Genomic DNA, 54,481 nt, shown 5'->3' on the forward strand with positions numbered 1-54,481 from the left:
CTTTCGCTCGGTGCAACCGGCGACAGGGTATTGAGCAGCTTTTGCTCAAGTCCGGCTGTCGCCACGCTGGATACGTTGGTCAGCAGCCCTGTGTCCAGCCCCAGCGCGATAGCGACGACGCCGATTAGCATGGCGATGCCCAGGCCTTGACGCAGCCATTCGCCGGCACCCAATGAGCGTTTCATGGCGGTAAACAGCTTGCCGCCGATGAGCAAGGCAAACGCGAGCGAGGTGGCAGCCCCCGCGGCATAGGCCAACAGCAACAGGGTTGTGCCAACACTGGCGCCATGCAGCGCCGCGCCGGTGAGTACCAGGCCCAGGATGGGACCGGCACAAGGTGCCCATAACAGACCGGTGGCAACCCCGAGTAAAAACGATGATTTGATGCTGGGTGGGCCACCCGGTGTTTGTGCCGATTGGGAAAGACGGTCTCCCGCCGAGACCAGCGGGCGTGTCAAACGCTCGGCCAAATGGGGCATCAACAGGGTCAAGCTGAAGAATGCCATCAGCGCGACGGCCAGCCAGCGTCCATATTGGTTGGCCTGCACCACCCAGCCACCGCCGACGGCCGCCAGGGTGGCGACCGCTGCGAACGTCAACGCCATGCCGCACAATAGCGGCAGGCCACTGCGCCGGAACGGCTCGCCTGAGCGGGCGAATACGAAGGGCAGCACCGGCAGAATGCAGGGGCTGAGAATGGTCAGCACGCCCCCTAGGTACGACAAGATGATTAATAGCATGTGGCTGAATCCTTTTTAGTCGCTGTGGGCTGAGTCATGGCTCATGCCGAACCAGGCTTGAATGTCATGGCCACGCCGTTCATGCAGTAGCGCAGCCCGGTCGGTTCGGGGCCGTCATCGAACACATGGCCCAGATGGCCGCCGCAACGACGGCAGTGCACTTCGGTGCGGACCATGCCAAGCGCCATGTCGCGTGTTTCTGCGACGGCATGTTCGAGCGGGGCATAAAAGCTTGGCCAACCGGTGTGACTCTCGAATTTGGTGCTGGAGGAAAACAACTCAAGCTGGCACCCGGCACAGGCAAAACGTCCGCTCCGGTGTTCATTGTTGAGCGGGCTGCTGCCGGGCCGTTCGGTTGCGCTATGGCGCAGCACCTCGAATTGATCTGCCGAGAGTAGCGCGCGCCACTCGGCCTCGGTGTGGGCCACCTCGAAGACTTCGCTGGCCCTGGCCGTTCCGCCTGACGTCGCGGCGAGGGCGCGCCAGTTGAGGAGTCCTGTCGCCGCAAGGGCGACGCCAGCCGTGCTGCAAAAAAGAAACCATCGTCTGGATTGCATAGGGATCACCTGGAAGGCGTGGGCGTTGTGTCATTGTTTTTCGCGCGCAGTCACCAAGTCCTCACGCAAAGTTAAATTAATTGTGATAAATGGATTCGATGGAATCTTGCACAATGGCGTTCCCGCCGCGTCCCCCGCGCGCCGGAACCACTCATTCCAGAAGGCTGATAATGGATGCGCCAAAACGTGTATTGATTGTCGAAGATGACCTGCAGCTCGCCGGCTTGTTGCGCCTGCATTTGCAGGACGAAGGCTACGCAGTGACGCATTGCGCCGATGGCAATGCGGGGTTGGCGCAGCTTGAACAAGGTGGCTGGGATGCCCTGATCCTGGACTTGATGCTGCCGGGTGTGGACGGTCTGGAGATCTGCCGGCAAGCCCGTGCCATGGCTCGCTATACGCCAATCATCATCACCAGTGCCCGGTCCAGCGAAATGCATCGCGTGCTCGGGCTCGAGCTCGGTGCCGACGATTATCTGGCCAAACCGTTTTCGATGCTGGAACTGGCGGCACGGGTCAAGGCGCTGCTGCGCAGGGTAGACGCCCTGGAAAAAAACATGAGGACGGTCGCCGGCAAGATCGAGCTTAACGGGGTGACGCTGGACCCAGTGACGCGTCAGGCTGAGGTCGATGGTAAATACCTTGAACTCACACCACGTGAATTCGACCTGTTGTATTTTTTTGTGAAAAATCCCGGGAAGGTTTTTTCACGCATGGACTTGCTCAATCAGGTGTGGGGCTACAAGCACGATGGCTATGAACATACCGTCAACACCCACATCAATCGTCTGCGCGCAAAAGTCGAAGCTGATCCGGCGGAACCCAGTCGCATCCTGACCGTTTGGGGCCTGGGTTATCGTTTCTCGCCGGACCGCGTGAGGCCGGCTGAATGAACCTGACGCTATTACAACGGCTGTCCGTAGCGTTCGCAATCTTGCTGTTAGCCTGCTGTGGGGCATCGGCCTGGTTGCAGATCCGCGCCAACGACCTGCATGAAAAAGAAGTGGTGCAAGGCTTGTCGCGTGGTTTGGCCGACAGTATCGCCCGCGACAACAACATGATCGGCGCCAGTAATCTCAAGGTTGAGGACATCCGCAGGCTGTTCAGCAAATTAATGAACGTCAATCCCAGCGTCGAAGTCTACTTGCTGGACAGCACCGGCCGTATCACCGGGGATGATGCGCCAGCCGGTCATCTGAAGCGTGACCGCGTCGATCTCAACCCTCTGCATCGCTTGCTGGACGGACAGCCGCTGCCAATCCTCGGCGACGATCCGCGCAGTGTCGACGGTCAAAAGGTGTTCAGCGTCGCCGCGCTGCACGATGGCGGCCAGGATCTGGGCTACCTCTACGTGGTGCTGATGGGTGAGGCGCATGACCGCATTTCAGCTCAGGTGGCCGCCAGCTCGGTGCTGCGCACGACGTTGTGGTCCATGGCGCTGGTCGCGCTGCTGGGTCTTGTGGCGGGGCTGATGGCGTTTCGGTTGATTACCCGGCCGCTGCGGCGCCTGACCGACACCATGCGCCATTTCGATACTCAGGCGGAGCCGGTCGCGTTGCCGGTAACCGCAGAAGATGGGGCCAGTCGACGCGATGAAATAGCCGTGCTTGAGGCCAGTTTTAGCCAGATGGCGGCTCGGATTGCCGAGCAATGGCGCACCCTGACGCAGCTGGATCAAGACCGACGCGAACTGGTGGCGAATATTTCCCATGACTTGCGCACGCCGTTGGCGTCGTTGCATGGCTATCTGGAAACCCTCTCGTTCAAGGGCGCAACACTGAACGAGGCCGAGCGACAGCGCTATCTCGCTGCAGCCTTGAGTCAGAGCGACAACGTACGTCAACTGGCGCAGGCTTTGTTCGAGCTGGCCCGGCTGGAGCATGGCGCCGTGCAACTGGTGGTCGAAGATTTTTCGCTCTCCGACTTGATTCAGGACGTCTTTCAGAAATTCGAATTGATGGCTGAAGCCAGGCAGTCGCGGTTGGTGGCGGTATTACCGCGCTCGTCGTCCATGGTGTCGGCCGACCTGGGCATGATCGAGCGGGTACTGACTAACCTGATCGACAACGCGATCCGGCATACCCCCTCGGGCGGGACCATCGAGGTGGCGCTCAAGCATGAGGCGGGCAAAGTCATCGTCACGGTCAGTGATACCGGGCCGGGTATTCCCGCACGACTGCTGGAAAACCTGTTCCGACGGCCTTTCAGTCAGGCGGGCGACCGGCGCTCCGGTGGCCTTGGGCTGCTGATCGTTCGGCGCATTTTGCAACTGCACGACGCTCAGATTCGTCTGCTGTCCGCGCCCGGAAAAGGCGCGACTTTTTGTTTCGAACTGACGGCGGCGGGGGCTTAGCCGAGCGCCGGTGCCGCGTCGTCGGTTGTCACTTCGGGCGCATCCGGCATCAAGGTTGCGATCAGCGCGCGCACCGTGCCTGGCAAGGCGTCCAGTTCGCGGACCAGGATACTGCGCTCGCGAATCGCCCAGGGTTCGTCGAGTTCGACAATCGCCAGTTGCATGGTGCGGCTGTGCCGGGCAGCGGCAGACTCGGGAATGATGCCAATGCCCACGCCGGCTTCGACCATGCGGCAGATGGCCTCGAAGCTGGACACCTGAATCCGCAGCGACAGGTTTTGCCCCAGCCGCTCGACATGGTCACGCAGGAAACTCAGGAGCGTGCTGCCTTCGTGCAGGCCAATATGCTGGAAGGCCAGGGTCTGTTTGAGGGTCACCGGTTTCGGCCCGGCCAGCGTATGCCCCACGGGGACGGCCAGCACCAGACGGTCGGTACTGAAGTGCATCACCTGTAAGCCAGCGGCTTCCACCGGACCGGCAATAATGCCCATGTCGGTGGTGCCATCGAGCACGCCGCGCACGATGTCCCGCGAAAGGCGTTCCTGCAGGTCGACGGTTACCCCTGGTCGTTTCGCCAGAAAACCTGCCAGCACTTCCGGCAGAAACTCGGTCACTGCTGTGGTGTTGGCGAAGATGCGGATGTGCCCGGCTGAATCGGTGCCGTAGCGGGTGAATTCGGATTTCAGGTAATCCACTTGGCGCATCACCAGTCGCGCATGCTTGAGCAGGCGATGACCGGCGGGTGTCAGCTCTACACCACGGCTGTCACGGTACAGCAGGCGAGTATCGAATTGGCTTTCCAGTGCCTTGATCCGGGCGCTGGCCGCCGCCGGTGACAGAAACGCTCGCCGCGCACCCTGGGTCAGACTTGGCGATTCGCCAATGTGGATGAACAGGCGCAGGTCAGCCAGATCGAAGTGCATCATCGTCTCCCATTTTTATTAGCGTTCAGCATTTATGAACGCTGGCTTACGAAAATGCAAATTCTCAGAATGCCCAGCGCCTTGCATTATCCCGGCATAACAACAACTGGCAAGGGGGAACCCGCATGAGTGCTTCAGATTTTAGTGCCTGGCTTGGACGCACCGAAGAGGCCCAGGATCAACTGAGTCGCAACCTGATCAAACGCATCGCTGCGACCTTCGGCGAAGAGGCTCCTGCTCACGGCGCGGCCCTGCCGCCGCTCTGGCAATGGTGCTTCTTTCAGGAACCGCTGGCTGAATCCTTACTCGGTACGGACGGTCATCCGGCACGCGGCGGCTTTCTGCCCCCGGCCGACAACCGCAATCGCATGTGGGCCGGCGGTCGTATCGAGTTTTTCGAACCGCTGCGGGTCGGCGCCGACGCCCATCGACTGTCGACCATCACCCATATCGAAGAAAAACACGGCCGTACTGGCGCGTTGTTGTTCGTCACGGTGCGTCACGATTACTCCCAGGACGGTCGACTGGCGATTCGCGAAGAACAGGACATCGTTTACCGCGAGCCCAACCCTCCGAAGCAAAGCGGCGGCGACGAGGTCCCTAAGGGCGACTGGAGTGAAACCGTTGCGCCAACCTCGACCTTGCTGTTCCGCTATTCCGCCGTGACCTTCAACGGCCACCGCATCCATTACGACTACCCCTATGTCACCGATACCGAAGGCTATTCCGGCCTGGTGGTGCACGGTCCGATGATCGCCACCTTAAGCCTGCGTGCGTTCTGCCGGGCCAACCCTGAGGCGCGTCTGCGCCATTTCAGCTATCGCGGCGTGCGTCCGTTGATTGCCCCACAACCGTTCAGCGTGGGCGGCCGCCTGCTTGAACCCGGCAAGGCGCAGTTATGGGCCGGCAATGATGCCGGTATCGCCCAAAGCGCTGAAGTCGATTTCGACTAAATCCAGTGGACAGTCCCATTAGATAAGCGCGTGTCCGTGCAGACCCATGAGAGCCAATCGATGAACCCCAACGACAATGAAGAACTGAATGCCATCCGCGAAGGCGTGCGCGCCTTGTGTGCTGAATTCGATGCCGCTTACTGGCGCAAAGTCGATGAAGAAAAGGGCTTTCCTGAAGCTTTCGTCAAGGCGCTGACCGATGCCGGCTGGCTGGCGGCGCTGATTCCGACTGAATACGGCGGCTCGGGTCTGGGCCTGGCCGAAGCGTCGGTAATCCTTGAAGAAGTGAACCGCTGCGGCGGCAACTCCGGCACCGTTCACGGCCAGATGTACAACATGTTTACCCTGTTGCGCCACGGCAGTGATGCCCAGAAAAGCTATTACCTGCCGAAACTGGCCAGCGGTGAATTGCGCCTGCAATCCATGGCCGTCACCGAGCCCACCACCGGCACCGACACCACCAAGATCAAGACCACTGCGGTGAAGCAGGGCAACAAGTACGTGATCAACGGTCAGAAAGTCTGGATCTCCCGAGTCCAGCATTCGGACCTGATGATCTTGCTGGCGCGCACCACACCGTTGGCTGACGTAAAGAAGAAATCCGAAGGCATGTCGATCTTTCTTGTCGACCTGCGCGAGGCCATTGGCAACGGTCTGACCGTTCAGCCCATCGCCAACATGGTCAATCACGAGACCAACGAGTTGTTCTTCGACAACCTGGAATTGCCTCTGGACAGCCTGATCGGCGAGGAAGGCAAAGGCTTTCGCTACATCCTTGATGGCTTGAATGCCGAGCGCACGCTGATTGCCGCCGAATGTATCGGTGATGGCCGCTGGTTCATCGAGAAAGCCAGCGCTTATGCCCGAGATCGGGTGGTGTTCGGGCGGCCCATCGGGCAGAACCAGGGCGTGCAATTCCCGATTGCCGAAGCGCACATCGAGATCGAAGCCGCCGACCTGATGCGCTGGCGCGCCTGCGAGGAATACGACAGCGGCAAAAATGCCGGGGCCAGCGCCAACATGGCCAAATACCTGGCGGCCAAGGCGTCCTGGGAAGCGGCCAATGCGTGCCTGCAAACCCACGGCGGTTTTGGTTTCGCCTGTGAATATGACGTCGAGCGCAAGTTCCGCGAAACCCGTCTGTATCAGGTCGCGCCAATCTCGACCAACCTGATTTTGTCCTACGTCGCCGAGCATTTGCTCGACCTGCCACGCAGTTTCTGAGGCGCCGATCATGAGCCATACCCAAGCATTGGCCGGCTTCCTGGCCGACCTGAACGACGAGCAGGTGCCAGACGCCGTGCTCGACCGCACCGAAGACTTGTTTCTCGACTGGCTGGGCTCGGCGCTGGCCAGCCAGGGTTCGCACCCGATCCCGCTGTTCGAGCGTTATGCGCAGCGCATGGGGCCAGCCGATGGCCCGGCGAAAATTCTGGTGAACGGCCGTGGCACCTCGGCGTATTTCGCCGCGCTGGTCAACGCTGCTTCTTCGCACCTTGTCGAGCAGGACGACCTGCACAACAGCTCGGTGCTGCACCCGGCTACGGTGGTGTTCCCCGCCGTGCTGGCGGCGGCTCAGGACCTGGGCAAGTCCGGTCGCGAGTTGTTGCTGGCCTCAGTGGCCGGCTATGAGGCCGGAATTCGCATCGGCGAGTTCATGGGCCGTTCTCACTACAAGATTTTCCATACCACGGCCACGGTCGGCACCCTCGCGGCCGCCGTTGCGGTCGGCAAGTTGCTGGGCTTCGACAAAGAGCAGTTCATCAACCTGCTTGGCAACGCGGGCACTCAGGCCGCCGGGTTGTGGGAGTTTTTGCGCGACGCCGCCGACTCGAAACAACTGCACACCGCCAAAGCTGCTGCCGATGGTTTACTCGCGGCGTACATGACTCTGGATGGCCTGACCGGCGCGCGCAATATCCTCGAGGGTGATCAAGGCATGGCCGCAGGGATGTCCAGCGATGCTGATCCGAGCAAGCTGTCCGACCGGTTGGGCAGCCGTTGGGCGCTGGCCGAGACCTCGTTCAAGTTCCACGCCTCGTGCCGGCACACCCATCCGGCCGCTGATGCGTTGCTGCTTCTGATGCAGCGCGAGGGCCTGACCCACGATCAGATCGAGCATGTCACCACCCGTGTGCATCAGGCCGCTATCGATGTGCTGGGACGGGTTGTGGTTCCGCAAACGGTGCATCAGGCCAAGTTCTCGATGGGCGCAGTACTCGGGTTAATTGCAGTGCATGGCAAAGCGCAATTGACCGAGTTTCAGGCGTTTGCCCTGACTGACCCTGCCGTGGCAGCGTTCCGTGAGAAGGTCAGCATGGCGCTGGACCGTGAGGTCGACGGAGCCTATCCGGCGCGCTGGTTGGGGCGTGTGATCGTCACCACGATGGACGGCCGCACCTTGACCGCAGCCATCGACGAGCCCAAGGGCGATCCAGGCAACACCCTGTCGCGGCCTGAGCTGGAAGACAAATTTCAGCGTCTGCTGGCGTTTTCTGGCGCACGCACGCCGGAGCAGGGCCGAGCGCTGATTGAAAAGGTCTGGCGGCTGCGCGATGCGGCGGAGGTAACCCTATGACGACTCAACCAGCCAATCCTCGTCCGCTGGACGGGATTACCGTGGTCAGCCTCGAACACGCGATTGCCGCGCCTTTCTGCACCCGGCAACTGGCTGATCTGGGGGCGCGAGTGGTGAAAGTCGAACGCCCCGGCAGCGGCGATTTTGCCCGGGGCTACGACGAGCGCGTGCGTGGCCTGGCATCGCACTTTGTCTGGACCAACCGCTCCAAGGAAAGCCTGACCCTGGACCTCAAACAGGACGAGGCGGAGGATATTCTTCAGGCCCTGCTCGGCAAGGCTGATGTCTTGGTCCAGAACTTGGCACCGGGTGCTGCGGCGCGCATGGGGTTGTCGTTCGAAGCGCTGCACGAGCGCTTCCCTCGGCTGATCGTCTGCGACATATCCGGCTATGGCGAAGGCGGGCCTTATGAAAAGAAAAAGGCCTATGACCTGCTGATCCAGAGTGAGGGTGGCTTTCTGTCGGTGACCGGCGGGCCGGGTGAAGACCAGATGGCCAAAGCCGGTTGCTCTATCGCCGACATCTCGGCGGGCATGTATGCCTACAGCGGGATTCTGTCGGCGCTGTTGCTGCGCGACAAAACCGGCGTGGGCAGTCGCATTGACGTGAGCATGCTGGAAAGCCTGGTGGAGTGGATGGGCTATCCGATGTATTACGCCTTCGAAGGCGCCCAGCCGCCACCGCGTGCCGGCGCTTCGCACTCGACAATTTATCCGTATGGCCCGTTCCCGACCAAGGGCGGCGACACGGTGATGCTGGGTTTGCAGAACGAGCGCGAGTGGGCGCTGTTTTGCGAGAAGGTGTTGCTCGACACCGCGCTGACCACCGATGAGCGTTTTTCGGCGAACTTCAAACGGTCGGAAAATCGTGAGGCGCTGCGCCAGATCATTGTCGATGGGTTCGCCCAACTGACGGTGGAAGAGGTCGTGACCCGGCTGGAAGTGGCGCAGATCGCCAACGCCCAGGTCAACGATATGCAGGGGGTGTGGGAGCACCCGCAACTCAAGGCCCGCGACAGCTGGCGCGAAGTGGACAGCCCTGCTGGCAAGCTGCCGGCATTGCTGCCGCCAGGGCGCAACGCTGCCTTTACCCCGCGCATGGACCCGGTGCCGGGGCTGGGTCAGCACACCGGTAGTATTTTGGGCGAGCTGGGTTTTTCGGCTGAAGATCAGGCGCGGCTGCAGGCGGCTGGGGTGGTCTGAGACCGCCGCGCCGCGTTGATCCCATCGCGAATGAATGTGTTCCCACAGATTAATTGGGCCTCCCCAAGAAAGAGGAATAACCATGTCCGGTTCCATTGTTCGCTCCGCGCTGTTCGTGCCCGGTAGTCGACCCGAGCGATTCGCCAAGGCGCTGGCTGCGGGTGCCGATGCGGTGATTGTTGATTTTGAAGATGCGGTGGAAGAGTCGCTCAAGCGCCAGGCACGCGACAATTTAGCGGCCTTTCTGCACAGCACTCCGCAGGCCTCGGTCTGGGTTCGGGTCAATGCCCCGGATCACGCCGAACACTTCGCTGACCTGGCCTTCTGCCAACGCCATGCAGGGGTTGTCGGGGTGTTGCTGCCCAAGGTTGAAAGTTCTGCCCAGGTTGCCGCAGTGGCGGCCACCGGCAAGCTGATCTGGCCGATCATCGAGAGCGCTCGAGGCCTGTTGGCGCTGGCCGAGATTGCCTGCGCCAAAGGCGTTCAGCGCTTGTCGTTTGGCAGCCTGGACCTGGCGCTGGACCTGAACTTGAGCAACGGCACTCAGGCTGCACAATGTGTACTCGATCAGGCGCGCGTCTTGTTGTTGCTGCATTCGCGTGGTGCGGGGTTGTTGCCTCCCCTCGATGGTGTGCACCCGGCCATCGACGACCCAGAGGGGCTGCACCAGTCCGTTCGCCATGCTTATGAGATGGGTTTTGCGGGCGCCCTGTGCATTCACCCGAAACAGATTCCGGTGATTCACCAAGCCTTGGCCCCGTGTGCTGAAGACCTGGCTTGGGCGCAGCGCGTGCTGGACGCGGGTGCTCATGGCGCAGGCGTATTTCAAGTCGACGGACAAATGGTCGACGCGCCGGTCTTGCTGCGAGCTCAACGATTATTGGCCCTGACACTTGTCTAGAGGTTAAGAGCGGCCTACGACTTTAGTCGCAGTCTAGTTGTACGATGACTGCTTTGGGTCAATAGTCTTCGAGGGTTTATCCCCACGACACAGGGGCTTCAGAGTCGACCATGGGTACAAAGTGCCAGCGTTCAGCTAAACCAAACGCTGGATTATAAAAATGCAAATTCTCTAAACGCGCGGCCTTGTGCATCTTTGTACCAGCGCTTTAAAAGCTCCCTCAAAAATAATCACAACAATAAAAAGGTGAAATCGATGTTGAAGGTGACCCGCGCGCTCCTATGCGCCGCCGCAGTGTCCATCGCCAGCCTGACGCAGGCAGCCGACCCCATAATCATCAAGTTCGCTCACGTCGTGGCTGAAAACACGCCCAAAGGGCAGGGCGCCTTGCTGTTCAAGAAACTCGCCGAGGAGCGTCTGGCGGGCAAGGTGAAAGTCGAGGTCTATGCGAACTCGTCACTGTTCGGCGACGGCAAGGAAATGGAAGCATTGCTCTTGGGTGATGTGCAGTTATTAGCTCCGTCCCTGGCCAAGTTCGAGCAGTACACCAAACAGGTGCAAATCTTCGACCTGCCGTTCCTGTTCAATGACCTGGCAGCGGTCGACCGCTTTCAGCAAGGTCCGCAGGGCAAAGCCTTGTTGACCTCCATGGATGACAAAGGCATTCACGGGCTGGCCTATTGGCACAACGGCCTGAAACAACTCTCCTCCAACCAGCCTTTGCGCGTGCCTAAAGATGCACGCGGCCTGAAGTTCCGGGTCCAGGCGTCCAGCGTGCTCGAAGAGCAATTCAAGGCCGTACACGCCAACCCGCGCAAATTGAGTTTCGCCGAGGTCTATCAAGCGTTGCAGACCGGTACGGTCAATGGCACCGAGAACACGTGGTCGAATTATGAAAGCCAAAAGGTCAATGAAGTGCAGAAGTACTTCACTGAATCCAACCACGGCTTGATCGACTACATGGTCATCACCAACTCCAGGTTCTGGAACGGCCTGCCAGTAGATATCCGCACCGAGCTGCAAAAAATCCTCGACGAGGTCTCGATTGAAGTGAACAGGCAAGCTGAAGCGCTGAACCAGAGCGCCAAGCAAAAAATCATCGACGCCAAAACCAGCGAAGTCATCGAACTGACCTCCGAGCAACGTGCTGAATGGCGAAAAGCCATGCTTCCAGTGTGGGAAAAATTCTCGGCTGAAATTGGTCCTGATCTGATCAAAGCTGCTGACGACTCCAACAAAGCACCTTGATGTTTACCGACAGCTGATCGGTACAGGCAGCAATGTCTGCGCGGCCGTTCTGATCTGAGCGGCCGCTCTCTCTACGTTCGGAGAACTTCTATGCAATCGCTGACGCGACTTTGGGAGCACCTGGAGGAAGCCGTTATTGCCTTCCTGCTGGCCGCCATGACCCTGGTTACATTCGTCTACGTGATGTTCAACAACATCTATACGTTTTTTTACACCCTGAGCGACAAATGGGTGGTGAGCAGCGCTTTTTTCTCGAGTATCGGTGATCACTTGATGGGGATTGCCCAGGAAATGACCTGGAGTGTGGCGCTGACCAAGGCGCTGTTCGGCTGGTTGATTTTCTTCGGCATGTCCTACGGGGTGCGTACCGCCGGACACCTGGGTGTGGACGCATTGGTCAGGCTGACGCCGCGGCGCATGCAACGCCTGCTGGGAATGCTTGCGTGCGTGTGTTGCCTGGCGTACGCAGGTTTGTTCGTGGTGGCCAGCTACAAATGGGTATCGGCCGTATTCATCGCCAATATCGGTGCCGAAGACCTCGATCAGTTCGGTATTAAGGTGTCGTATATCGCCGCGATCGTGCCCCTTGGTTTCGGCCTGGTGTTCATCCGGTACGTAGAAATTTTCTGGCGCATCTTCACTCATCGTCAACTCGGTCTCGGGCTGGCAGATGAGGCGGCTGAAGCGAGCAAACTCGCCAGTTCGACCGAGGAGCACCACTGATGACGGTTCTTTGTCTGTTCCTGTTGTTGTTCGTTTTCATGTTCCTGGGCGTGCCTATCGCGATTTCGCTGGGCCTGTCCGGGGCGGTCTCCATCCTCTTGTTCAGTCAGGACTCACTGAGTTCGCTGGCGATCAAGCTGTTTGAAACGTCGGACAGTTACACCTTTCTGGCGATCCCGTTCTTCCTGCTATCGGGCGCGTTCATGACCACCGGCGGCGTCGCGCAACGCCTGATCGACTTTGCCAACGCTTGCGTCGGGCACATTCGTGGGGGGCTGGCGATTGCCGCTGTGCTGGCCTGCATGTTGTTCGCGGCATTGTCTGGCTCCTCTCCGGCGACGGTGGCTGCCGTTGGCTCCATCGCGGTAGCAGGCATGGTGCGCTCCGGTTATCCAAAAGAGTTCGGTGCAGGCATCATCTGTAACGCGGGGACACTGGGCATCCTGATCCCGCCGTCCATCGTCATGGTGGTGTACGCCGCCGCGACTGAAACCTCGGTGGGCAAGTTGTTCATCGCCGGCATTGTCCCTGGCATTTTGCTCGGTGTGATCCTGATGGTGGTGATCTACATCGTCGCCAGGGTCAAGAAGTTACCGGCACAGCCACGGGTCAGCTTTCGTCAGTGGTTGCACACCGCACGGCGTGCATTCTGGGGCTTGCTGCTGCTTGTGATCATCCTCGGCGGTATCTATAGCGGCATGTTCACCCCGACGGAAGCGGCGGCGGTGGCGGCAGTCTATTCAGCCTTCGTTGCGTTGTTCGTCTACAAGGACATGCGGTTCCGTGACTGCCCGAAAGTGTTGATGGAGTCCGGGCGGCTGTCGATCATGCTGATGTTCATCATCGCTAACGCCATGCTCTTCGCCCACGTCCTGACCACTGAACAGATCCCGCAGCAAATCACGACATGGGTGATCTCCGAAGGCCTGACGCCCATTGGCTTCCTGATCATGGTCAACATCGTATTGCTGGTAGCAGGCAGCTTCATGGAGCCGTCGGCCATCGTGTTGATCCTGGCACCGATTTTCTTCCCGATTGCCATGAAGCTGGGCATCGACCCGATCCATCTGGGCATCGTCATGGTGGTGAACATGGAGATCGGTCTGGTGCACCCACCGGTGGGACTGAACCTGTTCGTCACCTCGGCGGTAACCGGGCTGACCCTCGGCCAGACTATCCGGGCCGCCATGCCGTGGCTGATGATCCTCCTGGCGTTCCTGATCCTTGTGACCTACGTACCCTTCATATCGATGGCCTTGCCCAATTGGCTAGGGATGCCTTGACCCGTTACTGAGAGCGCAGTGCCTTGACCCCTGTGAGCTTAGGTTCTCAGGGGTTTTTTTAGTAAGGATGTAGTTGCTCTATCCTTCGCATATAGTGTCCTTAATATGCGTGTGCTCCTGATGCTTCGAGAGGTTATCCAACTATGTTCCTTCATCGCCCCCTGGAAGAAAAAGACATCCCGGTTATCTGTGGATTTCCACAAAGTGTCGACGAGCTGTTTTATATGTTTCCCAAGGCTACTTATCCGCTGACTCCGCACCAGCTAAAAGAGGCCACCGCCCACTGCTCCGACTCCACCGTGATTGAAATGAATGGCACCGTGGTCGGTTTCGCAAATTTCTCTCGCTGGCAGTTTCGGGGTCGTTGTTCGCTGGGCAATGTCATCATTTCCCCCAGTGCCCGCTCGCGGGGTGTGGGGCGTTACCTGATCGGCTACATGATTGACATCGCTTTCGATAAGCACGAGGCCCAAGAGCTGACTGCATCGTGTTTCAACCACAACGTCCCTGGCCTGTTGTTCTACCCCAAGCTCGGCTTTCAGCCGTATGCCGTGGACGAGCGTCAAGACAAGCATGGCGCCAGGGTCGCGCTGATTCATCTGCGGCTCGCGAAAAACGAGTTGTAACGCTCGCGTGAAAATAGCCGACGGAAGGTGGTCTGATGAGTGACGTATTTTTTTATTTTTTATGAGGGAAATGTGGTCAAACGGATGTGCGCGGTCGGTATTGTTGGCAGCCGTAAAAGATGAAACGTTTCTTCCATACATTTTATACATCAGGCCGGTTCAATTGATTGTGTACACCCTCGTTAACATGGCATTGCCCCGCACAGGGGGCGGGTATAGAGTTAAGGACGTTCAAGTAATAGACGCCGTTTATTTGACGACCATGGATGAAGTCCTTGTACCTTAATAAATAGAAGTGGCCAGTGTCATCTTGACCCGGCCTGCTGCGAGGAGGCTGCACATGATTGCGTACAGGCTTTCCACACTGGAATTACGAGGTATCATCGAACGCGCTTTTTTGCCGTTGCGCTGCAAGTGCACTGTGGCGCCTGATTATTCATTGACCGTTCAAATTTCCGACCCTCAATCCGACCGGGTCGATTTGATCGTCACGGGTATCTCTCTGGACAGGCTTAATAACAGTCGGGATATATGCGAACTGGTGGCTGAGCTGCGTTATGACCTTGCTAACCATGGTCAACTGCATGCACAGGCCCGCTACGCCGGGTGAGGCTCGCCCCTGCGCCAGGGGACTGGGTTTGAGTACGGCCGGCTGCGTCACGCACGCTAAACGTGTGGGTGTTACTCCCCTGTTTCAGGGGCGCAGTCCGTGTGTAAGCGTCCGCCATCATGTCTTGCGTAACTGCCAAGGCACGGCAACTACTCCTTAATATCACTTGCCCGCCGCATCGGCGCGCGAACAGGTGTTCCCGATAGGCATATGGAGCATATAAAACAGCGAGTGATGCTGTGAGTAGACTAATGCCTTCCTGATCTTCGTTGTGCAAGGCACTGACGCTAACCCGTCTCTTTTCCTCGGCCCTTTCAGTTCCAAACGACAGGGTTATGGCGATCCATTCGATCTCCCGGCAGCGATAAGCCGTAAGGGAGAAGACCGTAACTGGACTCCTCTTTTTTAATGCATAAAACCCGCTGATTTTTCCCTGTCATTGCAAATTGCATGGTCAGATGACATGCAAAAATTTTAACTCATTGAAATGACATAATTTATTTAAGCGCGCGACTGGCACGGTAACTGCAATTTTTTCGATAGTTGTAATGCCATTTTTCATGTCGGGAGAACAATAATTATGACCAGATCCTCTGATACTTATATTTCCGTGGACGAGTCGCGCATGCTCTCAGGCGTTTCCTGGGGGGCAATATTTGCCGGGGCGGCGGGTGCCGCGGCATTGTCGTTGATTCTGGTATTGCTCGGTTTCGGTCTGGGGTTCTCGGCGGTGTCTCCATGGGCCGGTAGCGGCATCAGCGCCACGGGCTTGGGTATTTCGACAATCGTCTGGCTGGCCTTCACGCAAATCGTTGCTTCCGGCATGGGCGGTTATATCGCCGGTCGCTTGCGGGTGAAGTGGTCGAACATGCACGGCGATGAGGTGTACTTTCGCGACACCGCCCATGGCTTTCTTGCCTGGGCCGTTGCAACCCTGGTGACCGCTACCTTGGTGGTTGGCTCGGTGAGCAGTATTGTCAGCGGCGGTGTGCAGGCCGGTGCCAGCGTGGCGTCGGGTGCAACCAGTGCAATGACTCAAGCTGCCGGCAGTGCTGCCAGCAACAGCCGCGGTGACGATTATGGCTACTTCGTTGACAGCCTGTTCCGCGATGATCGCCCGACGGTGGTCAGCGATGACGCTGCGCGCGGCAGCGTAACCCGGATCTTCGTCCATACGCTGAGAAGCGACGGCCAGTTGGCTGCTGAGGATCGGACCTACCTGGGTCAATTGGTCGCCCAGCGCGCCAACCTCAGCCAGGCCGATGCCGAGCGCCGGGTTGACGAGGTGGTTGGCAAAGCTCGCAAGGCCTTGGATGACGCCAAACTCGCAGCCAAACAAGCCGCTGACACCGCCAGAAAAGCCGCCGCCTGGACTTCGTTGTGGATGTTTGTCGCGCTGCTCTGCGGTGCGTTTTTTGCCAGCTTCGCAGCGACCTTTGGTGGTCGCCGCCGAGATACGGTGGTGTATCTCGACACCGAAGCCTATGTCCCTTCAACTTCACTCCCACCTGTTCGCTAAGCCAGGAGAATGACCATGCGCTCATTACTGCTGTTTTTCCTCGGTGTGCCAATCCCGATCATCATCCTGATCGCTTTGTTCATGCATTGATGGACTGACGCTGCTGCTCAAAGCCGCTTTCCCGTAAGGAGAAGCGGCTTTTTGTTGTTGTGTGTCCCTACTTCAGGACTAGACATTTCTCCCTCATTTTTCCTGCGCCCGTTCCATGCCACGCATGCCTATGATTCCTCGTGCCAAGTCGATTATTTAAAATAAACTTTTGCATGTAAATGGTGATGTTTGGGCGTCAAAAAAAAATACCTATACCTATCATGTGCTTAAGTAATAAGTGTAACGTTTTTTGTAATGAGTCTGGAATTTGACACTTTCCTGAAATTTTGAAATTATTGATCGAGGCTTTTGGCGCCTAAGCCAGCACCTAGGTCGGGCCTGTTTGCCTCTTCTGTTACAGGGCGAATCGTTGAACCGCGGTGAGGATGTTTCTTTGTAACGTAACACCGCAATGCCTGTTTAAAAGGGCATCCAGTTTTGTCCCTGGCGGTAGCGTTGTCCGCGATAAAGGCACATAAGTTATCAAGTAGCAGCTGTCGAGTAACGCTGCATGTATCCGCGCGGCGCAGAGGAACAAGCGTCACCACAGGCCCATCAATGATGGCTTGCGCCAAGGCGTTCTTGTTTACCCCTCGTTAGTTAATAGTTAGTCCCCTCTTTCATTCTCTTCTATTCACACACGACGCTAACGATTATCCCTGCATTTTTTAGGGCGGACTTAACACGTCGCTCGGACCACAAAAAGACGACCTGAATTCAAACACGGAGTAAATCATCATGTATGGAGATCGACTGGAAGTAGTCTGCGGTTGTGTGGTGGGGGGGGCTGGCCCAGCGGGCATGGGGCTGATATTCAATGCCTTGAAAAGCGGAGCCTTGCCTGATTTAACGCGCGATGGATTGATCATCGTCGACGCCAGTCCTCATCCGGGGACCGGCAGACTGGGGGAATACCAGATTACCGCCAACTCTGTGGGCGATGTATTTCTCGATTGCCTGCGTGATCCGGCGTTGCGCGAAGTGTTTGAGCCGTTGGAACACAGCGCGGCGTATTGGCGCATTCGCGATCAGGCTTTCGTCGCGCCACGGCTGTCAGACGTAGGGGAGCTGCTGGCAGAAGCGTCGAAACTGGTGCTGGATTTTATCGTTCAACGTTATGACGTTCAGGTGTGGAGCAGCGCCACGATCACCGATGTGGTTAGCGACGATGATGAGTTTCAGGTCTGGGTCGAACACGAAGGGCGTGCTCAGGCGATTCTGTGTCGTACGCTGGTACTCAACCTCGGTGGCCGTCAAGATCCGCAGCATCTACTTGACGCGCTGGCAGATCAGGGGCTATCGCTGCCTCCGTCGGCCAGTATTCAAAGTGCCGATACATTGCTACGTATGAGCGCCTCAGAGTTGCGCGAACATTTTGCGCCGACCCTTGCCGACGGTGGGCGATTCACCGTAGTCGGTGGTTCTCACAGTGCTTTTTCCGTGTTGGAAAACCTCGCCAGCGCACTGCAAAGCGTCGGTCTGGAAGAGATGACATTGGTGCATCGCTCGCAAATCCGCTTGTTTTATGAAAGTGCCGATCAGGCATTGGCAAACGGCTATGAGTTTGATCCAGTCGATGATATTTGCCCGGTATCGGGCCGGGTCAACCGGTCCGGCGGCTTGCGTTATCGCGCTTTGGACGTCGGTCGGGACATTCTTGAGCGCGGCCGAATAGGTTCGGACGGGGTCCGTGTCCATCTCTTGCAAACCCTGAATGGCCCTGCCCGGCAGTATGAACGTGCGAGCCAGGCGTTGGCTGAATCGAATGTGGTGGTGCAGTGCACGGGTTATCAACCTCGGATACCTGAACTCAAATACGCCGACGGCACGCCGATCACCCTGCGCGAGGTGAAGGGCGGCCTTGATTCCGACCCTTCGGGCTGTCCTCTGGATCTGGCGGGGCGGCGCTTACACGGTTTGTATCTCTTCGGCCTGGGCTCAGGGCTTGGGATTGATCCGCGTCTAGGCAGCGAGCCTTCATTCGACGGGCGAATCTATGGCGTCTGGCAGTTTCATAACGACGCCAGTCGCGCTGTCATCGAGGCTATATCTGCACGATTGAAAGCAGCAGCAGTGGCTGAACGGGTGACCCCCAACCGCAGCCTGAGCGAGCGTTTAGAAAGTGGCTTGCCACTTTTCTGGCCTGGCCTCGCGCCCTTCAAAATATAAGAGGCATTCAGCGTTGAGCTGACGCTCTCGTCCCGAGTGGTCTTTGGCTACTCGGGTTTTTTTTTGCCTGCGATTTAGTGCCTGGGGTCAACTGATGAGGGGGCTTGTCTGTTGTTGAATAGCGTTTTTTATCATCTATTCTTACCTTTCATGCAGACCCTCTCAACGGCTCGGCAGAGGTTGGACAGCCATGCGCATTTTGATCGTTGGAGCCGGTGCGATCGGCGGTTACTTTGGTGGACGACTGTTGGAGGCGAAGCGGGACGTGACGTTTTTGGTCAGGCCTCGTCGCGCCGAAGAACTTGAACGTGACGGGCTGATCGTGCGAAGCCCGCTGGGCAATGTCGATTATCCTGATCCGCCTTATGTCCTCAGCCAGGCGCTGGACACACCCTACGACCTGATTCTCCTGAGTTGCAAGGCCTACGATCTCGATGCAGCGATGGAGTCTTTTGCAGCTGCGGTGGGGGCTGAAACGATGATTCTGCCGCTGCTCAATGGCATGGCGCATCTTGACCGCCTGGCCGCACGCTTCAGCCATATCAATGTATTGGGTGGGCAGTGCCTGATCTCTGTGGACCGCGATGCGTCGGGTACCATCGTGCACCTGAACGACACCAACCAATTAACATTCGGCGAACTGGATGGGCAAGTCACCGCGCGTATTCAATGCGTGACGGATGAATTGGCCGGTGCGGGTTTTGAGGCTAATCTCAGCTCGAGCATCCTCCAGGATATGTGGGAGAAATGGTGTTTTATCGCCACCGGTGCTGGCATTACTTGCTCCATGCGCTCGACGGTCGGTGATGTGCTCGCTGCGGGCGGTGAGTCACTGGTGTTGAGATTGCTGGATGAGTGCGCCGAGATCGCCGCTAGCGCCGGTTACCCGCTGCGCCCGCAGGCGCATGAGCGCTTTGTGAATATGTTGACGACGCCCGGGTCGAAGATGACCTCTTCCATGCTGCGAGACATCGAACGTGGTGCCGCCATCGAAGTCGAGCATATGTTCGGTGATTTGGTCGCACGCCGTGACGCGGCAGGACTGTCGACAGCAGATTTGTCGGTTCTTGAATTCGCCTACACTCACCTTAAAGCCTACGAAGCACGGCGCTTGCGCGAACATTGATCTCCAGCCCATGTCCTCCAGACAATATCGAGCGCCGGCATGCCCCGGCGCCTATCACGAATCGATCTGCTGGCGCCCGTGAGTGGTGATCGGGTTACCCGATTCACCGACTGTGCGGGTTGGCCAGGCAGAAATAACGAACCTTTTCCAGGAGCGAGTCTCATAACCTTACGATCACTGCAGGTTTAACAGAGGTGACAACATGCCGGTCAAACATAATTTGCTCAAGGATTTGAATATCACCAAGGAAGAGATCACGAAGCTCAGAGACGCCGACGACAGGCTCAGCCAACTGCTCGAATCCTACAACTCGATAGACGCTGAAGTGGTTGACGCCGAATCCGGGTCAGCCGGAAACGTTACTGATGAACAGCTCAGGAAACTCAAGGAAAAACGCCTGCATGTGAAGGACAAGATCGTCAAGCGTCTGACGTCTCCGGACTAAGGCTGCGAGCTCGTCGTTCCGGGCACGGCGGCACGGGTACCCCATCTCCCGGTCATCATTGAGTAGGGTCGGGCTTGGTTGACCAACGCAATGCCAGTGCATTCGAGCGCCTGACGATGCGTCGCGGGCTGAAGCGCCATAACCGCTCGGCACCTTCCAAGGTGCTGGGGGTGACTGAGTCGAGAATAAGCTCCACGTCGCCTGTCATTTGCAGCAGGTCGCCTGTGGTGAAATCGACAAACACCAGGCCTGCTTTTGGATTGAGAACAAAGTTACCCAAGGTGTTGAAGAACATATTGCCGGCGAAGTCTGGAATCGTCAGCGTGCCGCCCTCATCCAGTCGCACGAAGCCTGGTTTTCCTCCTCGGTGGGACACATCCACCTGTCGCCCGCTCGAGGGCTCGTCGACGTAAGACGCGACAAAAAAAGAATCTGCGCTGCTGATCAGATCGCGCGTGTCGGTATCCAGTTGCTCCATCCATTGAGCCGTTGCCGGACGTGAGTCACTGCGGATGCCGAGTTGCCGCTGTTGAATATAGCGCGGGCAATTCCCGTAACTCTGCTCGACGGAAATGTCGAAGCTGTGATCGTCGCTGCGTTTGAGGGTGCCATTAAGCCGGTTGCGTCGACGGGTCAGCAAATCAATCCCTAACAAACCGACGGCCTGGCCATCCTCCATGCCCCTGTCTGCCGGGTCACTGGCATCACGTGGTAATTGCAGGTGCAGCCGGTACGGATCGATCGCCTGCATAAAGCCTGGCTCATCGTCGCGAAGGGTGGCCCACACATCCCCTTCGGGATCGACCGTACCGAGCACGACGAAGGGTAACTGCGGGTAGAACGCGCGGTGCTGCTCAATGATCTGATCACGGATGATCCTGCTGCCCAGTTCGCCCATTCGCTCGGCCACGCCGACGTTGTGCTGCAAGGCGCGTTCACCTGCGTGCCAGGGTGAACGAGGGCGTTGGGGTTGTTCGGTACTCATGGTAGATCACCTCCCACACCGTGGATGGGCGCTGCTGAGAGCGCCCATGCGCCGGTCATCAAGCCAAACCTTTAAACCCTGGGGTCAGGCAATTGCGGCCAGACCTGCGGGTGTTTTCTGAAAGGGAACAAAGCCTGGTAACGCTTCGATCCGAACCAGCCACCGGTTTATCCGAGGATAGCCTGCGAGGTCGACATTGCCTTCAGGGGCTTGAGCGACGTAGCTGTACAGCGCGACATCAGCCAGCGTGGGGTGGGGGCCTGCGACGATCCAATCATGGTCGGCTAAGGTCGACTCGATCAGTTTCAAGATGGCATGAGCGCGTTGGATTGTATCCTCGGCATTGAACGGGGCGCCGAATACGGTAATTAAACGCGCGGCTGCTGGACCGTAGGCGATTTCCCCTGCAGCGACAGAAAGCCAGCGTTGAACGCGTGCCGCTTCAGCGGCGGACTCGGGCAGCCAATCGGTTGTGCCGAATTTTTTAGCCAGGTAAACCAGGATCGAATTTGCGTCGCTGAAAAAGACGCCGTCGTCGTCGAGCACCGGAACCTGACCGAACGGGTTGAGCTTGAGAAACGCTTCGGACTTATGGGCAGCGTTGGCAAGGTCGACGTCGATCAGCGAGTGCTCTATACCCAGCAACGACAGAAACAGACGAACGCGATGGGAATGGCCGGAGAGTGGGTGGGAATAGAGCTTCATGGCAATCACCTTTAACGGGCTGTATGGAATGGATCGTTGTGTTGTGGTGATGATGCTAGTGCTCGCAGGTGCTTGAATAAATGCTGTAAAGGGAAGATGTTTACTCCGTAATTCGGAGTAATAAGCGAGGCGGGTGATGGACACGGTTCAAGCGATGCGCGTGGTGTTGGCGATAATCGAGCATGGCAGCCTCACGGCTGCCTCGGAAAAGCTCGATGTCTCGCTGCCGACGGTGGTCCGGGTATTGGCCTCCACGGAGCAGCACTTGGGTGTGCGCCTGTTCGAGCGCACCACCCGACACGTGCGGATCACGGAGGAGGGCAAGCTGTACGCCGACGTCTGTCGCACGGTGATTCGGGAAATCGGCGATATCGAGGATGTGTTTCGCGACAAGGAGAGTGAACCCAGCGGTCCCTTGTCGATTACGGCCCCGGTGCTGTTCGGTCGTCATCACGTGGCCCCGGTACTCAACGGGTTCATGGCTCGCTACCCCAAGGTGACAGTGAACTTGAGCCTGATCGACCGGGTGACTGACTTGCTGGAAGAAGGGATCGACGTTGCGGTGCGGATCGGCCACGTTACCGCCCCGGATCTGGTGGTGTCTCGCGTGGGGCAAGTGCGCCGTTATCTGTGTGCCAGCCCTGCATTACTGGCTGAGCTTCGGACCATCAAGACGCCGGATGACCTCAACGGTGCGCCCTTCATTTGCCTTGCCGGAGTGCTCGGGGGGACCCAGTTGATGCTGCAAGAGAACGGCAAGCCATTGTCGGTGAAAATAACCAATGTCCGCATGACCACTAATAACGGAGACACGGCTATCTCTGCCTGTCTCAGTGGGTTGGGGATCGGTTTTTTTCTGTCCTACCAGGTCCAGGACCTGATAGATGCCGGGCAACTGGAAAGAGTGCTGATTAATTACCAGCCCGAACCATTACCGGTTTCGCTCGTTTATTTGCCATCGCGGCGGGTGTCGATTCGTTCGCGAGCGTTCATCGCCTGGGCGAAGGTGAAACTCGGCGAGCGGCTGATTCGTTTTGCAACCCCGGAGCGCTCGCCTTGACAGCTGATCGCCAGCCGCACGGAAAAAGCCGGACGTGCTTGTTTTCACAGACACACGTATCCGAGAGTGATCATTAATCGCGGGGGGAGAAAAGTAAAAAAACGGCGTCATCACGACGCCGGACAGCGGCTCTGCCCAAAGAGGGCAGAGTGCTCAGGAGCGGGGATGCACTTTCGAATTCATTGGGGGTCTTGGTGGGGTGCGATCTCGGCCTGGATACGTTTGTAAATTTCTTCACGATGCACAGAAACATTTTTTGGAGCATTGATACCTAGCCGGACCTGAAGGCCCTGAACGCCAAGAATCGTAACGGTGATGTCGTCACCAATGTTTATGCTTTCGCCTACTTTTCGGGTGAGTATCAACATGATCTTTTCCTTGATGGCCTCTTGAAGCGCCTCTGCCAAGAGGCTGGCGTGTGCCTTGGGTGTGATTGTTGCCGAGTACATCCGAATGCGTCCATCCCTAAGACGTCATAAGTGCAAATTTAATTCCCTTGAAACGCACATCTGGCATCGAGTCGCCCCGCAAGTAGACGAATAGTGCACCTGCTTGGTGCTTGCGCGTCTGATCATTATCCCTCAAACGCCAACGATTGCTGACTATTGTGGTGAAAAGAGTGGCAAAGAGCGCAAAAAGCCAGCGGCGCTTAAAGGTCTTTATAGTGTGGCGCTATTGTTGCCCAAGGCCGTTTTAGAGGCCGTCAAGAATTCAAGGCAGGCCATTGCCAGTCACGTGGCTCGCTCAGCCCGTACATGAGAGAGGTTGCCCGTTTCAATGCAGGTCTATCGCGAATCCGTTCGCGATAGATGGGGCAGTCAAACCACCAGTGACAACAATAGAATGAAGATCAATCCGACCACCGACAGAATGGTTTCCATCGCGGTCCAGGTTTTGAAGGTTTCGGCGACGGTCATGTTGAAGTACTGCTTCACCAGCCAGAAGCCCGCATCGTTCACGTGCGACAGGATCAGCGAACCTGCACCCGTTGCGAGCACCAGCAGTTCGCGGTTCACCCCAGGGATCATGGCCACTACTGGCGCGACGATACCTGCGCCGGTGATGGTTGCGACTGTTGCGGAGCCCGTCGCAATGCGGATTACCGCAGCGACCAGCCACGCCAGCAGGATCGGCGAAATTTCCGCACGGACCGCCATGTGGCCAATTACATCACCCACGCCGCTGGCGACCAGCATTTGTTTAAAACCACCGCCCGCGCCGACGATCATGACGATGGCCGCGACAGGCGCCAGGCTCTGATCAAGCAGCTTCATAATCTGCTGGCGGGAGAAACCGCGCGCGGCACCAAACGTGTAGAACGCCAGCAACAAGGCGGCGAGGAGGGCGGTGATCGGGTGACCGATCAGGTCCATCCAGACCCGGATAATGCTGGTGTCCGGCAGCACGATGTCGGCCAGGGTTTTGAGCAGCATCAGAAACACCGGCAGCAGGATCGTGACCAGCGTGATGCCGAAGCCCGGCAGATTTTCGGTTGTCGACTCCTGTGCGATCTGGTCCATCAATTCTTTTGACGGAGTGCCAGGAATGTAGCGTGAAATCCACTTGCCGTAGATCGGCCCGGCGATCATCGCGGTGGGCAGTGCGACGATCAGACCGTAGAAAATGGTTTTACCAATGTCGGCATTAAAGACGCCAATCGCCAGCAGCGGACCCGGATGCGGCGGGACCAGCCCGTGCACCGCGGACAGCCCTGCCAGCAGAGGAATACCGATTTTGACAATCGATAATCCGGTCCGTCGAGCCACGATGAATACCAGCGGGATCAACAGGACGAAGCCGATTTCGAAGAACAGCGGGATGCCCACCAGGAACGCTGAAAACATCATCGCCCAGTGCACACGGTCCTTGCCGAACAGCCGGACCAGGGTGCGCGCGATCTGGTCGGCGCCGCCTGAGTCAGCCATCAATTTGCCGAGCATGGTGCCCAGCGCCAAGAGGATGCCGACGAAGCCGAGAACGCCGCCGAAGCCGTCCTGGAACGACTTCATAACCTTGTCCACCGGCATACCTGAGGTCAGGCCCAAAAAGCCCGAGGCGATGGTCAGCGCGACGAAAGGGTGAACTTTAAAGCGGGTGATCAGCAGCACAAGGCCGATGATGGTCACCAGTGCATCGACGAGCAGGTACGTCTCTTGGGTCATGCCGAACATAGGTGCGTCTCCAGTTGTCTTTGTTTTTTGGAGCTACTGATGAGTGTGGCGTTCAATTCCGTTTGCAGGGTGCAAGACAGCGCTATCTTTTGCGTTCACGCCTTTATTTTCGTGGCCACGAAGCTTTCCACCAGGCGGCGGCTCGTTCTCCCAGCGTATCGACGGGGAGGGTCGCATCCACCACCAGCGTCAACGGTTCGCCATAAGGGGGTTCGAGCGTCGCGAACTGGCTGTCCACCAAGCTCGCCGGCATGAAATGCCCCGGGCGGTGTTCACAGCGCTCGATTGCCAGTTCCTTGCTCAGTTCGAGAAATATAAAACCCAGCCCCGGCACCGCCTCGCGAAGCTTTTCGCGATAGCTGAGTTTGAGCGCAGAACAGGTGACAATCGGACGCTCACCGTTACGCAATGCGGTGGCCATTTCTTCGCCCAGGCGGACGAGCCAACCGGCACGGTCTTCATCATTGAGGGGGATGCCAGCGCTCATCTTTTCGATGTTGGCGGCAGAGTGGAAGGCGTCACCTTCGATGAGTCGACCGTCGCTGCGCAGGGCGATGGCGGCGCCGATGACGCTTTTGCCGCATCCGGCGACACCCATTACGACGAGGGCGGAAATAGCAGTATTCATAATTACCTCAGCGAGAGACAGCGCTGTCTTTGTCGGCTTGAACAAAAGGCCGGCCAGGCTGTTTCCAGTTCTTGTCATTGTTATGGGCTAATCGGTCAATCATCGAACCATGCATACGTTGCTCGTGACCGTTAAGTACGAATAAAGCGTTGCGAGGTTCCGTGAGACAGCGCTACCTTAGAGCGCATTCGCCATCTTTGGCAACCCCTCTGAGTTATTGGCAGCACATGACACGCATTGGTTCCCGCTCCACGGGTCGTCCGACCCTAAATGAAGTTGCGCGGCTTGCCGCTGTTTCACCGATTACCGCTTCCAGGGCGCTACGCGGTATCGCCACAGTCGCGCCAGAGCTGGTAGAAAAAGTCCGGGCTGCCGCACAGAGCCTGGGGTATGTCGCTAACCCGGCCGCTCGCGCATTGGCCTCATCGCAAAGCCAGACGGTGGTGGTGCTGGTGCCGTCGCTGACCAACCAGTTGTTTATTGAAACCCTGGAAGCGATTCAAGGCGTATTGCGCACGCGTGGCCTGGAAGTGGTGATCGGCAACTATCACTACTCGCCCGTCGAGGAAGAGAACTTATTGCGCACCTACCTGGCCAATCGGCCGCGGGGGCTGTTGTTGACCGGTTTCGATCACACGCCTGCCGTGCGCCAGTTACTGGCCGCCAGCGGCGTACCCTGCGTGCACATGATGGAGCTTGATCCGGCGCGGGGTGCTTATTGCGTGGGGTTCTCTCAGGAGCAAGCCGGTGCTGAAGCGGCCAGGCATCTGCTGGGGCGCGGTCGTCGGCGCCTGGCCTACATTGCGGCGCAACTCGATCCCCGGGTGTTGCAGCGCGGCGAAGGTTTTCGGCGTGTCCTGCGCGAGGCTGGACTCCATGAGCCGGCACTCGAAGTGATGTCGCCGCTGCCTTCGTCCATTGGTCTGGGCGGTGAGTTGTTTGCGCAATTGATGGAGACCCATCCGGACGTTGATGCGGTTTTTTTCTGCAACGATGACTTGGCCCAAGGGGCGACCCTGGAAGCCCTGAGGCGGGGTATTGCCATTCCCGAACGCGTGGCGCTGATCGGTTTCAACGACCTGCCCGGTTCTGCGCACATGGTCCCGCGCCTGACGTCGATCCGCACGCCACGCGAAGCCGTCGGTCAACGGGCCGCGCAGCTGTTGCTCGGGTTGATGGAAGGGGTTGCGCAGGTGCCGCAGGTGGACCTGGGGTTTGAATTGGTGATGCGGGAAAGTACGTGACGCCAAAGCCCCACTGAAAAATATCGGCTGTTTTCAATCATGGGGGGAGCGAACTCATTCGCTCCCCACATGGTTTGCCCTAGCCCTGCTGTTTTTTAAACGCCAACCGGAACTCATGCAGCAACGGTTCGGTATAGCCGCTCGGTTGTGCACACCCTTTGAACACCAGTGCGCAAGCCGCCTGGAAGGCGATGGAGGCGTCGAAGTCGGCGGCCATCGGCCGATACAGCGGGTCCCCGGCGTTTTGCTGATCGACGACCGCCGCCATACGCTGCAGGGTTTCCAGCGTTTGCGCTTTATCGATCACGCCGTGGCGTAACCAGTTGGCGATGTGTTGACTGGAAATCCGCAGCGTTGCTCGATCTTCCATCAGGCCGACGTTATGAATGTCCGGCACCTTGGAGCAGCCCACGCCTTGTTCGACCCAACGCACCACATAGCCCAGCAGGCCTTGAGCGTTGTTTTCAACTTCCTCGCGAACCTGCCCGGCAGTCCACTTGGCGTCGGCCGAGACAGGAATCGTCAGCAGGTCGTCAAGGATTTGCTCGCTGGCACTGGCCAGGTCGACCTGTTCCAGCTCCTCCTGAATCGCCCGTACATCGACCTTGTGATAATGCAGCGCGTGCAAAGTGGCCGCAGTCGGTGAGGGCACCCATGCGGTGTTTGCACCGGCCTTGGGATGACCGATTTTCTGCTCGAGCATGTCGGCCATCAAGTCTGGCATCGCCCACATGCCCTTGCCGATCTGAGCTCGACCACGCAGACCGCACGCCAGGCCCACCAGCACGTTGCTGCGTTCGTAGGCTTTGATCCACGGCGTGTTTTTCATTTCGCCTTTGCGCAGCATCGCGCCAGCTTCCATCGAGCTGTGCATCTCGTCGCCTGTGCGGTCGAGGAAGCCCGTGTTGATGAAGGCAACCCGCGCCGACGCCGCACCAATGCAGGCCTTGAGGTTGACGCTGGTGCGTCGCTCTTCATCCATGATCCCCATTTTCAGGGTGTTGCGCGGCAGCTTGAGGAGGTCTTCGATGCGGCTGAACAACTGCTCGGCAAACGCGACCTCGGCCGGACCGTGCATTTTCGGTTTGACGATGTACACGCTGCCGGTGCGCGAATTGCCACGCCGGGCCAGGTCATGCACAGCAATCAGGCTGGTGATCACGCCATCGAGAATACCTTCCGGGATCTGGTGGCCTTCGCCGTCGACAATCGCCGGGTTGGTCATCAAGTGGCCGACATTGCGTATGAACAACAACGAGCGACCGTGCAGGGTGAGCGTGCTGCCGTCGGCAGCGGTGTATTCGCGGTCGGCGTTGAGGCGACGGGTGATGGTTTTGCCGCCTTTCTCGAGGTCCTCGGTCAGGTCGCCCTTCATCAGGCCTAGCCAGTTGCGGTAGACCGACACCTTGTCATCGGCGTCCACGGCGGCGACCGAATCCTCGCAGTCGATGATGGTCGACACGGCTGCTTCCATCAGCAAGTCTTTCACCCCGGCGGCGTCGGTGCGGCCGATGGTGCTGTTGGCGTCGATCTGGATTTCGACATGCAGGCCATTGTTCTTCAGGAGGATGGCGGTCGGTTGCAGTGCCTGGCCCTGGTAGCCAACGTATTTTTCTTGCTGCTTGAGTCGAGTCTGGATGCCGTCGGTCAAGGTGATCAGCAATTGGTCGCCGTCTATGCGGTAGCTTTTTGCATCGACATGCGAGCCATTGGCCAGCGGTGCTGCTTCGTCGAGAAAGGCACGGGCGAAGGCCACGACTTTGGCACCGCGCACAGGGTTGTAGCCCGCGCCTTTTTCCGCACCTTCGGTTTCAGCGATGGCATCGGTGCCATACAGCGCGTCATACAGCGAGCCCCAGCGGGCGTTCGCGGCGTTCAGGGCGTAGCGGGCATTCACCGCAGGCACCACCAATTGCGGGCCGGCTTGGCTGCTGATCTCGATGTCGACGTTGGCGGTGCTGGCTTGCACGTTGGCCGGCTGCGGTTGCAGGTAGCCGATTGACTGGAGGAACGCGCGATAAGCCTGCATGTTGCTCACCGGGCCGGGATGAGCGCGGTGCCAGGTGTCCAGCTCAGTCTGCAACCGATCACGTTCGGCAAGCAGGGCACGGTTCAGGGGTGCAAGTTCGTGTACCAGGGCATCGAAGCCGGTCCAGAACGCATCACGGTCCAGACCCGTGCCCGGCAGCACGTCCTCATCGACAAAACGTTGCAGGTTGGCAGCTACTTTCAGGCGCTGGCAGTTAACGAAATCAGTCATCTCGGGGTCTCCAATCGTGGGAGCGAAGGTATTCGCAAAGGCGGTCTATTTGGCTTACTTGCCGTTCAGACTCTCAGCGCCGGCTTTTGCAATCTGTGCATCCTGATCAGCCTTGACCCCGGACACACCCACGGCGCCAATCACCTGACCATCGACAATCACCGGCACGCCGCCTTCGAGGGAGGTCAGCAGAGGGGCGGACAGGAAGGCACTGCGCCCGCCATTGACCATGTCTTCATACCCCTTGGATTCGCGACGGCCCAGCGCTGAGGTGCGGGCTTTTTCGGTGGCGATGTAGGCGCCAATCGGTGCGCAGCCGTCCAGACGCTCCAGGGCCAATGGATGGCCGCCGTCATCGACCACCGCGATGGACACTGCCCAGTTGTTTTTCTGCGCTTCAGCGCGAGCGGCGGCGAGGATCTGGCTGACTTCGGTCTGGCTCAAAATGGCTTTGGTTTTCATGTGGCTCTCCAATAGGGCAGCAATAGGGGCTGTAATAAAAAATTATGCAGTCGATTAGTGCAGCGCTTCTTCGACCAGTTCGATCCAGTGCCTGACCGGGGTCCGGCCAGCGCTGTCCAAATGGGTCTGGCAGCCGATGTTGGCGGTGACAATCACCTGTGGCTTGCCGCTCTCCAGCGCATTCATCTTGTTGTCGCGCAGTTGTCGCGACAGCTCGGGTTGGGTCAGTGAATAGGTGCCTGCCGAGCCGCAGCATAGATGGCCGTCGGGTACTGCGGTGAGGTTGAAGCCTAGCCGGGTGAGCACGCTTTCGACTGCGCCACCGAGCTTTTGTGCGTGCTGCAAAGTGCAAGGGCAATGGAACGCCAGACGCAGGTCACTTTCGACCCCGAGCTTTTCCAGGGGCTCATCGCGTAGCACTTCCACCAGGTCACGGGTCAAGGCGCTGACCCGTTGCGCCTTGGCAGCGTAGGCCGGATCGTCTTTGAGCAGGTGCCCATAATCCTTGACGAACGCGCCACAGCCGCTGGCGGTCTGGACGATGGCTTCGGCGCCGCTTTCAATGCTTGGCCACCAGGCGTCGATATTGCGACGGGCGCGGTTCAGGCCTGCCTCCTGTGCATTCAAATGGTAATCCACTGCGCCGCAGCAACCGGCCTGGCTGATCGGAGTAACACTGATCCCCAAGCGATCCAGTACGCGCGCTGTGGCGGCGTTGGTATTGGGTGACAGTCCAGGCTGTACGCACCCTTCGAGCATCAATACACGCCGCGCATGCTGTTGGGTCGGTCGCGCCTTGGCCGGGTGCACCACGCGAGGCAACTTGATGGCGAGTGATTCAGGCAGCAGGGGACGAAAGGCCTGGCCGAGTTGAACCAGCGTCTTGAACAGCGTCGGATTTGGCACCACCGCACGCAAACCCTGACGTAACAGGCGCTCGCCCAGTGGACGAGGAACGGCGTCATCCACCACGGCACGGCCGATGTCCAGCAGGTTGTGGTAATCGACGCCGGAGGGGCAGGTGGTCTCGCAGTTGCGGCAGGACAGGCAGCGGTCCAGGTGCAGCTGGGTTTTTTCGGTAACGTGGTGGCCTTCAAGCACTTGCTTGATCAGATAAATGCGCCCGCGTGGGCCGTCCAGTTCATCACCCAGCAACTGATAGGTCGGGCAGGTGGCGTTGCAGAATCCGCAATGCACACAGGTGCGCAGGATGCTTTCGGCCTCTTCGGCACGCGGCAGGCGTTTGGCATGTTCACTCAACGTGGTCTGCATGGCTTAGATCTCTGCGTACATTCGGCCCGGGTTGAAAATCCCCTTCGGGTCGAGTTGTGCCTTTAGTTGGCGGTGATAGCGCAGCAATGGGCTGCCCAGCGGCTGGAACGGGCTGTCGCTGACGCCATGGCTGTAGCAGGTCGCGTGGCCGCCGACTTCGCTGACAATGGCGCGAATGGCTTCAGCCTCCGCATCGGATTTCAGCCAGCGCTGGGCGCCGCCCCAATCGATCAACTGCTCGCCGGGCAAGGCGAGGGTGCCGGTGTTGTTGGGTAGCGACAGACGCCACAGCGGCTGACCCTCGTCGAAAAAACCAAGGCGCTGTTCATTCAGTTCGCGCCAGTAAGTCGGGTCGAGCAGCTCACCTCCGAGGCGATCATGGGCGGCAGATACTGAACCTTCACCGCCTTCCAGGCGCAGACGCAGCACGTGGCCATCATGGCTGGCGCCGCTGATCGGCAACGGCTGCTGGCCCCATTCGGCGAGTTTTTGCAGCGCAAGCTCAGTGTTCATTTCCAGAGCAATGCTGATGCATTGGCGCGGCTTAGGCAGAACTTTGAGCGACACTTCGGTGAGTAGGCCGAGGCAGCCATAGCTGCCAACCAACAACCGGGACAGGTCGTAACCGGCCACGTTTTTCATCACTTCGCCACCGAAGCGCAGGTGCTTGCCGAGGCCGGTGATGACCCGTGTGCCCAGAACAAAATCACGCACCGAGCCTGACCAGGGCCGACGAGGCCCGGATACTCCGGCAGCGACCATGCCGCCGACTGTGGCTTCGTCGGCGTCACCGAACGACGGCGGCTCGCACGCCAGCATTTGCCCAGCCGCTTCGAGCGCTGCACACAGTTCGCTTAATGGCGTACCGGCGCGGGCGGTGATCACCAGCTCAGTCGGGTCATAGGTGACGATGCCACGATGGGCGCGGGTGTCGATGATTTCGCCAGCGACCTCGCGTCCCAGGAACGCCTTGCTGTTGCCCCCCTGAATACGCAGGGGTGTGGCGTTTTGCAGTGCCTGATTGACCTGTTCCAGCAACGCGGCGCTGGCGTCGACATTCTGTTGGGCAGGCATCAGAAACGCTCCAGTTCAGGGAAGGGCAATTGCCCTAAATGCACGTGCATGGCACCGAATTCGGCGCAGCGATGCAGGGTCGGAATATTCTTGCCAGGGTTGAGCAAGCCGCTTGGGTCAAACGCCGCTTTCACCGCATGAAACAAGGTCAGTTCGTCGCTGTTGAACTGGGCACACATCTGATTGATTTTCTCGCGGCCGACCCCGTGTTCGCCGGTGATGCTGCCACCGACCTTGACGCACAGTTCGAGGATTTTGCCCCCCAGGGCTTCAGCGCGGTCCAGTTCGCCGGGCTGGTTGGCGTCGAATAGAATCAGCGGGTGCATGTTGCCGTCACCCGCGTGGAAGACGTTGGCTACACGCAGTCCGTATTCCTCGGCCAGCGCCGTGATGCCCTTGAGCACCCCCGGCAATGCTCGGCGCGGGATGGTGCCGTCCATGCAGTAATAATCCGGCGACAGGCGCCCGACCGCCGGGAAGGCGTTCTTGCGCCCGGCCCAGAACCTGACACGTTCGGCTTCATCGCGGGCCAGACGCACTTCGGTTGCACCTGCTCTTTCCAGCACGGCACGAACCCGGTCGCAATCGTCGTGGACATCGGCTTCGACGCCGTCCAGTTCGCACAGCAGAATGGCTTCGGCGTCCACCGGGTAGCCTGCGTGAATAAAGTCTTCGGCGGCGCGAATTGCCAGGTTGTCCATCATCTCCAGCCCGCCGGGGATGATGCCCTCGGCAATGATGTCACCCACTGCGCGCCCGGCTTTTTCCACCGAGTCGAAGGCGGCCAGCAACACTTTGGCGACCTGCGGCTTGGGCAGCAATTTGACCGTGACTTCAGTGATGATGCCGAGCATGCCTTCGGAACCGGTGAACAGCGCCAGCAGGTCGAAGCCAGGTGAGTCCAGGGCGTCGGAGCCGAGGGTCATGCGTTCGCCTTCGACCGTGAGAATGTCCACCTTGAGCAGGTTGTGCACGGTCAGGCCGTACTTCAGGCAATGCACGCCACCGGCGTTCTCGGCGACATTGCCGCCGATGGAGCAGGCGATCTGCGAGGACGGGTCCGGTGCGTAATAGAGGTCATAGGGTGCGGCGGCCTGGGAGATCGCCAGATTGCGCACGCCGGGTTGCACACGGGCCACGCGCGCGGCCGGGTCGATCTGCAGAATCTGGTTAAAGCGGGCCATGACCAGCAGCACGCCTTTTTCCAGCGGCAGGGCGCCACCCGACAAACCAGTACCCGCGCCACGGGCGACCACGGGAACCTTGCGCTCGTGGCACAGCTTGAGCAGGGTTTCTACCTGTTCGATGCGCTGGGGCAATACCACCAGCATTGGCGTGGTGCGATAGGCGGAAAGACCATCGCACTCATAAGGCTTGAGCTCTTCTTCGCGATGGAGGATGTCCAGATCGGGCAAGTGCTCGCGCAGGGCCAGGAACAGTTGGGCTTTATCAACGAGAGGCAATACACCGTCGACACGTTCGTCGTACAGAATGTTCATGGTGGGCTGACAACCCTGAGTTGTTGTTATTGAAGACCGATTTACGGCCTTGACTGTCTTGCATGATTGGCCGCTGAGGCTTTACTGTCCATGACTTATAAGTCTGGTCGAACCAGTTGTTTTTTCTAGGTGATTGCTGATTTTTTTAAAAACACTTATTTTTCAATAGCTTGAAATTATTGTTGAGCATTCTTGGTTGAGTATTTATAGCTGGTCATACCAGTGGAGGTTGCATGGCTAGCACTGCTTCGACGCGCGCACCGCAGGTCGCCGATGTTGTGTGTGAGCGCATCGAGCGTTTGATCGTCGATGGCGTGTTGAAAACCGGACAGATTTTGCCGTCCGAACGGCGCCTCACGGAAAAACTCGGCGTGTCCCGCACCGCCTTGCGTGAGGGCCTGAAACTGTTGCGGGCCAGAGGCATCATCGAGACCGAACAGGGCAAGGGCTCGTTCGTCGCTCAACTGTCGAGCCACACCGCCACGTCGCCCTTGATGCACCTGTTCGGCTCGCAGCCGCGTACCCTTTACGACTTGTTCGAAGTGCGCAGCCTGCTGGAAGGGGAGTCCGCGCGGTTGGCAGCCTTGCGCGGTACCGATGCCGACTTTGTGCTGATCACCCGCAGCTATGAAGCGTTGATCGCCGCCCACGACCAACCGCTCGACGCCTCAGGTCATGCGCGACTGGACCATGCCTTCCACCTGGCGATCTGCGAGGCGTCGCACAATCCGGTGCTGGTGCAAACCCTGCGTTCGTTGACCGATCTGCTGCTCAATACTGTGTTTGCCTCGGTCAACAACCTGTATCACCGCGAACCGCAAAAACGCCAGATCGACCGGCAACACGCGCGCCTGTACAACGCCGTCACCGGCCGCTTGCCGGAACAGGCGCGCAAGGCCGCCATTGCCCATATCCAGAGCATTTGCGAGAACCTCAAGGAAATCGAAAACGAAGAGCAGCGTCTGGTGCGCTCCACGTTGCGGCTTGAGGGTTGGGCATGAGCGACTTGACATCGAAGGGTATCTGCCGCAATTTACGCATTGCGTAACGCAATTACGAATATAACAAGCAGACACGTCTCCGATGGCTATCATTAACGGAGAACGTGCGATGAAACAGGCAGGCCCCCGTGGATCTATTTACGTACTACCGCTCAACCTCAAGTTACCGGGTGCGTATCGTGCTGGCCTTCAAGGGGCTGGCGTTCAATGCGATCCCGGTGAATCTGATTCGCGACGGTGGCGAGCAGCGCAAGCCTGAATACAAGGCCATCGATCCACAGGGCAGGGTGCCTGCATTGCGGGTGGAAACGGGCGAGATAATCATCCAGTCGTCGGCAATCATCGAGTACCTGGAAGAGCGCTATCCACAGCCGCCTCTGTTACCCGTGGATCTGATCGAGCGAGCGCAGCAGCGGGCTGTCGCGGCGCTGATCGGTTGCGACATCCATCCGCTGCACAACGTGTCGGTGCTGAACCGGTTGCGGGGTCTAAAGTGTGAAGAGGCTGACGTTGCCGCCTGGATCGGTCACTGGATTACTGAAGGCTTCAGCGCAGTCGAGGCGCTGATCGGTGAGCAGGGGTTCTGTTTCGGCGAGCCAGGACTGGCGGACGCTTACCTGTTGCCGCAAATCTATGCGGCCCGTCGTTTCAATGTCGATCTGACCCCGTATCCAAAAATTTGCCGGGTCGAACACCTGGCGCTGCAACATCCGGCTTTCCAATGCGCGCATCCCGATGCGCAACCCGACAAGCCAGAGTGATCCATTCAACATGAAAATACTGGGCTTACAACTGATCTTTGGAGACTTCCTCGCCCGCAGTGTGCGAGGGATTTCCTGTGCTCCTCCCGCTGGAGAGTGATGTTCGCTGCGTGCTTCCCACTCTCTATTTGCAAGGAGCCAGACCATGGCTGATCTCTACGAAAATCCGATGGGCCTGATGGGCTTTGAATTCATCGAATTCGCCTCGCCGACCCCGAACGTCCTTGAACCCGTGTTCCAGATCATGGGTTTCACCAAAGTTGCCAATCACCGCTCCAAGAACGTGTCGCTCTATCGTCAGGGTGAGATCAATCTCATCCTCAACTGCGAGCCCCACAGCGTCGCCTCCTACTTCGCGGCTGAGCACGGCCCGTCGGTGTGCGGTATGGCGTTTCGGGTCAAGGATGCGCAAAAAGCCTACAACCGTGCGCTGGAGCTGGGCGCGCAACCGGTTGAAATCGCCACTGGCCCGATGGAGCTGCGTCTGCCGGCAATCAAGGGCATTGGCGGTGCGCCGCTGTACCTGATCGACCGGTTTGGTGAGGGCACGTCGATCTATGACATCGACTTCAATTTCATCGAAGGCGTGGAGCGTCATCCGGTGGGGGCGGGCCTGAAGTTCATCGACCACTTGACCCACAACGTCTATCGCGGTCGCATGGCGTATTGGGCGAACTTCTACGAGAAGCTGTTCAACTTTCGAGAAATTCGCTATTTCGACATCAAGGGCGAATACACCGGCCTGACCTCCAAAGCCATGACCGCTCCGGACGGCATGATCCGCATCCCGCTGAACGAGGAGTCGTCCAAAGGCGCGGGCCAGATCGAAGAGTTTTTGATGAAGTTCAACGGCGAAGGTATTCAACACGTCGCGTTCTTCACCGATGACTTGATCAAGACCTGGGATGCCTTGAAAGCCCTCGGCATGCGCTTCATGACCGCGCCGCCGGAGACGTATTACGAGATGCTCGAAGGACGCCTGCCGAACCACGGCGAGCCGCTGAATGAACTGCAAACCCGGGGCATCCTGCTGGATGGCTCATCGGATGGCGGCGAGCGTCGGCTGTTGCTGCAGATATTCTCGGAAACCCTGATGGGGCCGGTGTTCTTCGAGTTCATCCAGCGCAAGGGCGATGATGGTTTCGGCGAAGGCAACTTCAAGGCGCTGTTCGAATCCATCGAGCGCGATCAGGTGCGACGCGGTGTGTTGAAGGCCGAGTAAGGCACCGTTAATCGCGTTCCCCTGTCGGCGCGGGCTTGCCCGCGACCGGCTGACTGCCCCCCATCCGGTCGCTGATGGCCTGAGCTGTTTTCAGCAGTTGTCTGGCCGCCGAATCCTGTACCTCTGCGGTAAACACCGACGCCGAGCCGACTACGGTCAGCACGCCTGCCAGTTTATTGCCCACAGCGAAGATCGGTGACGACACGGCATTTACGCCGGCCATCAACAGGCCGTGAATCTGATGCACGCCGGTGCTGCGAATCTGTTTGATGTGCAGGTCGACTTCTTTCAGTTGTCGCGCATTCAGCCGTGTGGACTCGGATTCGCGTAGTTCAGCGGTTTCATTGGCGGCAAGAAAGGTATTAAACACCAGCCCGGTGGACGAGCCGAGCAACGGCAACACTGAGCCAATCTGCGTCACCAGCGTCACCGCGCCGATGGATTGCTCGACATACACCACGGTGGGGCCTTTGTTGCCCCATACCGCGAGGAAGCAGGTTTCGTTGAGTTCATCACGCAACGCGACCAGATGCGGCGCCGCGATTTTCAAGACGTCCAGTTGCCCCAACGCGGCCAGTCCGACCTGCAATGCTTCGCGTCCCAGACCATAGTGATTGGTGGTGACGTCCTGTTCGGCGAAACCTCCGGCCACCAGCGCTTGCAAGTAACGATGGACCTTGCTCGCGGGCATGCCCACGTGTTCGGCGAGCTTTGACAGCGAGGTAGACGGCGCGAGCTCGGCCAGCGCCTTGAGAACGCCAAGCCCGACCTCGGCCGCTTGAACTTTTTGCTGCCGTCCACTTGCTGGGCTTTCGATTTCCGCTGTCATGAAGAGGTGCGCGCCGGTCTGAGAAGGCTGCTTTATAGCTTGACCTCACCACAAACTCAAATTACGTTATGCGTAATCTAATTACGCTTGACTGAGTCCTCGTCGCAAGCGTTGTCGACGCCACCTCACACCCACATAACAAGAGGTCGAGATGCACACAGCCCACTCTCCTGAAACCCTGACCTATCAACGTGGCTTCGGCAATGAGTTCAGCAGTGAAGCACTGCCCGGCGCATTGCCGGTCGGACAGAATTCCCCGCAAAAACACACGCATGGCCTGTACACCGAGCTGCTATCGGGCACGGCCTTTACCGTGCCGCGCGCAGAAGCCCGACGTACCTGGTTGTACCGGATCAAACCCTCGGCCACCCATCCTCGCTACGAGCGACTGGCGCGGCAGATCGTGGGGTTAGAATCCGGGCCAGTCACCCCCAATCGCCTGCGCTGGAATGCCTTCGATATCCCGACGCAACGTACCGACTTCATCGACGGCTTGATCAGCCTTGCCAGCACGGCGGCAGCGGATCAGGCCGAAGGCGTCAGTGTTTATGTCTACTGTGCCAATGCGTCAATGGACCGGGCTTTTTTCAATGCCGACGGCGAGTGGCTGATCGTGCCGCAGTCAGGTCGCTTGCGGATCGTCAGCGAACTGGGTCTGCTGGACATCGAGCCACAGGAAATAGCGGTAGTGCCGCGCGGGCTCAAATTCAGCATCCAGCTGCTTGACGCTACAGCACGCGGTTATGTCTGCGAAAACCATGGCTGCGCCTTACGCCTGCCGGAACTGGGGCCGATTGGCAGCAATGGGCTGGCCAATGCCCGTGACTTCCTGGCGCCGGTCGCACAGTTCGAAGACAGGGATGAGCCGGTCGCACTGGTGCAGAAATTCCTCGGTGAACTGTGGGCCACACAGCTCGACCATTCGCCGTTCGACGTGGTTGCCTGGCATGGCAACAACGTGCCGTATAAATACGATCTACGTCGTTTCAACACCATTGGCTCCGTGAGTTTTGATCACCCGGACCCCTCAATTTTCACTGTGCTGACCGCGCCTGGCACTGTGCCTGGCCAGGCCAACGTCGATTTTGTGATTTTCCCGCCGCGGTGGATGGTGGCTGAAAAAACCTTTCGGCCGCCCTGGTTTCACCGCAACCTGATGAACGAATTTATGGGGCTGATCGACGGTACCTACGATGCCAAGGCTGAAGGCTTTGCCCCTGGCGGTGCGTCCCTGCATAACTGCATGAGCGCCCACGGCCCGGACAACACCACGGCAGAAAAGGCTATCGCCGACGACCTCAAACCGCACAAGATCGACAACACCATGGCGTTCATGTTCGAGACGGGCAAAGTGCTGCGCCCCAGCCGCCATGCCCTCGACTGCCCGCAACTGCAAACGGATTACGATGCCTGCTGGTCAGGCATGGCCAAACATTTCGATTCGGGAACCCCGCAATGACCACTTCATCGAATCCCCTTAGCTGGGTGACGTCCGCCAACGGCCACTCCGATTTCCCCCTGCAAAACTTGCCGCTCGGTATCTTCAGCCATTCAGGTCTGAGCAAGCGCGGTGGTGTTGCCATCGGCGAGATGATTTTCGACCTGCGTGCTGCGCTGGATGTCGGTTTTTTCAACGGCGCGGCGCGTGATGCTGCTGAAGCCGCAAGCCGTGATCAGCTCAATGATTTCTTTGCTCTGGGCGCACCAGCCCGCCAAGCCCTGCGCAACGAACTGCTGCACCTGCTGGACGAAAACAGCCCGCAGCTGTCGCGTTTGCGGCCATTGGCCGACACCGTGCTGCACCCGATGTCCGAGTGCCAGATGCACGTGCCCGCGCGTATCGGTGACTACACCGATTTTTACGTCGGCATTCATCATGCGCTGAACGTGGGCAAGCTATTCCGCCCGGACAATCCGTTGCTGCCTAACTACAAATACGTGCCTATCGGTTATCACGGTCGCGCCTCGACCATCTGCATCTCGGACACTCCCGTCAAACGTCCCAATGGCCAGACCTTGGCCCCGGGCGCGACCGTTCCTGAGTTCGGCCCAAGCAAACGCCTGGATTATGAGCTGGAGATGGGCGTATGGATCGGCCCGGGCAATGCGATTGGCGAGGCGATTGCCATCGGCGAGGCGGCCGAGCATATCGCCGGCTTCTGTCTGCTCAATGACTGGTCGGCGCGGGACCTGCAAGCGTGGGAATACCAGCCACTGGGTCCGTTTCTGTCGAAGAGTTTTGCCACCAGCATTTCTGCCTGGGTGGTGACGGCTGAGGCGCTGGCGCCATTCCGTATCGCACAACCGGCCCGACCAGAGGGCGATCCGCAGCCGCTGGCGTATTTGTTCGATGCCGCTGATCAGCAGGGCGGGGCGCTGGATATCGAGCTTGAAGTGTTGCTGCTCACCGAACAGATGAAAGCGCAGGGCATCGCGCCGCATCGCCTGGCGCTGAGCAATACCCAAAACATGTACTGGACCGTTGCACAAATGGTCGCGCATCACACGGTCAATGGTTGCAAACTTCAGCCGGGAGATTTGTTCGGCACCGGCACTTTGTCCGGTCCGTTGGCAGGGCAGTTCGGCAGCCTGCTGGAAATCAGCGAAGGCGGAAAACAGGCCCTGACATTGCCTAGCGGCGAAAGCCGACGCTTCCTTGAGGATGGCGATGAAGTCATCTTTCGCGCGCGCTGCCACCGTCAGGGTTACGCCTCCATTGGTTTTGGCGAATGCCGGGGCACGTTGCTAGGGGCTTGATACAGCCCGTGCTTTTACGGGTTTTTGGCCGGGCAAGAAGAGTACGCGAGGCGCGCTGACCATCGCACCTCATTCTTGCCCGTGGCCTCTATCACAAGGCTGACTCAAGCCTCATATTCTCCATGGCGTGCTCTATCTGAACGCCTTTGGGTCGGCCGGCCTCCGAGCAAGCCTTCCTGGTCAAGAAGCATGGCGTCAATCTGCAGACCCTTATCGTCAATGCGGTACAGGCGCAGCTCATCCGAGTGTGCGCTGGCTCGGACCTTGACCACTGCCATAATGCGCAGCAAGCGGCTTTGGACTTCAATATAGCGCTGGACGATGATGGCGTCGGTCAGGAAGGCCGTGCCATACGGGCTGAAGCGCAGGTCGGTGTAACGGTCTTCAAGTTCGGAGGTCATCAACACGCTGACACCGACACTGGTCAGCGCCGTGACCATGCGTGACAGTGATTCGCGGAAGTCCTCACGGAAGGTCGGTGCCAGCGCCAGCTCGAAGCCCGACAGCGAATCAATGACCACACGGGTCGCCTTCAGACGTTTGATCTCGCCCAATAATAACTGGACGATTTCGTCGATGGACGTGTCTGGCGCGTGACTGTCTATCAGACCTACCTTATCGCTCTTGATAAGGCGTGCCAGCGTGGCGTTCTGCGAATGGTTGGGGCGCGGCTCGAACATCGCAATCACGCCGGTTTCGCCTGTGCGGGCACCTTCAGCCAGGAAGGATGCCGCCAGAATGCTTTTTCCGGAGCCGGACGGGCCGGCGACCAGCAAGGAATACCCTTGGGGAAGACCGCCACCGAGCATTTCGTCCAGTTGGGGGATGCCCATTTTCAAGCGGGGCGGCACGACATTTTTTGACAGATCATCCTGTTTCTTGACGTTGATGGCTGCCGGTGCGAAGACTTTGATGCCCGAGGTATCAATACGGAAAGTGTGCAGCCCGGGCAATGTTGGCTGGCCGCGCATCTTCATGATTTCCATCTTGCGCACCATGGAGTTGCGCTGCACGCTCTGCCGTAGCCAGATCAAGCCATCGGCCACGGTGAAAATCGGGTTGGTGTCGGTCTCGGTGAAGTATTCGCCAATCAGGAAGGTGGTCGCCTGCCATGTCGTCATCAACATGCCCAGTTGCTGAACGAACTGAGGCAGGTTGTTGTTCGGGTTGTCCTGGGTCTGGCTTGCCAGTACCACTGACCGGAAGGAGTCTACGAACACCAGCGCCGGACCGTGGGCTTCGACCTCGGCAACGATACGCCGCAGTACTTCATCCAGATTGCCTGCCAGCGTGTCATCGGCCAGGTTGATATAGCGGATGGAGTGGTTGATCGCTTCGCTGTCGAAAAAGTCGAATTGCTGTTGGTAACGCAGCATCTTTAGCGGTGGCTCGCCGAGTACCGTGAAGAAAATGGCCGGGCGCTCAGGCTTTGCCAGGTTGAACATTATCTGATGGGCAAGCGTGGTCTTGCCGCAACCGGGAGGACCTGCGATCAAGTTGAACGAAAACTCAGGTAATCCTCCGCCGAGCACCTCGTCAAGTCCAGGCACTCCGGTTGCCAAGCGGTTGATTGTCACTTTGGTGGTCATGGCGAGGTATCCTGCGCGGGAGCACCGCTCAAAGAATTTTCCCACACGGAACGAAGTAAGCGTTCGGTGAGCGAGGGCCCGACCAACGTGGTCAGTAGCTCGTAGAAGGTCTTCAATAGCTCTTCGCCGAAAAGACAGGCTTCGGTGCTGTTTTGCTTAACAAGCACGGATTTGAGTTCAGTCAGATCTATGGCGGTCCGCACGCGTTCATGCGTGCCAGCCAGGTGGGGATGAGTGGAAACACACAGGTAGAGACTGCGGCGATAGAGCGCTACAACCCCTTGATGGCCGATGATGGGGGTCAGGGCTGCGTCCATTTCTTGCAATGTCGCAACAATCGCTTCAGCGATATATGCGGGGTCGGTTTTGTTACCGACTCGGTGCGCCAGAGAAGCTACGATCTGACGGCTCTCTTTGCTGTCCGTGGACATGGCTCACTGATTCATTGTGCTGAGCCTGCGATACTACACTTTCCATAGTCGTCAGCCCACCATCAGGCCGGTATTTCGTACCCGCCCAGAAACAGGTCCAGTGCCGATTCGATCACCGACATCTGGGCGGCAGGGGCCAAAGCCGGAGCGCCCAGGGTGATCTGCGGCCAGAAAGCGAAAGCCTTGAGCAATGCATGAATCTGGGTGGCGGCAAAACTCGGGTCGATGGCCTTGAAACGACCGTCTGCCTGGGCGGCGCGAATCCAGGCGGTAAAGCTTTCTTCGCGCTCATTGAGGCGGGAGACCATGTTTTGCGCGCGCTCGGGGGAGTGGATCGTCGCCGCAATGGCCACTCGTGCCAGATCGAGAAAGTTGCTGTCAGCCAGCATCTGCATTTTCGACACAAGCAGTTCTTGAAGCTGATCGCGCAGCGGGCGCTCAGGGTGATAGGTCATGTCCAGCCGATCGGCGCTGCTGATCCATAACTGTTGGAGAATTTCGGAGAAAAGCTCCTCTTTGCTCGGGAAGTGGTTATACACCGTGCGTTTGGACACCTCCGCCAATGCGGCAATTTTGTCCATGCTGGTGACTTCGAACCCATTGGCGCGAAACTCGGCAATAGCCGCCTGAACAATGGCTTCACGTTTACGGTCGGTCAGGCGTAGAGGGGCTTTCATAGGTTCGCTTCAGACAGGCGGAGTGAAAATTTTTACACTCGGCAGTTTACTTGTCATCTGACATGTTGCAAGCTTGAAACTACACTGTGTAGTGTAGTTACTTCTGATCTTTATTCTCGCTGCCATCCTCATGCGTGTGGATGCAGGAACCTCCATCCGCCCCTTGGAGTCAGTTTGTCATGACCAAGCCACCACGAGATTCAGATGACGTTGCCCGATCACGGGCCTCTCGACTGCATGAGGGACGTTATCGCAACCACGCGCCGATGAACCGGATGGGCTTTCTCAAGACGTTGCGTATCTTTTGGAACGCCCTCGTTAACAAACCGGCGCATACCCGGCCCGTGGGCGCGATTCCGGTGCAGACCCTGTCGCGCCAGCAGTTGTTGGCAGCGCCCAATAACAGCGTTTTCCGTCTTGGGCATTCCACGGTGCTGCTCAAGTTGCGCAATCAGTTCTGGCTGACCGACCCGGTGTTCGCCGAGCGTGCTTCGCCAGTGCAATGGGCTGGGCCGCAACGTTTTCATCAGCCGCCTATCAGCCTTGAAGAGTTGCCGCCGCTCAAGGCGGTGATCCTTTCACACAATCATTACGACCACCTTGATCACATGACGATCAAAGCGCTGGCGCATAAAACCGAGCATTTTCTGGCGCCTGTCGGCGTGGGTGACACCCTTGTCAAGTGGGGCGTCCCGGCGCAAAAAGTGCGGCAACTGGACTGGTGGGAGTCCAGTGAAATTGAAGGCATGCGTTTTGTTGCCACGCCATCACAGCACTTTTCCGGTCGTACACTGCGTGATGGAAATCGTTCGTTGTGGGCATCGTGGGTGATGATCGACGACGATCAGCGGATATTTTTCAGTGGCGATACCGGTTACTTCGAGGGCTTCAAACACATCGGCGAGCAGTACGGGCCGTTTGACCTGACCTTGATGGAAACCGGTGCCTATAACGTCGACTGGCCGGACGTGCACATGCAACCCGAGCAAACCCTGCAGGCCCATATCGACCTGCGTGGTCGCTGGTTGTTGCCGATCCATAACGGCACGTTCGATCTGGCGATGCATGCCTGGCACGAACCCTTCGACCGGATTCTGGCCCTGGCCTGGGAAAAGAACATAGCCATCAGCACACCGCAAATGGGCCAGCCGTTCTACCTGCAATACCCCACTCGCGGGCATGCATGGTGGCTGGGCGTGGAGGGGGTGATCGAAACTTACAGCCCGGACGCTGCCGAACCTCAGGGCCACCGCCGACATGTTTGAGTCCTCAGGTGCCTGAGGACGCTACAGGGTGGAGGTCATCTCCACACTGAAATTCGATTATCGAATACCGCTACTGACCTCAGCGGCTCAAGCCGAGCCGCTCGTGCCATTGCTCAAGGGATTCTTCCGGGTAGCCGTCGAACTCCTTGTCGCCGGGCTGCACATTGACCTCGACCCAGGATGCTTTTGAGTCGAGCAATATGTGCGTATGTTCCGGTGGCACGGGTAGGGGGGTATCGATGGCCGAGGCGAACGGGTGAATCAGCGTTGGCCAGTCCGGGCTGAACAGCCACAACCCGCTGCCGCAGAGCTTGCAGAAATGCCGTTCGGCATTGCTGATATGCGTCTGATGGTCGTGCCTCATTCGTGCGTGATAGATGGCGATATGTTCGCGCCCGTTGACCTTAAGGCTGCGTGCGTCACCGCCAAGGTTGATCGAGTAACCGCCGCCGCCCTGAGTCTTGCGGCAGATTGAGCAGTAACAGCGCTGATAGGGATACGGATGAGCGCTGTTGAGGCTGAACTCGACCGCGCCGCAATGGCAGGAACCTTCCAGATGCATGGCAAAACCCTCCTTGAGCCAACGTTGACGGGGTGCCACTTTTTCTGCACACCTAACGTCTAGACAAGCAGATTGAGGCTTTTGCGTGATGGCGTTCGTCGGGTGAGGCGTTTCTAGCGGCGAATGCGCCGACAGGAAATGTCGGGATTCTTCCTGACGCCGACTAAAGATGCCGCAGTAGCAGTCGATAGATCTAGCAGTCGTACGATGACTTACCTCGTATGCGTCCTGCCCCTAATAAAAAGAGCCTACGGTCATGAACCTACGCAATTTGACCATCGCCCGCCGAGCGGGCCTTGGTTTCGCTTTGATTTCCCTGCTGGTTGCATTGCTTGGCTGGTTCGCTTTGGTACAAATGTCGACGATTCGCCAGAGTGAGGTGGCGGTCGAAAGCAAGTGGATGCCCAGCATGCGCGTGGTCAACGATATTCGTGAACTGATGCTGCGTATCCGGACTATTTCCCTGCGCATGGCCCTGGACCCGGACTCCAGGAACATCAGCCAATACCGCAGCCAGATGGACGTGCGTCATCAGGACCTGACGAAAAAACTCGAGACCTTCGCCGGGTTCATCAATACCCCGGAAGAGCGGGCGCTGAACGATCAGTTCAAGGTATCGCTGGCCGACTATCAAAAAGGCATCGCGCAGTCTTTTACCCTGGCTGAACAAAACAATCGAGACGCCTTGGTCAAACTGCTGCTGGTGGACATGAAGCAGATCGTCGACGGCTCCGGTAAGCAGCTCGCAGATCTGGGTGATTTTTATGCCCTGCATGTGGATCAGGAGGGAGTGACCGCCGAGGCGCAATACAACCACTCGCGCACTATCGTCCTGATTTTTGTGGTCGTTGCGGCATTGGGCACCATCATGTTGGCGCTATTGCTGACCAAAAGTATCGTCGGGCCTCTGGAGGAAGCAGTGGAGGCCGCCGAGCATGTGGCCAAGGGTGATTTGACCCAAAACATCCGCATCGTCGGCAAGGACGAAGTGACGCGCTTGCTCCAGGCGCTGGCGCTGATGCAAGGTAATTTGCGCACGACCCTGCGCCAGATCGGTAGCTCGGCAACGCAACTGGCGTCGGCAGCCACTGAGCTCAATACGGTGACGGAAAACAGCAACCGCGGCCTGCAACAGCAGAATGCCGAGATCGAACAAGCCGCCACGGCAGTCAATGAAATGACCTCGGCCGTGGAAGAGGTGGCACGCAATGCTGTGTCGACGTCCGAAGCGTCCACCCACTCCAATGATTCAGCCAAGGCGGGGCAGGCAAGGGTGGTCGACACCGTTGAAGCGATCCAGTCACTGTCGACGAACGTGCAGGCTACCTCGACGTTGGTGCAGAATCTGGCCGACCAGTCTCAAGACATCGGCAAGGTGCTTGACGTGATCCGCTCGATTGCCGAGCAGACCAACTTGCTGGCCTTGAACGCCGCCATCGAAGCCGCACGCGCTGGTGAGTCCGGTCGTGGTTTTGCGGTGGTCGCCGATGAAGTGCGGGCACTGGCTCACCGCACTCAACAGTCGACGCTGGAAATCGACAAAATGGTCTCAGCCATGCGCAGCGGTTCTGCGCAAGCGCTGGAGTCGATGCACACTAGCCGTGATCGCGCCAGTTCGACCCTGCAACTGGCTCGGGGCGCCGGCGAGTCGCTGGCCGACATCACCGAGTCGATCAACCAGATTTCCCAACGCAACATGGTCATCGCGAGTGCTGCTGAAGAGCAGGCGCAGGTTGCCCGCGAAGTTGATCGCAACATCGTCAACATCCGCGACCTGTCCCTGCAATCGGCCACGGGGGCCCATCAGATCAGCACGTCCAGCCATGAGCTTTCGCGTTTGGCCGCAGAGTTGAGTGAGGTGGTGACGCGGTTCCGGGTCTGAGACGTCGGCTGATGGTATGTGACGTTGCGTGACATACCGGCCCTTGCCCAGGCCAACGTCGGCAAGCATGATCTGGCCTTTAGATCCTGCTCATCGACAGAGGTAAAACAACAAATGGATGAGGGCAAGCGCGGATTCAGCAGTTGGTTGCAGGCACCGGGGCATACGGCCTGGCTGACGATGGAAGGCAATAGGTTGCTGGCTTTTGCCAAGGCGGCGCAGGTGCCACAAGGCTTCGGCAATCTGAATGACCGGGGATGTCTACCTGATAATGCCCGGGCCGAAACCATGAACACGGCACGGATGACCCACAGCTTTGCCCTTGCCCATATTCGCGGTATTCCCGGCTTTGCCGCGCTGGTCGATCACGGAATTGCGGCGCTGAGCGGTCCGTTGCGCGATGCCGAGCAGGGCGGCTGGTTCACGACACCTTTGTGCGCGGGAGCCAAAACCGGCAAAGCGGCTTACCTGCACGCGTTCGTCGCGCTGGCGGCCAGCTCGGCGGTGGTGGCGGGGCGTCCCGGTGCGGACGAATTGCTGGCCGAGGCTATAGGCGTGTTGGAAACCCGGTTCTGGAGCGTTGAAGAAGGCGCGATACGCGAGTCCTTCGCCCGAGACTGGAGCGATGAAGAAGCCTATCGCGGCGCCAACAGCAACATGCACGGCACTGAGGCGTTTCTGGCGTTGGCCGATGTCACCGGCGACAGCAAGTGGCTGGACCGCGCGTTAAGTATCGTCGAGCGGGTGATTCATAACCATGCCGCCGCCAATGACTTTCAGGTGGTTGAGCATTTCAGCCTGCACTGGCAACCGCTCCCCGATTACAACCAGGACAACCCTGCGGACGGTTTTCGGCCCTTCGGCACCACGCCAGGGCATGCGTTCGAATGGTCGCGTTTGTTGCTGCACCTTGAGGCCGCACGTCAGCGTGCAAAGCTGCCGACGCCACCCTGGTTGCTGGAGGACGCCAAGCGTCTGTTCGCCGGTGCCTGTCGCCATGGTTGGGACGTCGATGGCGCACCCGGCATCGTCTACACCCTGGACTGGGAAAATCGTCCGGTGGTGCGTCATCGCCTGCACTGGACCCACGCGGAAGCCTGCGCATCGGCTGCGGCACTGCTGCGGCGCACAGGGGAAAAACAGTACGAAGACTGGTATCGACGTTTTTGGGAGTTCAACGAAACGTTCTTCATCGACCGCGAACATGGCAGCTGGCGCCATGAACTGAACCCGCACAACCAACCCAGTGCGGATATCTGGCCAGGTAAACCGGACCTTTACCATGCCTATCAGGCAACCTTGCTACCAGTATTGGCTTTAGCGCCAAGTCTGGCTACCGCCCTTGCACGATTGGGTTGAAGGCCCTAGCGCAGTCTGATCCAGGTCGGCGCAAGAGATTCAACTCAGGGTCGACGCCTCAGGCGATTTTCGCTGTCAATCTGATGATCTGTCGGGCGAAAAAGCTCCCCGTGGCGATCACGCCAAACAGGCGCAAGGTCTGCATCGCGAGTACGAAGCCGACATCCGAGTGAGTATCGACGGCAATGATCGACATGGCGTCCAGGCCGCCGGGGCTGGTGGCGAGATACACCGACAGAAAGTCCTTGTCCATCAGCTCGGCGATCAACCAGGCGGACAGCGAGCACAGGAAGATCACCAATAGCGAGCCGCAGATCATGGCTGGCAGACGCTGCCATACATAGCGAATCGTCGCGCGGTCGAAGCGCAGGCCGATGTAGCAACCAATGGCGCCGTAGGCAAGTGCCAGCAGCCAGGGCGGCAGGGTAATCTGTAACAGCCCGCTCAGTTGCAGGGCGCCACCGATCAATAGCGGCAGCAGCAACGCGCCGGCGGGGATCCGCGTGCTCAGCACCACACCGACCACGATCGCCGCAACGCTCAGGATGATATTAAGTACATTCGAACCCTGCAGTGCCACGGCGCTGCTCTGAATCTCGTGACCGCCGCTTTCCACGCCGAGCAGGCCGCTGACCAGTGCGCCGACCATCACCACGCACACCACGCGCACGTATTGCATGGTCGCGACCACCCGCGAATCCGCGCCATAGTCTTCGGACAGGGTAACCATTGCCGAGGCAGCACCTGGCGCGGTGCCCCATGCTGCGGTACTGCCTTCTATGCCAGCAAAGCGCACTAGCCCAATTCCGACCACCGCGCTTAGCAGGACGGTCAATGCCGTGGCGAACAGCATCACATGCCATGACTGAGCGACAGTGGTCAGTACTGAAATCGTCATGGCGTGCGCCACCAGCATTCCCACACAACCCTGACTCAGGCGAAAGGCTTGCCTGTGCAGACGGATCGACGCGCCGGATACGCCAAACAGAATTGCCGTCAGCATCGGCCCAAGAAACAATGCAGCGGGGATTTCACAGAACTTGAGCAATTGACCGAAGGCGCCTGCCAGCAGAGCCAAACCGAGCCATTGGACGAGTGGGGGTAGCGTATGCAGCGATAGAGCGGAAGCGCGTGACACAGACGTTCTCCAAGGCGCTGGCTTTCCTCATGGACTATTTGCCAACGCAACGAGGAGTAGTATCGACAGTGCAATCGATCAAGTCTATTTTCTAATAGTCTTGAATCGATAACTTTAGTTGATCAATAGGGATCTTCGCGATCTCACTTATTACTCAGGCATGGGCAGACCACGCTATTAATTCGGGATGCAGGGAGGGAGGCGGACTCGATGAATGTTGACCCACACGCAGCGGAACACATGTCAGTGCAAACAACGGCACCTCTGTTTTTTACCGAAACGGAACCTCATTTCGGCGGTGATCAATCGCCGTTGAATGATTCCGACGCCGATGACGACAGCGACCCGGAAGGTGACCTCGACCTCGAAGAGTTGGGGCTGGAAGAGTTCATTGATGCGGAAAAACTCGACTCGACCATCAGCGGGGATGTGGGGTCGTCTACCTTGAGTTGAGGGGTATCAGGCAATCCGGGTTGTCCCCGACACAGATTGCCTTTAGGTCACGGCTGTTTATGGCCCACCAGATACTGCGCCAGACCTGCCGTAGCCTCTTCTGCTGTCTCACTGGCGCCGGCCCATGTACACGCCAGCATCAAGTTGCGCGGCAGGCCGAAGTCTTCCACCACAAAGCCCTGGGCATCGACCCCCTGAGCATCATGGGCCACCAGCGCGCGCAGTGAGTCGACCGGATCGAAGTAAGCCCACACCGGTTTGCCCAGTCCCACCGCCATGCCGACTTCGAAGGCGGTACCCGAGTCCGGCTCCAGGCCGCGAAATACGTTCAGGTTGGCAAGTATCGCCGTGCAGCGCTGGATCATCTCGATATTCATCGAGCAGATCAGGCGCGCGGTTGCCTCCGGAGTCAGACCGGGGGTGACCTCATTGTCAAACGGATACAGCCCTTGCATGCCGTGGGCGGCACACAGCGCCTTGAGGTAACGGCCATGCTCGATGGCGTCCGGCCTGAAGACATCGAAGCCGGCCAGATAGATGAGTGGCGTTGTGTTCTGGTTCATGTCGGTACCTTGAGATCGTACGTAGGGCAATTCTATCGTCAGTTGCGGTGGTCGCACGTCACCTCTGTACACCGCTGATCAGTCGAACGCAGTGGGTGTAAATGCAATGCTGGAATCTGTATGGATAACCAGTATCCTGACGACTTCCAAAAAAACGTTGCGTGAACCTCAAACCGTGAACACCTCGCCCCTCGAAAATCCGTTTTATTACCTGGAAAACTTCCATCAGGTGCTGGAGTGGATCGCCCAGCGTTATGACGATCTGCTCGATGAGCAGGAACGGCAATTTATCGTCGATTTTGCCGGTTTACCGAAAACGGCTCAGGGTTTGCTGGTGCGGATGGTCATGCGCAAGGGCACATTGTTTCGGGCAAGCAAGTTGAGCTATTCGGAACTTGGCGCGGTGCGGGACGCGGTCATGCCGTTGCTTGAGAATGGCTGGGTTGATCAGCACCCGGCCATCAGTCTGGAGGCGTTATTCGCGTTGCTGCGCAAGGCAGAGTTGACTGTCTGTTTCCAGGCCCATGCGATAAAAAACGCAGAGAAAAAGACCGACCTGTTGACGCGACTGCAGCCGCACTACGAACAGCCGCAAACGCTGGAGCAGTGGTTTGTCGGGTGTGAAGACGTGATCTTCGGCCTCACTGTCATGCCCATCTGTGACCGATTGCGGTTGCTGTATTTTGGCAACCTGAGTCAGGAGTGGTCTGAGTTTGTGCTGGCTGACCTGGGTATCTATCGCTACGAAAAGGTCGAGTTTTCTCTGGATTCCCGAGGCCTCACCGCGCGGGCGGACATCGATACTTGCCTGCACTTGCATGCCTGCCGTCAAGGGCTTGAGGAGGGCAATGACCTGCCGGACCTGGCCCGGCAGATCATCGCCATCGGCACCGATAATGCCTGGCTGCGGATGCGCCGGGCCAAACTGTTGTTCCGGATCGGCCAGCAGGCGGAGCGCATTCAGGATTGGCCGCTGGCGTTGAGTGTGTATCAGCGATGTGACTACCCTGGGGCGCGTTCACGGCAGCTTCGGGTGCTGGAACTCAGTGCCGATTATGAGCACGCCATGGCCTTGCTCGAACAGGCACAAGCGGCGCCTGAAAGTGACGCCGAAGCGCAGCATCTATTGCGGATCCTCCCGCGTTTGCAGCGCAAGCTGGGTTTGCCGGTCGAGCGTCAGCGGCGTACGCGAGCCTTGAGTCGACTCGACGTGGTGGTGACGCCCTCGGCGGATACCTCTGTTGAGCGCTTGATCCAGGTGCATCTGGGCGATCAGGCAGGGCCGGTGCATTACGTCGAGAACGCGCTGATCAATTCCTTGTTTGGCTTGCTGTGCTGGCCGGCGATTTTTGCGCCGCTGCCGGGCGCGTTTTTTCATCCGTTTCAGAGTGCTCCCAGCGATCTCTACAGCCCGGATTTCTATCAGCGCCGGGCCGAGTTGTTCAGCGAGTGCCTGGAACAGCTGGATTCGGACGCCTACAAGACCACCATTCGCCAGCATTTCAAAACCAAGCACGGGCTGCAATCGCCTTTCGTGTTTTGGGGCAGCCTGTCAGAAGAGCTGCTGGCACACGCGCTGCATTGTTTGCCCGCGGATCACCTGCGGCATTGGTTTCGGCGTCTGCTACTGGACATCAAGGCCAATCGCACGGGTATGCCGGACCTGATCCAGTTTTACCCGGACGAGCAGCGCTATCGGATGATCGAAGTCAAAGGGCCGGGCGACCGTTTGCAGGACAACCAACTGCGCTGGCTGGATTTCTGTGCCGAGCATGGGATGCCCGTGGTGGTGTGTTATGTGCAGTGGGCACCGGTGGTCAGTTCGGTGCTGGCCGACTGAGTCACTGGGTGTTTTGGCTAAACGCCAAAGACTGCGCCAGCGGTGACGGGCGTTTCTTGCTGCATGTTGCTCATGAACGATTCCAGGCGTGAGCGCAGCCAGCGTTCGGCCGGGTCGGTGTCATTGATGCTCAGCCAAACCATCGACAGGTCGAGGGTCGGCGTCATGAAGGGCAGGGGCTCATCGAACAGCAGGCTGGAGGCGGCCGACATAGCCGTTGCCGTGTAGTCGGGCAAGTTTGCCAGCAAGTCGGTCCCCGCCATCAGTGCGGGCAAGGTGCTGTATTGCGGAATCGCCAGTACCACGTGGCGCTTGCGGCCAATCGCCTTGAGCCATTCGTCAGCAAAACCGCTGACATTGGCGATGTGGGAGACCACGACGTGCGGACGTGAGCAGTACTCATCCAGGGTCAGCGGGGTCGATGATGCATCGGCGCGCAGCACCCTTGGCTTGGTTTGCCTGAGCAGCTTGCGCTTGGCATTGGCCGGCAGCTCACGGGTCTGGCTGACGCCGATGGTGATCTCTCCCGAGGCCAGCATGTCCGGGATGCGCCAGGAGTCCACATGCTTGATCACGCACACGATCTGTGGCGCTTCCTGGCGCAAGGCGCGTAACAAGGGCGGCAGCAGGCCAAACTCGACATCGTCGGACAGGCCTATGCGGAAAGTCATGGTGCTGACTGCGGGATCGAAGTCGTGGCTCAGGCTCAGCGCCACTGACATGGCGTCCAGCGCAGGCGACAGGTGCAGGATGATTTCCTCGGCCCGTGCGGTCGGTTCCATGCGATGGCCGATCCGGATAAACAACGGGTCGCTGAACAATATTCGCAAGCGGTTAAGTGCAGCGCTGATCGTCGGCTGCCCGAGAAAAAGTTTTTGCGCGGCCCGCGTCACATTGCGCTCTTGCATCAGGGTTTCGAAGACCACCATCAAGTTGATGTCAGCCTTGCGCAATTCATTGCGGTTCATCAGTTGCTGCCCCCAGATCTACACCCATCGCGCGATCGCAGGCGACAGTTTAGGAAACTGCATCGCCCCCCGTCTACAGCGGGCTTGAGCGGCTTGGGCTCGCGCTCGAGTCCATTGGTTGTAGATGAGTCCTCCGAACAGGGAAAAGTCCCACTGATCTTCTCTGCTGAGTCCGACAGACTCCCTGCACACTTTCATTCAGGCTTCGCGTCCTCAAAACCTGAATGGAGGAGTCCTGATATGGGCCCGAGCAAGCTCAGTCGCGGCCCATGCTGCGAAATCAATAAATTGATCGTACAGGTCACCGGCAACAACCATCCGCCCAGTCAGCGCTTGGCGTTTTATGACCAAGCCGGAAAATGCCTGGACACCCTGACAGCCGAAGACAAGCCTGAAACGCTGAAAAAGCCCTACTTTGTGGACAGCGCCCTGCACGTCTGGAACTGGAAAAATCACTACACCCACCGCCTGTGGCTGGAAATCGACACGGTCGACGACAGTCCCATTCGCCTGCTCTTGCCCGAGGTCGCCATCACCCTGCGCCAGTTCGACGCGCAGTGGAACCAGATCGTGCCAGTAGTGCCCTTCGTTGCCTTGCCCGGCGCCAACAGTGCCCACGATCACGGCACTCCAGTGTTGTGTCGCGCAGGGTTCATCTACGTATTCCTCGGCGACCGGCTGTGGCGCGAGCTGGAAGTGCGGGTCTCAGACGAACACACCACTTACCACGACATCGACCTGAACCGTTATCGCATGGGCGACGAGATTGAGGAGGGTCCTCGACTGGCCACCGGGCAGGCGCTGGAAGACATCTGGCTGCCGTCCAGCTGGAACGATCAACAGGTGTCGCCGCAGCTCTGTTTCAGCGAGGTTCAGCTCAGCGGGCCGCGTTTGCGACGTCTTGAGCAAGACCCGGCGTTGCGCGCCCAACGCTGCCAGAGCCCGGACTTGCGCAGCTCGCAAGATAAGTTCAAGCGCGTGTTCCGCGATAAACCGGACGGCGTGGCAATGCTCGAAGCGTTCAGCGCATTCGACGCCTATGACGCGGCCAACCAGTCTGCGNGGCGCATGTCGCGAGGCTCAACCTCAGCTCGCACGCCTTCCCGGTCAGCCTGGTCGCCCCGCAACGCGCCCGCCAACCCGGTTACGAATGGCTGCTCGACCAACCGGGCCGCTACTTGTGCGACCTGAGCGGGCAGTTCCCGGTCATTGCCTTGAGCGCAGCGCGCCAGCATGTGGTCCGCTGTGAAAAAGGCGAAGTGGCCTATCAACCCACCTCCGTGGAAACCGGCGCCTGGGCCCATTGGCTGGAACAGGTGTGCGATCCCGAAACCCAGATCGCCGATGAGTTCTGGCAAGCGCAGCCAGCGGTGGCTGATGTGCTGTTAAGTGCACGAAAACGCGAACTGTACGGCGTGCTGCTGCACGACGCGCACTATCGTCTGCGTCACGTACAGACGCGGATTCACGACCAGCAACACCTGCTGCACCTGTGCGCCCAGCGCGCCGGCCATTACGCCCATCACGCCAGCGCGCTGCTGGTGCAACAACTGATCGTGCCGCAGACCTTGGGTGGGCAGAAAAATCCACTGCACCAGGGTATGGAGAAACTCAAAGATCAGGGTCGGATCGACATCAACCGCTTCACCGCCACCGGCGAACGAGCGCAACTCTGGCGCCAGCTCGACATGAGTCAGGCGCTGTTGAGCGACACCCTACAGCAACCGGAAACCGAGCAAACCCTGGCCGATCACCTGAGCCTCGACGGCTTCGACTAC

General features: G+C 58.7%; 49 protein-coding genes and 2 pseudogenes (1 of these 51 cut by a window edge). 30 read left to right on the plus strand and 21 right to left on the minus strand.

Going from position 1 to position 54,481, the window contains the following annotated elements:
* Both K0F75_RS04415 and msrB read right to left on the minus strand, forming a co-directional pair.
* Positions 1–740: the 5' portion of a cytochrome c biogenesis protein DipZ gene (locus tag K0F75_RS04415; protein ID WP_219060632.1), read on the minus strand. It extends 1,033 nt beyond the left edge of the window; the window shows 740 of its 1,773 coding nt (coding positions 1–740); the start codon lies at positions 738–740; the stop codon falls past the left edge of the window.
* A 41-nt stretch (positions 741–781) separates the two neighbouring features.
* On the minus strand, positions 782–1,297 hold the full coding sequence (gene msrB, locus K0F75_RS04420; RefSeq protein ID WP_219060633.1) for a peptide-methionine (R)-S-oxide reductase MsrB: 516 nt from the start codon (positions 1,295–1,297) through the stop codon (positions 782–784).
* Positions 1,298–1,467: 170 nt separating this feature from the next.
* Between msrB and K0F75_RS04425 the strand changes: the two genes are divergently transcribed.
* Positions 1,468–2,190, plus strand: coding sequence for a response regulator transcription factor (locus tag K0F75_RS04425; protein ID WP_219060634.1), 723 nt, complete (start codon positions 1,468–1,470; stop codon positions 2,188–2,190).
* Entirely contained in the window at positions 2,187–3,650 is a 1,464-nt protein-coding gene (locus K0F75_RS04430) for a HAMP domain-containing sensor histidine kinase (protein ID WP_219060635.1), read from the plus strand. The genes K0F75_RS04425 and K0F75_RS04430 overlap by 4 nt, the downstream gene beginning before the upstream one ends.
* Here K0F75_RS04430 and K0F75_RS04435 read toward each other — a convergent pair.
* Complete coding sequence (locus tag K0F75_RS04435) at positions 3,647–4,573, minus strand: LysR family transcriptional regulator (protein ID WP_219060636.1); 927 nt, start codon at positions 4,571–4,573, stop codon at positions 3,647–3,649. The two genes, K0F75_RS04430 and K0F75_RS04435, sit on opposite strands and share 4 nt — an antisense overlap.
* A 125-nt stretch (positions 4,574–4,698) precedes the next feature.
* On the opposite strand from K0F75_RS04435, the gene K0F75_RS04440 reads away from it, so the two are divergent.
* The 14 genes from K0F75_RS04440 to K0F75_RS04505 all read left to right on the plus strand — a co-directional run bounded on the left by K0F75_RS04440 (position 4,699) and on the right by K0F75_RS04505 (position 20,046).
* On the plus strand, positions 4,699–5,526 hold the full coding sequence (locus K0F75_RS04440) for a MaoC family dehydratase N-terminal domain-containing protein (protein WP_219060637.1): 828 nt from the start codon (positions 4,699–4,701) through the stop codon (positions 5,524–5,526).
* A 60-nt stretch (positions 5,527–5,586) separates the two neighbouring features.
* Positions 5,587–6,750, plus strand: coding sequence for an acyl-CoA dehydrogenase family protein (locus tag K0F75_RS04445; RefSeq protein WP_219060638.1), 1,164 nt, complete (start codon positions 5,587–5,589; stop codon positions 6,748–6,750).
* A 10-nt stretch (positions 6,751–6,760) separates the two neighbouring features.
* On the plus strand, positions 6,761–8,104 hold the full coding sequence (locus K0F75_RS04450; protein WP_374028595.1) for an MmgE/PrpD family protein: 1,344 nt from the start codon (positions 6,761–6,763) through the stop codon (positions 8,102–8,104).
* Positions 8,101–9,306 (plus strand): CaiB/BaiF CoA-transferase family protein, encoded by a 1,206-nt coding sequence (locus K0F75_RS04455; protein WP_219060639.1) that lies wholly within the window; start codon positions 8,101–8,103, stop codon positions 9,304–9,306. The genes K0F75_RS04450 and K0F75_RS04455 overlap by 4 nt, the downstream gene beginning before the upstream one ends.
* An 82-nt stretch (positions 9,307–9,388) precedes the next feature.
* Positions 9,389–10,207, plus strand: coding sequence for a CoA ester lyase (locus tag K0F75_RS04460; protein WP_219060640.1), 819 nt, complete (start codon positions 9,389–9,391; stop codon positions 10,205–10,207).
* Positions 10,208–10,462: 255 nt separating this feature from the next.
* Positions 10,463–11,455, plus strand: coding sequence for a TRAP transporter substrate-binding protein (locus K0F75_RS04465; protein WP_219060641.1), 993 nt, complete (start codon positions 10,463–10,465; stop codon positions 11,453–11,455).
* A 90-nt stretch (positions 11,456–11,545) separates the two neighbouring features.
* Positions 11,546–12,178, plus strand: a complete 633-nt coding sequence (locus tag K0F75_RS04470) for a TRAP transporter small permease (protein ID WP_219060642.1) — start codon at positions 11,546–11,548, stop codon at positions 12,176–12,178.
* Complete coding sequence (dctM, locus tag K0F75_RS04475; RefSeq protein ID WP_219060643.1) at positions 12,178–13,461, plus strand: C4-dicarboxylate TRAP transporter large permease protein DctM; 1,284 nt, start codon at positions 12,178–12,180, stop codon at positions 13,459–13,461. Before K0F75_RS04470 ends, dctM begins: the two co-directional genes overlap by 1 nt.
* Positions 13,462–13,604: 143 nt before the next feature.
* A complete protein-coding gene (locus K0F75_RS04480) occupies positions 13,605–14,087 on the plus strand; it encodes a GNAT family N-acetyltransferase (protein ID WP_219060644.1) in 483 nt (160 codons plus the stop codon).
* A gap of 340 nt (positions 14,088–14,427) precedes the next feature.
* The gene (locus K0F75_RS04485; RefSeq protein ID WP_219060645.1) at positions 14,428–14,697 is read left to right on the plus strand and encodes a DUF1652 domain-containing protein; all 270 of its coding nucleotides are present in this window, start codon (positions 14,428–14,430) and stop codon (positions 14,695–14,697) included.
* Positions 14,698–15,277: 580 nt separating this feature from the next.
* A complete protein-coding gene (locus K0F75_RS04490) occupies positions 15,278–16,216 on the plus strand; it encodes a hypothetical protein (RefSeq protein WP_219060646.1) in 939 nt (312 codons plus the stop codon).
* Between the two features lie 828 nt (positions 16,217–17,044).
* Positions 17,045–18,475 (plus strand): pyridine nucleotide-disulfide oxidoreductase, encoded by a 1,431-nt coding sequence (locus K0F75_RS04495; protein ID WP_219060647.1) that lies wholly within the window; start codon positions 17,045–17,047, stop codon positions 18,473–18,475.
* A gap of 190 nt (positions 18,476–18,665) precedes the next feature.
* Positions 18,666–19,601, plus strand: a complete 936-nt coding sequence (locus tag K0F75_RS04500; protein ID WP_219060648.1) for a ketopantoate reductase family protein — start codon at positions 18,666–18,668, stop codon at positions 19,599–19,601.
* Positions 19,602–19,803: 202 nt separating this feature from the next.
* Positions 19,804–20,046 carry a YdcH family protein gene (locus tag K0F75_RS04505; RefSeq protein WP_219060649.1) on the plus strand — a complete coding sequence of 81 codons (243 nt, stop codon included), beginning with the start codon at positions 19,804–19,806 and terminating at the stop codon, positions 20,044–20,046.
* 55 nt (positions 20,047–20,101) lie between these two features.
* Here the strand turns inward: K0F75_RS04505 and K0F75_RS04510 are convergent, their stop codons facing one another.
* Both K0F75_RS04510 and K0F75_RS04515 read right to left on the minus strand, forming a co-directional pair.
* The gene (locus K0F75_RS04510) at positions 20,102–21,031 is read right to left on the minus strand and encodes a pyridoxamine 5'-phosphate oxidase family protein (RefSeq protein WP_219060650.1); all 930 of its coding nucleotides are present in this window, start codon (positions 21,029–21,031) and stop codon (positions 20,102–20,104) included.
* Positions 21,032–21,115: 84 nt separating this feature from the next.
* Positions 21,116–21,736: a glutathione S-transferase family protein gene (locus tag K0F75_RS04515; protein WP_219060850.1), complete on the minus strand. Its 621-nt coding sequence runs from the start codon at positions 21,734–21,736 to the stop codon at positions 21,116–21,118.
* 136 nt (positions 21,737–21,872) lie between these two features.
* Here K0F75_RS04515 and K0F75_RS04520 point away from each other — a divergent pair, with 136 nt between their 5' ends.
* Complete coding sequence (locus K0F75_RS04520) at positions 21,873–22,796, plus strand: LysR family transcriptional regulator (protein ID WP_219060651.1); 924 nt, start codon at positions 21,873–21,875, stop codon at positions 22,794–22,796.
* A gap of 179 nt (positions 22,797–22,975) precedes the next feature.
* On the opposite strand, the gene csrA is transcribed toward K0F75_RS04520, so the two are convergent.
* The 3 genes from csrA to K0F75_RS04535 form a co-directional block, all read right to left on the minus strand.
* Positions 22,976–23,164, minus strand: a complete 189-nt coding sequence (csrA, locus tag K0F75_RS04525; RefSeq protein ID WP_219060851.1) for a carbon storage regulator CsrA — start codon at positions 23,162–23,164, stop codon at positions 22,976–22,978.
* Between the two features lie 450 nt (positions 23,165–23,614).
* Positions 23,615–24,967, minus strand: a complete 1,353-nt coding sequence (locus K0F75_RS04530; protein ID WP_219060652.1) for a GntP family permease — start codon at positions 24,965–24,967, stop codon at positions 23,615–23,617.
* Positions 24,968–25,070: 103 nt separating this feature from the next.
* Positions 25,071–25,565: a gluconokinase gene (locus tag K0F75_RS04535; protein WP_219060852.1), complete on the minus strand. Its 495-nt coding sequence runs from the start codon at positions 25,563–25,565 to the stop codon at positions 25,071–25,073.
* 257 nt (positions 25,566–25,822) lie between these two features.
* Here K0F75_RS04535 and K0F75_RS04540 point away from each other — a divergent pair, with 257 nt between their 5' ends.
* Entirely contained in the window at positions 25,823–26,839 is a 1,017-nt protein-coding gene (locus tag K0F75_RS04540; RefSeq protein ID WP_219060653.1) for a LacI family DNA-binding transcriptional regulator, read from the plus strand.
* A 79-nt stretch (positions 26,840–26,918) separates the two neighbouring features.
* On the opposite strand, the gene K0F75_RS04545 is transcribed toward K0F75_RS04540, so the two are convergent.
* The 5 genes from K0F75_RS04545 to glcD are packed head-to-tail and all read right to left on the minus strand — an operon-like array spanning position 26,919 to position 33,406.
* Complete coding sequence (locus K0F75_RS04545) at positions 26,919–29,099, minus strand: malate synthase G (RefSeq protein WP_219060654.1); 2,181 nt, start codon at positions 29,097–29,099, stop codon at positions 26,919–26,921.
* Positions 29,100–29,153: 54 nt separating this feature from the next.
* The gene (locus K0F75_RS04550; RefSeq protein ID WP_219060655.1) at positions 29,154–29,561 is read right to left on the minus strand and encodes a heme-binding protein; all 408 of its coding nucleotides are present in this window, start codon (positions 29,559–29,561) and stop codon (positions 29,154–29,156) included.
* Positions 29,562–29,615: 54 nt separating this feature from the next.
* The gene (glcF, locus tag K0F75_RS04555; RefSeq protein ID WP_219060656.1) at positions 29,616–30,833 is read right to left on the minus strand and encodes a glycolate oxidase subunit GlcF; all 1,218 of its coding nucleotides are present in this window, start codon (positions 30,831–30,833) and stop codon (positions 29,616–29,618) included.
* A 3-nt stretch (positions 30,834–30,836) separates the two neighbouring features.
* Positions 30,837–31,907, minus strand: a complete 1,071-nt coding sequence (gene glcE / locus K0F75_RS04560) for a glycolate oxidase subunit GlcE (RefSeq protein ID WP_219060657.1) — start codon at positions 31,905–31,907, stop codon at positions 30,837–30,839.
* Positions 31,907–33,406 (minus strand): glycolate oxidase subunit GlcD, encoded by a 1,500-nt coding sequence (gene glcD / locus K0F75_RS04565; RefSeq protein ID WP_219060658.1) that lies wholly within the window; start codon positions 33,404–33,406, stop codon positions 31,907–31,909. Before glcD ends, glcE begins: the two co-directional genes overlap by 1 nt.
* A gap of 233 nt (positions 33,407–33,639) precedes the next feature.
* On the opposite strand from glcD, the gene glcC reads away from it, so the two are divergent.
* From glcC to hppD, 3 genes are all read left to right on the plus strand, one after another.
* Positions 33,640–34,407: a transcriptional regulator GlcC gene (glcC, locus tag K0F75_RS04570; RefSeq protein WP_219060659.1), complete on the plus strand. Its 768-nt coding sequence runs from the start codon at positions 33,640–33,642 to the stop codon at positions 34,405–34,407.
* 128 nt (positions 34,408–34,535) lie between these two features.
* Positions 34,536–35,168, plus strand: coding sequence for a maleylacetoacetate isomerase (gene maiA / locus K0F75_RS04575; RefSeq protein WP_219060660.1), 633 nt, complete (start codon positions 34,536–34,538; stop codon positions 35,166–35,168).
* Between the two features lie 145 nt (positions 35,169–35,313).
* Complete coding sequence (hppD, locus tag K0F75_RS04580) at positions 35,314–36,390, plus strand: 4-hydroxyphenylpyruvate dioxygenase (protein ID WP_219060661.1); 1,077 nt, start codon at positions 35,314–35,316, stop codon at positions 36,388–36,390.
* 7 nt (positions 36,391–36,397) lie between these two features.
* Here the strand turns inward: hppD and K0F75_RS04585 are convergent, their stop codons facing one another.
* Positions 36,398–37,219: an IclR family transcriptional regulator gene (locus K0F75_RS04585; RefSeq protein ID WP_219060662.1), complete on the minus strand. Its 822-nt coding sequence runs from the start codon at positions 37,217–37,219 to the stop codon at positions 36,398–36,400.
* 151 nt (positions 37,220–37,370) lie between these two features.
* Here K0F75_RS04585 and hmgA point away from each other — a divergent pair, with 151 nt between their 5' ends.
* Together hmgA and fahA are read left to right on the plus strand one after the other, a co-directional pair.
* Complete coding sequence (gene hmgA, locus K0F75_RS04590; RefSeq protein ID WP_219060663.1) at positions 37,371–38,678, plus strand: homogentisate 1,2-dioxygenase; 1,308 nt, start codon at positions 37,371–37,373, stop codon at positions 38,676–38,678.
* The gene (gene fahA / locus K0F75_RS04595; protein ID WP_219060664.1) at positions 38,675–39,976 is read left to right on the plus strand and encodes a fumarylacetoacetase; all 1,302 of its coding nucleotides are present in this window, start codon (positions 38,675–38,677) and stop codon (positions 39,974–39,976) included. The genes hmgA and fahA overlap by 4 nt, the downstream gene beginning before the upstream one ends.
* Before the next feature lie 104 nt (positions 39,977–40,080).
* On the opposite strand, the gene K0F75_RS04600 is transcribed toward fahA, so the two are convergent.
* From K0F75_RS04600 to K0F75_RS04610, 3 genes are all read right to left on the minus strand, one after another.
* Positions 40,081–41,565 carry an ATPase domain-containing protein gene (locus tag K0F75_RS04600; RefSeq protein ID WP_219060665.1) on the minus strand — a complete coding sequence of 495 codons (1,485 nt, stop codon included), beginning with the start codon at positions 41,563–41,565 and terminating at the stop codon, positions 40,081–40,083.
* Positions 41,562–41,996 carry a hypothetical protein gene (locus tag K0F75_RS04605; protein WP_257604258.1) on the minus strand — a complete coding sequence of 145 codons (435 nt, stop codon included), beginning with the start codon at positions 41,994–41,996 and terminating at the stop codon, positions 41,562–41,564. Before K0F75_RS04605 ends, K0F75_RS04600 begins: the two co-directional genes overlap by 4 nt.
* Before the next feature lie 62 nt (positions 41,997–42,058).
* Positions 42,059–42,673: a TetR/AcrR family transcriptional regulator gene (locus K0F75_RS04610; RefSeq protein ID WP_219060666.1), complete on the minus strand. Its 615-nt coding sequence runs from the start codon at positions 42,671–42,673 to the stop codon at positions 42,059–42,061.
* A gap of 179 nt (positions 42,674–42,852) precedes the next feature.
* Here K0F75_RS04610 and K0F75_RS04615 point away from each other — a divergent pair, with 179 nt between their 5' ends.
* Positions 42,853–43,938, plus strand: a complete 1,086-nt coding sequence (locus K0F75_RS04615; protein WP_219060667.1) for an MBL fold metallo-hydrolase — start codon at positions 42,853–42,855, stop codon at positions 43,936–43,938.
* Positions 43,939–44,017: 79 nt separating this feature from the next.
* On the opposite strand, the gene K0F75_RS04620 is transcribed toward K0F75_RS04615, so the two are convergent.
* The gene (locus K0F75_RS04620; protein ID WP_219060668.1) at positions 44,018–44,500 is read right to left on the minus strand and encodes a GFA family protein; all 483 of its coding nucleotides are present in this window, start codon (positions 44,498–44,500) and stop codon (positions 44,018–44,020) included.
* Positions 44,501–44,756: 256 nt separating this feature from the next.
* Here K0F75_RS04620 and K0F75_RS26160 point away from each other — a divergent pair.
* The 3 genes and pseudogenes from K0F75_RS26160 to K0F75_RS04630 form a co-directional block, all read left to right on the plus strand.
* A pseudogene (locus K0F75_RS26160) lies at positions 44,757–45,524 on the plus strand (MCP four helix bundle domain-containing protein); the annotation flags it as partial.
* On the plus strand, positions 45,519–46,382 hold the full coding sequence (locus K0F75_RS26165; protein ID WP_374028601.1) for a methyl-accepting chemotaxis protein: 864 nt from the start codon (positions 45,519–45,521) through the stop codon (positions 46,380–46,382). The pseudogene K0F75_RS26160 and the gene K0F75_RS26165, both read left to right, overlap by 6 nt.
* Before the next feature lie 114 nt (positions 46,383–46,496).
* Positions 46,497–47,741, plus strand: coding sequence for an AGE family epimerase/isomerase (locus tag K0F75_RS04630; protein ID WP_219060854.1), 1,245 nt, complete (start codon positions 46,497–46,499; stop codon positions 47,739–47,741).
* 58 nt (positions 47,742–47,799) lie between these two features.
* Here the strand turns inward: K0F75_RS04630 and K0F75_RS04635 are convergent, their stop codons facing one another.
* Positions 47,800–48,879: an AbrB family transcriptional regulator gene (locus K0F75_RS04635; protein WP_219060670.1), complete on the minus strand. Its 1,080-nt coding sequence runs from the start codon at positions 48,877–48,879 to the stop codon at positions 47,800–47,802.
* A gap of 210 nt (positions 48,880–49,089) precedes the next feature.
* On the opposite strand from K0F75_RS04635, the gene K0F75_RS04640 reads away from it, so the two are divergent.
* Positions 49,090–49,332: a hypothetical protein gene (locus K0F75_RS04640; protein ID WP_219060671.1), complete on the plus strand. Its 243-nt coding sequence runs from the start codon at positions 49,090–49,092 to the stop codon at positions 49,330–49,332.
* 47 nt (positions 49,333–49,379) lie between these two features.
* Here K0F75_RS04640 and K0F75_RS04645 read toward each other — a convergent pair whose 3' ends face one another.
* Positions 49,380–49,895, minus strand: coding sequence for a nucleoside 2-deoxyribosyltransferase (locus K0F75_RS04645; RefSeq protein ID WP_219060672.1), 516 nt, complete (start codon positions 49,893–49,895; stop codon positions 49,380–49,382).
* 175 nt (positions 49,896–50,070) lie between these two features.
* Between K0F75_RS04645 and K0F75_RS04650 the strand changes: the two genes are divergently transcribed.
* Positions 50,071–51,735 carry a VRR-NUC domain-containing protein gene (locus tag K0F75_RS04650; protein WP_257604259.1) on the plus strand — a complete coding sequence of 555 codons (1,665 nt, stop codon included), beginning with the start codon at positions 50,071–50,073 and terminating at the stop codon, positions 51,733–51,735.
* Between the two features lie 17 nt (positions 51,736–51,752).
* Here the strand turns inward: K0F75_RS04650 and K0F75_RS04655 are convergent, their stop codons facing one another.
* Positions 51,753–52,703: a LysR family transcriptional regulator gene (locus tag K0F75_RS04655; RefSeq protein WP_219060674.1), complete on the minus strand. Its 951-nt coding sequence runs from the start codon at positions 52,701–52,703 to the stop codon at positions 51,753–51,755.
* A 1,178-nt stretch (positions 52,704–53,881) separates the two neighbouring features.
* On the opposite strand from K0F75_RS04655, the pseudogene K0F75_RS04660 reads away from it, so the two are divergent.
* Positions 53,882–54,481, plus strand: a pseudogene (locus K0F75_RS04660) (hypothetical protein); the annotation flags it as partial.

It is taken from the genome of Pseudomonas sp. UMAB-08 (genome assembly GCF_900095225.1).
Taxonomy (GTDB): Bacteria; Pseudomonadota; Gammaproteobacteria; order Pseudomonadales; family Pseudomonadaceae; genus Aquipseudomonas.

What these genes read in the sequence shown, in the direction of transcription:
- msrB (WP_219060633.1), bottom strand. Translation starts at nt 1,297, where the DNA reads ATGCAATCCAGACGATGGTTTCTTTTTTGCAGCACGGCTGGCGTCGCC.
- K0F75_RS04425 (WP_219060634.1), top strand. Translation starts at nt 1,468, where the DNA reads ATGGATGCGCCAAAACGTGTATTGATTGTCGAAGATGACCTGCAGCTC.
- K0F75_RS04430 (WP_219060635.1), top strand. Translation starts at nt 2,187, where the DNA reads ATGAACCTGACGCTATTACAACGGCTGTCCGTAGCGTTCGCAATCTTG.
- K0F75_RS04435 (WP_219060636.1), bottom strand. Translation starts at nt 4,573, where the DNA reads ATGCACTTCGATCTGGCTGACCTGCGCCTGTTCATCCACATTGGCGAA.
- K0F75_RS04440 (WP_219060637.1), top strand. Translation starts at nt 4,699, where the DNA reads ATGAGTGCTTCAGATTTTAGTGCCTGGCTTGGACGCACCGAAGAGGCC.
- K0F75_RS04445 (WP_219060638.1), top strand. Translation starts at nt 5,587, where the DNA reads ATGAACCCCAACGACAATGAAGAACTGAATGCCATCCGCGAAGGCGTG.
- K0F75_RS04450 (WP_374028595.1), top strand. Translation starts at nt 6,761, where the DNA reads ATGAGCCATACCCAAGCATTGGCCGGCTTCCTGGCCGACCTGAACGAC.
- K0F75_RS04455 (WP_219060639.1), top strand. Translation starts at nt 8,101, where the DNA reads ATGACGACTCAACCAGCCAATCCTCGTCCGCTGGACGGGATTACCGTG.
- K0F75_RS04460 (WP_219060640.1), top strand. Translation starts at nt 9,389, where the DNA reads ATGTCCGGTTCCATTGTTCGCTCCGCGCTGTTCGTGCCCGGTAGTCGA.
- K0F75_RS04465 (WP_219060641.1), top strand. Translation starts at nt 10,463, where the DNA reads ATGTTGAAGGTGACCCGCGCGCTCCTATGCGCCGCCGCAGTGTCCATC.
- K0F75_RS04470 (WP_219060642.1), top strand. Translation starts at nt 11,546, where the DNA reads ATGCAATCGCTGACGCGACTTTGGGAGCACCTGGAGGAAGCCGTTATT.
- dctM (WP_219060643.1), top strand. Translation starts at nt 12,178, where the DNA reads ATGACGGTTCTTTGTCTGTTCCTGTTGTTGTTCGTTTTCATGTTCCTG.
- K0F75_RS04480 (WP_219060644.1), top strand. Translation starts at nt 13,605, where the DNA reads ATGTTCCTTCATCGCCCCCTGGAAGAAAAAGACATCCCGGTTATCTGT.
- K0F75_RS04485 (WP_219060645.1), top strand. Translation starts at nt 14,428, where the DNA reads ATGATTGCGTACAGGCTTTCCACACTGGAATTACGAGGTATCATCGAA.
- K0F75_RS04490 (WP_219060646.1), top strand. Translation starts at nt 15,278, where the DNA reads ATGACCAGATCCTCTGATACTTATATTTCCGTGGACGAGTCGCGCATG.
- K0F75_RS04495 (WP_219060647.1), top strand. Translation starts at nt 17,045, where the DNA reads ATGTATGGAGATCGACTGGAAGTAGTCTGCGGTTGTGTGGTGGGGGGG.
- K0F75_RS04500 (WP_219060648.1), top strand. Translation starts at nt 18,666, where the DNA reads ATGCGCATTTTGATCGTTGGAGCCGGTGCGATCGGCGGTTACTTTGGT.
- K0F75_RS04505 (WP_219060649.1), top strand. Translation starts at nt 19,804, where the DNA reads ATGCCGGTCAAACATAATTTGCTCAAGGATTTGAATATCACCAAGGAA.
- K0F75_RS04510 (WP_219060650.1), bottom strand. Translation starts at nt 21,031, where the DNA reads ATGAGTACCGAACAACCCCAACGCCCTCGTTCACCCTGGCACGCAGGT.
- K0F75_RS04515 (WP_219060850.1), bottom strand. Translation starts at nt 21,736, where the DNA reads ATGAAGCTCTATTCCCACCCACTCTCCGGCCATTCCCATCGCGTTCGT.
- K0F75_RS04520 (WP_219060651.1), top strand. Translation starts at nt 21,873, where the DNA reads ATGGACACGGTTCAAGCGATGCGCGTGGTGTTGGCGATAATCGAGCAT.
- csrA (WP_219060851.1), bottom strand. Translation starts at nt 23,164, where the DNA reads ATGTTGATACTCACCCGAAAAGTAGGCGAAAGCATAAACATTGGTGAC.
- K0F75_RS04530 (WP_219060652.1), bottom strand. Translation starts at nt 24,967, where the DNA reads ATGTTCGGCATGACCCAAGAGACGTACCTGCTCGTCGATGCACTGGTG.
- K0F75_RS04535 (WP_219060852.1), bottom strand. Translation starts at nt 25,565, where the DNA reads ATGGGTGTCGCCGGATGCGGCAAAAGCGTCATCGGCGCCGCCATCGCC.
- K0F75_RS04540 (WP_219060653.1), top strand. Translation starts at nt 25,823, where the DNA reads ATGACACGCATTGGTTCCCGCTCCACGGGTCGTCCGACCCTAAATGAA.
- K0F75_RS04545 (WP_219060654.1), bottom strand. Translation starts at nt 29,099, where the DNA reads ATGACTGATTTCGTTAACTGCCAGCGCCTGAAAGTAGCTGCCAACCTG.
- K0F75_RS04550 (WP_219060655.1), bottom strand. Translation starts at nt 29,561, where the DNA reads ATGAAAACCAAAGCCATTTTGAGCCAGACCGAAGTCAGCCAGATCCTC.
- glcF (WP_219060656.1), bottom strand. Translation starts at nt 30,833, where the DNA reads ATGCAGACCACGTTGAGTGAACATGCCAAACGCCTGCCGCGTGCCGAA.
- glcE (WP_219060657.1), bottom strand. Translation starts at nt 31,907, where the DNA reads ATGCCTGCCCAACAGAATGTCGACGCCAGCGCCGCGTTGCTGGAACAG.
- glcD (WP_219060658.1), bottom strand. Translation starts at nt 33,406, where the DNA reads ATGAACATTCTGTACGACGAACGTGTCGACGGTGTATTGCCTCTCGTT.
- glcC (WP_219060659.1), top strand. Translation starts at nt 33,640, where the DNA reads ATGGCTAGCACTGCTTCGACGCGCGCACCGCAGGTCGCCGATGTTGTG.
- hppD (WP_219060661.1), top strand. Translation starts at nt 35,314, where the DNA reads ATGGCTGATCTCTACGAAAATCCGATGGGCCTGATGGGCTTTGAATTC.
- K0F75_RS04585 (WP_219060662.1), bottom strand. Translation starts at nt 37,219, where the DNA reads ATGACAGCGGAAATCGAAAGCCCAGCAAGTGGACGGCAGCAAAAAGTT.
- hmgA (WP_219060663.1), top strand. Translation starts at nt 37,371, where the DNA reads ATGCACACAGCCCACTCTCCTGAAACCCTGACCTATCAACGTGGCTTC.
- fahA (WP_219060664.1), top strand. Translation starts at nt 38,675, where the DNA reads ATGACCACTTCATCGAATCCCCTTAGCTGGGTGACGTCCGCCAACGGC.
- K0F75_RS04600 (WP_219060665.1), bottom strand. Translation starts at nt 41,565, where the DNA reads ATGACCACCAAAGTGACAATCAACCGCTTGGCAACCGGAGTGCCTGGA.
- K0F75_RS04605 (WP_257604258.1), bottom strand. Translation starts at nt 41,996, where the DNA reads ATGTCCACGGACAGCAAAGAGAGCCGTCAGATCGTAGCTTCTCTGGCG.
- K0F75_RS04610 (WP_219060666.1), bottom strand. Translation starts at nt 42,673, where the DNA reads ATGAAAGCCCCTCTACGCCTGACCGACCGTAAACGTGAAGCCATTGTT.
- K0F75_RS04615 (WP_219060667.1), top strand. Translation starts at nt 42,853, where the DNA reads ATGACCAAGCCACCACGAGATTCAGATGACGTTGCCCGATCACGGGCC.
- K0F75_RS04620 (WP_219060668.1), bottom strand. Translation starts at nt 44,500, where the DNA reads ATGCATCTGGAAGGTTCCTGCCATTGCGGCGCGGTCGAGTTCAGCCTC.
- K0F75_RS26165 (WP_374028601.1), top strand. Translation starts at nt 45,519, where the DNA reads ATGCAAGGTAATTTGCGCACGACCCTGCGCCAGATCGGTAGCTCGGCA.
- K0F75_RS04630 (WP_219060854.1), top strand. Translation starts at nt 46,497, where the DNA reads ATGGATGAGGGCAAGCGCGGATTCAGCAGTTGGTTGCAGGCACCGGGG.
- K0F75_RS04640 (WP_219060671.1), top strand. Translation starts at nt 49,090, where the DNA reads ATGAATGTTGACCCACACGCAGCGGAACACATGTCAGTGCAAACAACG.
- K0F75_RS04645 (WP_219060672.1), bottom strand. Translation starts at nt 49,895, where the DNA reads ATGAACCAGAACACAACGCCACTCATCTATCTGGCCGGCTTCGATGTC.
- K0F75_RS04655 (WP_219060674.1), bottom strand. Translation starts at nt 52,703, where the DNA reads ATGAACCGCAATGAATTGCGCAAGGCTGACATCAACTTGATGGTGGTC.